The 57,100-nt window shown below is 72.1% G+C and carries 49 protein-coding genes, 2 pseudogenes and 1 riboswitch (2 of these 52 running past the window's edge); of the genes and pseudogenes, 20 read left to right on the top strand and 31 right to left on the bottom strand.

The window, feature by feature from the left end; all coding sequences use genetic code 11:
• A protein-coding gene (mnmA, locus tag ABD361_RS15370; protein WP_344435828.1) for a tRNA 2-thiouridine(34) synthase MnmA crosses the window boundary here: on the bottom strand, positions 1-274 show its 5' end (the start). 884 nt of this gene lie to the left of the window's left edge; 274 of the gene's 1,158 nt are visible here — the first part of the coding sequence; it begins with the start codon at positions 272-274; the stop codon falls past the left edge of the window.
• An 83-nt stretch (positions 275-357) separates the two neighbouring features.
• Between mnmA and ABD361_RS15365 the strand changes: the two genes are divergently transcribed.
• A complete protein-coding gene (locus tag ABD361_RS15365) occupies positions 358-1,017 on the top strand; it encodes an N-acetylmuramoyl-L-alanine amidase (protein ID WP_344435826.1) in 660 nt (219 codons plus the stop codon).
• Here the strand turns inward: ABD361_RS15365 and ABD361_RS15360 are convergent.
• Both ABD361_RS15360 and ABD361_RS15355 read right to left on the bottom strand, forming a co-directional pair.
• Entirely contained in the window at positions 1,014-2,183 is a 1,170-nt protein-coding gene (locus tag ABD361_RS15360; RefSeq protein ID WP_344435824.1) for a cysteine desulfurase family protein, read from the bottom strand. The two genes, ABD361_RS15365 and ABD361_RS15360, sit on opposite strands and share 4 nt — an antisense overlap.
• A gap of 13 nt (positions 2,184-2,196) precedes the next feature.
• Complete coding sequence (locus ABD361_RS15355; protein WP_344435822.1) at positions 2,197-3,222, bottom strand: helix-turn-helix transcriptional regulator; 1,026 nt, start codon at positions 3,220-3,222, stop codon at positions 2,197-2,199.
• 129 nt (positions 3,223-3,351) lie between these two features.
• On the opposite strand from ABD361_RS15355, the gene ABD361_RS15350 reads away from it, so the two are divergent.
• A complete protein-coding gene (locus tag ABD361_RS15350) occupies positions 3,352-3,927 on the top strand; it encodes a TIGR03086 family metal-binding protein (protein ID WP_344435821.1) in 576 nt (191 codons plus the stop codon).
• A gap of 30 nt (positions 3,928-3,957) precedes the next feature.
• Here the strand turns inward: ABD361_RS15350 and ABD361_RS15345 are convergent, their stop codons facing one another.
• The 10 genes from ABD361_RS15345 to ABD361_RS15300 form a co-directional block, all read right to left on the bottom strand.
• Positions 3,958-4,638 carry a trimeric intracellular cation channel family protein gene (locus ABD361_RS15345; RefSeq protein ID WP_344435819.1) on the bottom strand — a complete coding sequence of 227 codons (681 nt, stop codon included), beginning with the start codon at positions 4,636-4,638 and terminating at the stop codon, positions 3,958-3,960.
• Between the two features lie 79 nt (positions 4,639-4,717).
• A complete protein-coding gene (locus ABD361_RS15340; RefSeq protein ID WP_344435817.1) occupies positions 4,718-6,238 on the bottom strand; it encodes a M1 family metallopeptidase in 1,521 nt (506 codons plus the stop codon).
• Between the two features lie 98 nt (positions 6,239-6,336).
• The gene (locus ABD361_RS15335) at positions 6,337-7,395 is read right to left on the bottom strand and encodes an ABC transporter ATP-binding protein (protein ID WP_344435816.1); all 1,059 of its coding nucleotides are present in this window, start codon (positions 7,393-7,395) and stop codon (positions 6,337-6,339) included.
• A gap of 11 nt (positions 7,396-7,406) precedes the next feature.
• The gene (locus ABD361_RS15330) at positions 7,407-8,456 is read right to left on the bottom strand and encodes an ABC transporter ATP-binding protein (protein ID WP_344435814.1); all 1,050 of its coding nucleotides are present in this window, start codon (positions 8,454-8,456) and stop codon (positions 7,407-7,409) included.
• Positions 8,453-9,463, bottom strand: a complete 1,011-nt coding sequence (locus tag ABD361_RS15325) for an ABC transporter permease (protein ID WP_344435813.1) — start codon at positions 9,461-9,463, stop codon at positions 8,453-8,455. The genes ABD361_RS15330 and ABD361_RS15325 overlap by 4 nt, the downstream gene beginning before the upstream one ends.
• Positions 9,464-9,573: 110 nt before the next feature.
• Positions 9,574-11,334, bottom strand: a complete 1,761-nt coding sequence (locus tag ABD361_RS15320; RefSeq protein ID WP_344435811.1) for an ABC transporter substrate-binding protein — start codon at positions 11,332-11,334, stop codon at positions 9,574-9,576.
• A 92-nt stretch (positions 11,335-11,426) separates the two neighbouring features.
• Positions 11,427-12,425: an ABC transporter permease gene (locus ABD361_RS15315; RefSeq protein ID WP_344435809.1), complete on the bottom strand. Its 999-nt coding sequence runs from the start codon at positions 12,423-12,425 to the stop codon at positions 11,427-11,429.
• Positions 12,426-12,729: 304 nt separating this feature from the next.
• The gene (locus tag ABD361_RS15310) at positions 12,730-13,533 is read right to left on the bottom strand and encodes an enhanced serine sensitivity protein SseB C-terminal domain-containing protein (RefSeq protein ID WP_344435807.1); all 804 of its coding nucleotides are present in this window, start codon (positions 13,531-13,533) and stop codon (positions 12,730-12,732) included.
• 72 nt (positions 13,534-13,605) lie between these two features.
• Positions 13,606-14,346: an enhanced serine sensitivity protein SseB gene (locus tag ABD361_RS15305; protein ID WP_344435804.1), complete on the bottom strand. Its 741-nt coding sequence runs from the start codon at positions 14,344-14,346 to the stop codon at positions 13,606-13,608.
• A 236-nt stretch (positions 14,347-14,582) separates the two neighbouring features.
• Positions 14,583-15,155 (bottom strand): AAA family ATPase, encoded by a 573-nt coding sequence (locus ABD361_RS15300; protein ID WP_425583214.1) that lies wholly within the window; start codon positions 15,153-15,155, stop codon positions 14,583-14,585.
• 179 nt (positions 15,156-15,334) lie between these two features.
• Positions 15,335-15,441: riboswitch (glycine riboswitch) on the top strand.
• Positions 15,442-15,594: 153 nt separating this feature from the next.
• Between ABD361_RS15300 and gcvT the strand changes: the two genes are divergently transcribed.
• From gcvT to ABD361_RS15275, 5 genes are all read left to right on the top strand, one after another.
• On the top strand, positions 15,595-16,713 hold the full coding sequence (gene gcvT / locus ABD361_RS15295) for a glycine cleavage system aminomethyltransferase GcvT (protein ID WP_344435802.1): 1,119 nt from the start codon (positions 15,595-15,597) through the stop codon (positions 16,711-16,713).
• Positions 16,714-16,780: 67 nt separating this feature from the next.
• The gene (gene gcvH, locus ABD361_RS15290) at positions 16,781-17,158 is read left to right on the top strand and encodes a glycine cleavage system protein GcvH (RefSeq protein ID WP_344435801.1); all 378 of its coding nucleotides are present in this window, start codon (positions 16,781-16,783) and stop codon (positions 17,156-17,158) included.
• A gap of 35 nt (positions 17,159-17,193) precedes the next feature.
• Entirely contained in the window at positions 17,194-18,456 is a 1,263-nt protein-coding gene (gene glyA / locus ABD361_RS15285; RefSeq protein ID WP_344435800.1) for a serine hydroxymethyltransferase, read from the top strand.
• A 206-nt stretch (positions 18,457-18,662) separates the two neighbouring features.
• Positions 18,663-20,045: an L-serine ammonia-lyase gene (locus ABD361_RS15280; RefSeq protein WP_344435797.1), complete on the top strand. Its 1,383-nt coding sequence runs from the start codon at positions 18,663-18,665 to the stop codon at positions 20,043-20,045.
• 151 nt (positions 20,046-20,196) lie between these two features.
• Positions 20,197-20,784 (top strand): Uma2 family endonuclease, encoded by a 588-nt coding sequence (locus ABD361_RS15275; protein WP_344435796.1) that lies wholly within the window; start codon positions 20,197-20,199, stop codon positions 20,782-20,784.
• Here ABD361_RS15275 and ABD361_RS15270 read toward each other — a convergent pair.
• From ABD361_RS15270 to ABD361_RS15260, 3 genes are read right to left on the bottom strand one after another with little or no spacing between them, the layout of a single operon-like run.
• Complete coding sequence (locus tag ABD361_RS15270) at positions 20,732-21,319, bottom strand: RNA 2'-phosphotransferase (protein WP_344435795.1); 588 nt, start codon at positions 21,317-21,319, stop codon at positions 20,732-20,734. The genes ABD361_RS15275 and ABD361_RS15270 overlap by 53 nt on opposite strands.
• Before the next feature lie 32 nt (positions 21,320-21,351).
• Positions 21,352-22,128: a helix-turn-helix domain-containing protein gene (locus ABD361_RS15265; protein ID WP_344435793.1), complete on the bottom strand. Its 777-nt coding sequence runs from the start codon at positions 22,126-22,128 to the stop codon at positions 21,352-21,354.
• 2 nt (positions 22,129-22,130) lie between these two features.
• Entirely contained in the window at positions 22,131-23,051 is a 921-nt protein-coding gene (locus tag ABD361_RS15260) for an SRPBCC domain-containing protein (protein ID WP_344435791.1), read from the bottom strand.
• Positions 23,052-23,179: 128 nt separating this feature from the next.
• Between ABD361_RS15260 and ABD361_RS15255 the strand changes: the two genes are divergently transcribed.
• From ABD361_RS15255 to ABD361_RS15245, 3 genes are all read left to right on the top strand, one after another.
• The gene (locus ABD361_RS15255) at positions 23,180-24,460 is read left to right on the top strand and encodes an ABC1 kinase family protein (RefSeq protein WP_344435790.1); all 1,281 of its coding nucleotides are present in this window, start codon (positions 23,180-23,182) and stop codon (positions 24,458-24,460) included.
• Between the two features lie 25 nt (positions 24,461-24,485).
• Entirely contained in the window at positions 24,486-25,739 is a 1,254-nt protein-coding gene (locus ABD361_RS15250; RefSeq protein WP_344435788.1) for a KR domain-containing protein, read from the top strand.
• A 135-nt stretch (positions 25,740-25,874) separates the two neighbouring features.
• Positions 25,875-26,483, top strand: coding sequence for a DUF4352 domain-containing protein (locus tag ABD361_RS15245; RefSeq protein WP_344435787.1), 609 nt, complete (start codon positions 25,875-25,877; stop codon positions 26,481-26,483).
• 54 nt (positions 26,484-26,537) lie between these two features.
• Here the strand turns inward: ABD361_RS15245 and ABD361_RS15240 are convergent, their stop codons facing one another.
• The 4 genes from ABD361_RS15240 to ABD361_RS15225 form a co-directional block, all read right to left on the bottom strand.
• Positions 26,538-27,209 carry a DUF6073 family protein gene (locus ABD361_RS15240; RefSeq protein WP_344435785.1) on the bottom strand — a complete coding sequence of 224 codons (672 nt, stop codon included), beginning with the start codon at positions 27,207-27,209 and terminating at the stop codon, positions 26,538-26,540.
• Between the two features lie 52 nt (positions 27,210-27,261).
• Complete coding sequence (locus tag ABD361_RS15235) at positions 27,262-28,587, bottom strand: HEAT repeat domain-containing protein (protein WP_344435783.1); 1,326 nt, start codon at positions 28,585-28,587, stop codon at positions 27,262-27,264.
• Positions 28,588-28,759: 172 nt separating this feature from the next.
• Positions 28,760-29,194, bottom strand: coding sequence for a VOC family protein (locus ABD361_RS15230; RefSeq protein WP_344435781.1), 435 nt, complete (start codon positions 29,192-29,194; stop codon positions 28,760-28,762).
• 66 nt (positions 29,195-29,260) lie between these two features.
• Positions 29,261-29,791, bottom strand: coding sequence for a DinB family protein (locus ABD361_RS15225; protein ID WP_344435780.1), 531 nt, complete (start codon positions 29,789-29,791; stop codon positions 29,261-29,263).
• A 111-nt stretch (positions 29,792-29,902) separates the two neighbouring features.
• On the opposite strand from ABD361_RS15225, the gene ABD361_RS15220 reads away from it, so the two are divergent.
• Together ABD361_RS15220 and ABD361_RS15215 are read left to right on the top strand one after the other, a co-directional pair.
• Positions 29,903-30,808 carry a S41 family peptidase gene (locus ABD361_RS15220; RefSeq protein ID WP_344435777.1) on the top strand — a complete coding sequence of 302 codons (906 nt, stop codon included), beginning with the start codon at positions 29,903-29,905 and terminating at the stop codon, positions 30,806-30,808.
• 226 nt (positions 30,809-31,034) lie between these two features.
• Positions 31,035-31,277: pseudogene (locus tag ABD361_RS15215) on the top strand (hypothetical protein); the annotation flags it as partial.
• Between the two features lie 93 nt (positions 31,278-31,370).
• Here ABD361_RS15215 and ABD361_RS15210 read toward each other — a convergent pair.
• The 4 genes from ABD361_RS15210 to ABD361_RS15195 all read right to left on the bottom strand — a co-directional run bounded on the left by ABD361_RS15210 (position 31,371) and on the right by ABD361_RS15195 (position 34,540).
• Positions 31,371-32,129 (bottom strand): hypothetical protein, encoded by a 759-nt coding sequence (locus ABD361_RS15210; protein ID WP_344436005.1) that lies wholly within the window; start codon positions 32,127-32,129, stop codon positions 31,371-31,373.
• Between the two features lie 232 nt (positions 32,130-32,361).
• Entirely contained in the window at positions 32,362-32,748 is a 387-nt protein-coding gene (locus ABD361_RS15205) for a VOC family protein (protein ID WP_344435993.1), read from the bottom strand.
• A 150-nt stretch (positions 32,749-32,898) separates the two neighbouring features.
• Entirely contained in the window at positions 32,899-33,636 is a 738-nt protein-coding gene (locus ABD361_RS15200; RefSeq protein WP_344435775.1) for a dienelactone hydrolase family protein, read from the bottom strand.
• Positions 33,637-33,820: 184 nt separating this feature from the next.
• Positions 33,821-34,540: a TetR/AcrR family transcriptional regulator C-terminal domain-containing protein gene (locus tag ABD361_RS15195; protein WP_344435774.1), complete on the bottom strand. Its 720-nt coding sequence runs from the start codon at positions 34,538-34,540 to the stop codon at positions 33,821-33,823.
• A gap of 143 nt (positions 34,541-34,683) precedes the next feature.
• Between ABD361_RS15195 and ABD361_RS15190 the strand changes: the two genes are divergently transcribed.
• From ABD361_RS15190 to ABD361_RS15170, 5 genes and pseudogenes are all read left to right on the top strand, one after another.
• Positions 34,684-36,297, top strand: coding sequence for a CocE/NonD family hydrolase (locus ABD361_RS15190; RefSeq protein ID WP_344435992.1), 1,614 nt, complete (start codon positions 34,684-34,686; stop codon positions 36,295-36,297).
• 89 nt (positions 36,298-36,386) lie between these two features.
• Positions 36,387-36,979 (top strand): annotated as a pseudogene (locus tag ABD361_RS15185) (class I SAM-dependent methyltransferase).
• A gap of 605 nt (positions 36,980-37,584) precedes the next feature.
• Positions 37,585-38,955 carry a protein kinase domain-containing protein gene (locus ABD361_RS15180; protein ID WP_344435771.1) on the top strand — a complete coding sequence of 457 codons (1,371 nt, stop codon included), beginning with the start codon at positions 37,585-37,587 and terminating at the stop codon, positions 38,953-38,955.
• Positions 38,956-40,168: 1,213 nt separating this feature from the next.
• On the top strand, positions 40,169-40,996 hold the full coding sequence (locus tag ABD361_RS15175; RefSeq protein WP_344435769.1) for a hypothetical protein: 828 nt from the start codon (positions 40,169-40,171) through the stop codon (positions 40,994-40,996).
• Between the two features lie 414 nt (positions 40,997-41,410).
• A complete protein-coding gene (locus tag ABD361_RS15170) occupies positions 41,411-42,121 on the top strand; it encodes a glycosyltransferase family 2 protein (protein ID WP_344435768.1) in 711 nt (236 codons plus the stop codon).
• On the opposite strand, the gene ABD361_RS15165 is transcribed toward ABD361_RS15170, so the two are convergent.
• Positions 42,073-42,885, bottom strand: a complete 813-nt coding sequence (locus ABD361_RS15165) for a hypothetical protein (protein WP_344435767.1) — start codon at positions 42,883-42,885, stop codon at positions 42,073-42,075. The two genes, ABD361_RS15170 and ABD361_RS15165, sit on opposite strands and share 49 nt — an antisense overlap.
• 637 nt (positions 42,886-43,522) lie before the next feature.
• Between ABD361_RS15165 and ABD361_RS15160 the strand changes: the two genes are divergently transcribed.
• Positions 43,523-44,725: an alpha/beta hydrolase gene (locus ABD361_RS15160; protein ID WP_344435765.1), complete on the top strand. Its 1,203-nt coding sequence runs from the start codon at positions 43,523-43,525 to the stop codon at positions 44,723-44,725.
• 897 nt (positions 44,726-45,622) lie between these two features.
• On the opposite strand, the gene ABD361_RS15155 is transcribed toward ABD361_RS15160, so the two are convergent.
• Complete coding sequence (locus ABD361_RS15155; protein WP_344435763.1) at positions 45,623-46,192, bottom strand: DUF6415 family natural product biosynthesis protein; 570 nt, start codon at positions 46,190-46,192, stop codon at positions 45,623-45,625.
• A 242-nt stretch (positions 46,193-46,434) separates the two neighbouring features.
• On the opposite strand from ABD361_RS15155, the gene ABD361_RS15150 reads away from it, so the two are divergent.
• Together ABD361_RS15150 and ABD361_RS15145 are read left to right on the top strand one after the other, a co-directional pair.
• Positions 46,435-47,298, top strand: coding sequence for a helix-turn-helix domain-containing protein (locus ABD361_RS15150; RefSeq protein ID WP_344435761.1), 864 nt, complete (start codon positions 46,435-46,437; stop codon positions 47,296-47,298).
• The gene (locus ABD361_RS15145; RefSeq protein WP_344435760.1) at positions 47,291-47,584 is read left to right on the top strand and encodes a DUF397 domain-containing protein; all 294 of its coding nucleotides are present in this window, start codon (positions 47,291-47,293) and stop codon (positions 47,582-47,584) included. Before ABD361_RS15150 ends, ABD361_RS15145 begins: the two co-directional genes overlap by 8 nt.
• Here ABD361_RS15145 and ABD361_RS15140 read toward each other — a convergent pair.
• The 5 genes in view from ABD361_RS15140 to ABD361_RS15120 are tightly spaced (at most 34 nt apart) and all read right to left on the bottom strand, a layout consistent with a single transcriptional unit that may run on beyond the window.
• The gene (locus tag ABD361_RS15140) at positions 47,502-48,410 is read right to left on the bottom strand and encodes a hypothetical protein (RefSeq protein ID WP_344435759.1); all 909 of its coding nucleotides are present in this window, start codon (positions 48,408-48,410) and stop codon (positions 47,502-47,504) included. The two genes, ABD361_RS15145 and ABD361_RS15140, sit on opposite strands and share 83 nt — an antisense overlap.
• A gap of 14 nt (positions 48,411-48,424) precedes the next feature.
• Positions 48,425-48,862, bottom strand: a complete 438-nt coding sequence (locus tag ABD361_RS15135) for an acyl-CoA thioesterase (protein ID WP_344435758.1) — start codon at positions 48,860-48,862, stop codon at positions 48,425-48,427.
• Entirely contained in the window at positions 48,859-54,669 is a 5,811-nt protein-coding gene (locus ABD361_RS15130) for a polyketide synthase family protein (protein WP_344435756.1), read from the bottom strand. Before ABD361_RS15130 ends, ABD361_RS15135 begins: the two co-directional genes overlap by 4 nt.
• Positions 54,666-55,646, bottom strand: a complete 981-nt coding sequence (locus ABD361_RS15125) for an enediyne biosynthesis protein UnbU (RefSeq protein ID WP_344435754.1) — start codon at positions 55,644-55,646, stop codon at positions 54,666-54,668. Before ABD361_RS15125 ends, ABD361_RS15130 begins: the two co-directional genes overlap by 4 nt.
• Positions 55,647-55,680: 34 nt before the next feature.
• On the bottom strand, positions 55,681-57,100 hold the 3' portion of the coding sequence (locus tag ABD361_RS15120) for a CRTAC1 family protein (protein WP_344435753.1). Its footprint extends 527 nt past the window's final position; only the last 1,420 of its 1,947 coding nucleotides appear in the window; the start codon falls outside the window, past its right edge; it ends in the stop codon at positions 55,681-55,683.

The raw sequence follows: 57,100 nt of genomic DNA, 5'->3' as shown, positions 1-57,100 counted from the left end.
GCTCGGCGAGGTCCCAGCAGTAGAAGGGGATGCCGATGACGTCGGCGGCGCGGCGGGCGTCGCGGGAGTCCTCGATGGTGCAGCAGCCGCGGGCACCGGTGCGGAAGGACTGCGGGTTCGCGGACAGCGCGAGGTGCACGCCGGTCACGTCGTGCCCGGCCTCGACGGCGCGCGCGGCGGCGACGGCGGAGTCCACGCCGCCGGACATGGCGGCGAGCACACGGAGGCGACGTCCGTCGCGGGGGCCTGAAGGTGCACCGGAGAAGTCAGTCATAGCCCTCCCAGGGTACGGGGTGCCCGGAACCGGACGGCTGTCGCACGCGTGTCCGGTGCGGAAGGGGCGGAAGGGGGTGGGTCGTGGTGGGGACGGAACGGGAGAGACGGCCCGGCATCGACCGGCGCGGGCTGCTGATCGGGGCCGCGGGCGCCGTGGCGGCCACGGCGGGGTACCTGGAGCGGGACGAGCTGGCGCGCTGGTGGTGGCGGGTCACGGGACGGGAGAGGCCCCGGATCGACGGGGCCGTCGACCACCCGGGCGCCGAGTGGGTGGCCGCGTCGTCGGCGAACTGGCGGCGGGCCTCCCGCCCCGACGACTACGCGATCGACCGGATCGTCGTCCACGTCGTCGAGGGCGACTACGGGGAGGCCCTGCAGGTCTTCCGCGACCCCCTGCACAAGGCCGCCGCCCACTACGTCGTGCGCCGGGACGGACACGTGGCGCAGACCGTCCGCGAGCTGGACGTGGCGTTCCACTCGGGGAACCGCGTCTTCAACGAGCGCAGCGTCGGCATCGAGCACGAGGGGTACGTGGACCGGCCGGGCGACTTCACGGACGCGATGTACGCCGCGTCCGCCCGCCTAGCGGCGGGGATCTGCGCCCGCTACGGGATCCCGGCGGACCGGAAGCACATCGTGGCGCACTCCGAGGTGCCGGGCACCGACCACACGGACCCCGGCCCGCACTGGGACTGGGACCGGTACGTAGGGCTGGTGCGCCGGGCGCGTACGGCGGGCTAGCTCAGCCCCGCGCTGCGTGCACGCTCCACCACCGGGCCGATCGCCTCGACGACCGCCGCGACGTCCTCGCGCGTCGAGGTGTGCCCCAGGGAGAAGCGCAGCGTGCCGCGCGCCAGGTCCGGGTCCGTCCCGGTGGCCAGCACGACGTGGCTGGGCTGCGCCACGCCCGCCGTGCAGGCCGAGCCCGTCGAGCAGGCGATCCCCTGCGCGTCCAGGAGCAGCAGCAGGGAGTCGCCCTCGCAGCCGGGGAAGGAGAAGTGCGCGTTGCCGGGCAGCCGCCCGGCCGGGTCGGGGTCGCCGCCGAGGACCGCGTCCGGCACCGCCTCCCGCACGCCGGTGATCAGTTCGTCGCGCAGGGCGCCGATGTCGCGGGCGAAGCCGGCGCGGCGTTCGGCGGCGAGCGTGCCGGCGACGGCGAAGGCGGCGACGGCGGGGACGTCGAGGGTGCCGGAGCGCACGTGGCGTTCCTGGCCGCCGCCGTGCAGCAGCGGTACGGGCGCGTACTGCCGTCCCAGGAGGAGGGCGCCGATGCCGTACGGGCCGCCGATCTTGTGGCCGCTGACGGTCATCGCGGCGAGCCCGGAGGCGGCGAAGTCCACGTCGAGCTGACCGACGGCCTGGACGGCGTCGGCGTGCAGCGGGACGTCGAATTCCGCGGCGACGGCGGCCAGTTCGCGCACCGGCATGACGGTGCCGATCTCGTTGTTGGCCCACATGACGGTGGCGAGGGCGACGTCGGCGGGGTTGCGGACGATGGCCTCGCGGAGGGCGTCGGCGTGCACGCGGCCGTGGGCGTCGACCGGGAGGTACTCGACGGTGGCCCCCTCGTGCGTGGCGAGCCAGTCGACGGCGTCGAGCACGGCGTGGTGCTCGACGGGGCTGGCCAGCACGCGCGTGCGGGCCGGATCGGCGGCACGCCGTGCCCAGAACAGGCCCTTGACGGCGAGGTTGTCGGCCTCGGTGCCGCCCGCGGTGAAGACCACTTCGCTGGGGCGGGCGCCGAGGGCCGCGGCGAGGGACTCGCGCGCCTCCTCCACGGTGCGGCGGGCCCGCCGTCCGGCGGCGTGCAGCGACGAGGCGTTGCCGGCGAGCGGGAGCTGGGCGGTCATCGCCTGCACCGCCTCCGGAAGCATGGGGGTGGTGGCGGCGTGGTCGAGGTAGGCCATGGTGGCACCGATTCTACGAGGCGGGGAGCGCGCCCGTGCGGGGCGTTCCGGGCGGCCCCACCTCGCCCGGCGACGGCGCCTCCTCCCCCTCCCGCTCGTACTGCCGTACGACGGCCGCCGCGATCCGGGCGAGGTCGTCGCGGACCTCCTGCGGGGCGACGACCTCCACGTCCGGGCCGTAGGCCAGCAGGGAGCGCGCGGCGCGCGGATCCGGGAAGGCGAACTCCACGGTGGCGGGGTCGCCGTCGCCGGGCGGCCCGGTGACGAACCGGCCGAGGATCCGCAGCAGCATCTCCAGGCGGGTGCGGCGCACGAGGGCGGTGACGTGCAGGCCTGCGGGGCGCTGTTCGACCTCGCGGCGCAGGACGTCCCAAGCGTCGGCCAGCTCCACGCCGGGCCGGCGGCGTACGGGCTCGTCCAGCACGGTCACGGCCTCGGTGCGGTCGGCGCGGTACAGGCGGGGGCGGCCCCGGTGGTCGGCGACGAGGTACCAGACGCCGGCCTTGGCGACGAGGCCGTAGGGGTCGACGGTGTACACCTTGGGACGCGTGGTGCCGCTGTGGCGGTAGCGCAGGCGCAGCCGGCGGTCGGTGAAGACGGCGTCCTGCAGTTCTCCCAGCTCGCCGTTGGGGCCGGGGCCGGGCATCCAGCGGACGGGGTCGACCAGGATGCGCCGCCCGGTGGCCTCGGCGGCCGGGCGGTGCGGGGCGGGGAGCGCGGCCATGACCTTGCGCAGGGCGGAGCCGAGGGCGGCGTCGAGGCCGAGGGCGCTGTGGGTGTCCCCGGCGGCGAGGACGAACAGGGCGCGGGCCTCGTCGCTGGTGAGCCCGGTGACGTCGGTGCGGTAGCCGGGCAGGAGGGAGATCCCGCCGTGCCGGCCGCGCTCGGCGTAGACGGGGACGCCGGCGGCCGAGAGGGACTCGACGTCGCGGTAGACGGTGCGGACGGAGACCTCCAGGCGCTCCGCGAGCTCGGCGGCGGGCATGCGGTCGCGGTTCTGCAGGAGGAGCAGGATCGACAGCAGCCGGGATGATTTCACGCTTGTCGCACCTATTCGGGGTCCTGTGGAAAACCTGACGGCAGGTGTCAGCTTAAGCGGGCATGCTCGTTCTCGGCCGACGGAACGGCGCCGGCGAATTCCAAGAGGACCCGAGAACAAGGAGCTGCCATGCGCACCACCGACCCCCGCCCCCTGCTCGACCGCGCCACCGCCCAGGTGGCCGAGCTGATCGCACGGGTGCCCGCCGAGCGGATGGCGGACCCCACTCCGTGCACGGAATTCGACGTCCGCGCCCTGCTGGGGCACCTGGTCGCGGGGGTGCGGGCCGCGGCCGCGCTGGGCGAGACCGGCGAGCGCACGGGCCTGGTGCCGGCCGCGGACGTGCCGGACGACGGCTGGGCCAAGGCGTACGAGGAGGGGCGCGAGCGTCTGCTCGCGGCCTGGGCCGACGACGCCAAGCTGGAGGCGCCGATCAGCGTGCCGTGGGGCGAGATGCCGGGCCGGGCGTACCTGTTCTCGGGATGCGTGCTGGAGTCGGCGACGCACGCCTGGGACCTGTCCATAGCCCTCGGCGGTCCGGTCGCGCTGGACGAGGAGCTCGCGGAGCGGGCCCTGGAGTGGGCGCACCGGTTCCTGCCGGCCGAGCGGCGGGGCGAGGGCGTTCCGTTCGAGCCGGTGCGCCCGGCGCCGGAGGGTGCGGACGCCTACGGGCGGCTGGCGGCGTGGCTGGGCCGTACGGTCTGACGCCGCGCGGGCCCGGGAAGCAGCGGAACGTTACACCGCGCCGCTGCCGGTGGCCGGGTCCTCGGTGGCCGCGCTGCGCCGGTGCCAGGCGCGGGGGGCGCGCCAGTTGTAGCGCATGGCCAGCAGGCGCAGGACGAAGGCGGTGGCGGCGGAGATCATGCTGGTGGTGACGTTGAGCGCGTCGTAGTGGATGAGCAGGGCCGCCATGGTCGATCCGACCATGGCCGGCACGGCGTACAGGTCGCGGTCCCAGCGCAGGAGGTTGGGCACCTCGTGGGCGAGGACGTCGCGCAGCACGCCGCCGCCGACGGCGGTGGTGAGGCCGAGCGTGGCCGCGAAGGTCAGGCCGAGGCCGTGGGAGTGGGCCTTGACGGTGCCGGCGACGCAGAAGAGGCCGAGCCCGGCCGCGTCGAAGGCGTTCACGGCTTTGGTGATCCGCTCCACCTCGGGATGGAGGAAGAAGACGATCACAGTGGCGACCAGCGGGGTGATGAAGTACCCGAGGTCGGTGAAGGCGGCGGGCGGTACGGCACCGATGATCAGGTCCCTGATGAGCCCGCCGCCCAGGGCCGTGGCCTCCGCCAGCACCGCCATGCCGAAGACGTCGAAGTTCTTGCGGACGGCGAGGAGGGCACCGGAGATCGCGAAGACGAAGATCCCGGCAAGGTCCAGCGAGTGCTGGACGGAGGGGGTGAACAGATCGGTGAGCACGCGACATTCTTACTCGTCACGGGCGATGCCCCGTGCCCGTCCCGAGGGGTGGGACGCCCCGTACCGGCGGGGAGCCCCGTCACCTCTTCGGCAGCGCGGGTTTTCCCGGGTGCGACAGCCAGGTGTCGAACAGGTCGCCGAGGTCCTGGTGGGAGACCGCTTCGGCGAGGCCGATGAACTGGGAGGTGCGCACGTTACCGTCGCGGTGCAGCTTGGTCCACCGCGGCAGCAGCCGGAAGAAGGCCCGGTCCCCGATGCGCTCGCGCAGCATCTGCAGGGTCATGGCGCCGCGGAAGTAGACGGCGCGCGAGAAGAGGGTGTCCCGCTGCGGGTCGGCGATGTCGACCTTCCAGAAGGGGTCGTCGGCGTTGCGCTGGTTGTATGCCTCCAGGAAGGACTGGTGGGCGCTCTTGTGCTGCTTGTGCTCCGCCCACAGCCACTCGGCGTAGGTGGCGAAGCCCTCGTTGAGCCAGATGTCCTTCCAGCGCTCGATGGACAGGGAGTCGCCGAACCACTGGTGGGCCAGTTCGTGGACGACCGTCGACTCGTCGCGCACGGCCGAGTAGACGGGCTTGCTCTGGGCCTCCAGCGAGAACTCCGCCTGCGGCATGTCGTCGACGACGGCCCCGGTCTCCTCGAAGGGATAGGGGCCGAAGAGGGCGGCCCAGTAGTCGGTGGCCTCGGCGGTGATGCCGTAGAAGTCGAGCTTGCCCTTGGGCAGTGCCGGGTCCGTGGCCACATAGATGGGGATGCCGCCGGGGGTGGTGCCGCGGCGGACGTCGAACTTGCCGATGGTGGCGGTCACCGCGTAGGTGGCCATGGGCCTGGTCTCGCGCCAGTGGCTCACGGTGGTGTCGCCGCGGTCCTGGGTGGCCAGGAGCCGGCCGTTGGAGACGGCGGTCAGGCCCTTGGGGGCCCGGATGCGGATGTCGTAGGTCGCCTTGTCGGAAGGGTGGTCGCTGGAGGGGAACCAGGTGGAGGCCGCGTTGGGCTCGCAGGCGACGAAGACGCCGTCCTTGGTCTTCATCCAGCCGTACTTCGAGCCGAAGACGATGGGGCCGCTCAGCGGCTGGGGTATGCCGCCGTAGACGACGGTGGTGGTGAAGGTGCGGCCCTTCTCCAGCGGGACGGCCGGGCGGACGCGCAGGTCGCCGCCGCTGCGGGTGAAGGCGGCCGGGAGTCCGTCCACCTCGACGGACTTCACCGTCAGCTGCTGCAGGTCCAGGTGGAAGGAGTACAGGCTCTGGACGGCCCGGGCGGTGATCGTGGTGCGGCCGTCCAGGCGCCCGGAGGCCGGGGCGTACTCCACGTCGAGGTCGTAGTGGCGGACGTCGAAGCCGCCGTTGCCGAGCCCGGGGAAATAGGGGTCCCCGATGCCGGGTGCCCCGGCCGTGGGCATGCCATGGGTGCCGGGGGCCGCGTCGTCGTCGGGTGCGAAGGCCGTGACCGCGGTGGCGGCGACGGCCACCGCCAGGGACAGGAGCCGGATGGTCCGCCGGCGCCCGCCCACGGCGCGTATCAGACGGGCGGGGCGTACCAGGTGGGCCGGGCGTATCAGCCGGGCCGGGCGGGCCCGGCGTATCGAGCGGGGGAGTGCCATGAGCCGTCCCTTCGAACCTGCCGGCCCCTGCGGCAACAAGCCGGCTCCGCACCCTCCCCGCTCGCCGCACTCACGTCTTCACCAACGTGGCACGGCCCTCACCCGGTCGCACCTTCCGTTACTGCGTCGGTGGGACCGGCGCCCTCCGGGGCGTTCTCCGGGTGGTGGCACGCCACCCGGTGGCCGGTGCGCAGCTCGGCCAGCGGGGGCTCCTGCTGCTTGCACACCTCCGTCGCCTTCCAGCAGCGGGTGTGGAAGCGGCAGCCGGACGGCGGGGCGATCGGCGAGGGCACGTCCCCCTTGAGCAGAATGCGTTCCCGCTTGGCGCGCCGCTTGGGGTCGGGCACGGGCACGGCCGACAGCAGCGCCTTGGTGTACGGGTGCATGGGCCGCTCGTACAGCGAGCTGCGGTCGGTCAGCTCCACGATCTTGCCGAGGTACATCACGGCGATGCGGTCGGAGACGTGCCGGATGACGGACAGGTCGTGGGCGATGATCACGTATGTCAGGCCCAGCTCGTCCTGCAGGTCGTCCAGGAGGTTGACCACCTGGGCCTGGATGGAGACGTCCAGGGCGGAGACGGGTTCGTCGGCGACCACCAGCTTGGGCTTCAGGGCCAGGGCCCGGGCGATGCCGATGCGCTGCCGCTGGCCGCCGGAGAACTCGTGGGGGTAGCGGTTGTAGTGCTCGGGGTTCAGGCCCACCAGCTCCAGCAGCCCCTGCACCTCCTTCTTCACCCCGCCCTCGGGCGTGATGCCCTGCAACCGGAAGGGGGCGCCGACGATGGTGCCGACCGTGTGCCGGGGGTTGAGCGAGGAGTACGGGTCCTGGAAGATCATCTGGACGTCGCGGCGCAGCGGCCGCATGCCGGAGACGCCCAGGTGGCTGATGTCGCGCCCCTCGAACTCGATCCTGCCCCCGCTCGGCTCTATCAGCCGGGTGATGAGCCGGCCCATGGTCGACTTGCCGCAGCCGGACTCCCCCACCACGCCCAGGGTCTCCCCCGAGCGCACCTCGAAGTCGATGCCGTCGACGGCGCGCACGGCGCCGACCTGGCGGCGCAGCAGGCCCTTGGTGATCGGGAAGTGCTTGACCAGGCCCTCGACCTTCAGCAGGGTCTCGGGGGCGGCGGGCGCCTGCTGTTCGGGGATCGTCATCTGGTGGTCCTTCACAGCTTGGGCGCAATCTCTTCGGTCCAGATCCGCATGCGCTCCTCGGGCGGGAGGTGGCAGGCGGAGTGGTGCGGCCGGCCGTCGTCGGTGCCCGGCACCAGCCGCAGCTCGGGCCGCTCGCTGCGGGTGATGCCGCCCTTGGGAAGGTCGGCGTAGGGGCAGCGAGGGTTGAAGGCGCAGCCGGGCGGCACGTTGATCAGGCTGGGCGGGGAGCCCTTGACCGGGATCAGCCGCTCGGTCTGGGCGCGGTCGATGCGCGGCATGGAGCCGAGCAGGCCCCAGGTGTAGGGGTGCTGGGGCGAGGAGAAGACCTTCTCGGCCGGTCCCCGCTCCACGCACCGCCCGGCGTACATCACCAGCAGGTCGTCGGCGAGCTCGGCGACGACGCCGAGGTCGTGGGTGATGATGACGACCGCGGAGCCGAACTCTTTTTGCAGGTCCCGGATGAGGTCGAGGATCTGGGCCTGGACGGTGACGTCGAGGGCGGTGGTGGGCTCGTCGGCGATGAGCAGTTCGGGGTTGTTGACCAGCGCCATGGCGATCATGGCGCGCTGGCGCATGCCGCCGGAGAACTGGTGCGGGTAGTCGTCGACGCGCCGGTCGGGCTGGGGGATGCCGACCCGGTCGAGCATCTCGATCGCCCGCGTGCGGGCGGTCTTCTTGTCGACCTTGTGGTGGGTGCGGTACGCCTCGGTGATCTGGGAGCCGACCGTGTAGTAGGGGTGCATGGCCGACAGCGGGTCCTGGAAGATCATGGCCATCTTGCGGCCGCGCAGGGTGCGCACCCGGTCGGGGTCGGCGGCGATGAGCTCCTCGCCGTCGAGCCAGACCTCGCCGGAGATCTTCGCCCGGGCGGTGCGGTGCAGGCCCATGACGCCGAGCGAGGTGACCGACTTGCCGGAGCCGGATTCGCCGACGATGCCCAGGGTCTTGCCGGCGCGCACGTCGAAGCTCACGCCGTCGACGGACTTGACCAGGCCGTCGTCGGTGTCGAAGTGGATGCGCAGGTCGCGCACGGAGAGGAAGGCTTCGGCCTGCTCGCTCACGAGTACCTCACCCTGGGGTCGATGGCCGCGTAGACCAGATCCACCAGCAGGTTGCAGATGACGATGAAGAAGGCGGCGACCAGGGTCACGCCCATGACGTTGGGAAGGTCGTTCTCGGTCACGCCCTTGACGGCGAACTGGCCGATGCCCTGGAAGGAGAACACCGACTCGGTGATGACCGCGCCACCGAGCAGCAGGCCGAAGTCCATGCCGAAGATGGTGACGATGGGGGTGAGGGCCGAGCGCAGTCCGTGCCGGACGACGACCTTGCGTTCGGTGAGGCCCTTGGCGCGGGCGGTGCGGATGTAGTCCTCGTTCATCGTCTCCAGCATTCCGGCGCGGGTGAGCCGGGCGTACAGGGCGGAGTAGAGGAAGGCGAGGCTGCACCAGGGCACGAGGAGGTTCCAGGCCCACTTGAGCGGATCGTCGCTGAAGGGGACGTAGTTGATGCCGTGCCAGATCTCGACGTCCACGGTGAGGACGGACAGGGCGAGCATGCCGGTGAAGAAGATCGGCAGCGAGACGCCGGCCAGGGCCACGCCCATGAAGAAGCGGTCGAGCAGGCTGCCCCGCTTGAGCGCGGAGAGCACGCCGATGGCCACGCCGGTGACGACCCAGATCACCGCGGCGCCGATGGCCAGCGACAGGGTGACGGGGATCCGGGAGGTCAGCTGCGGCCAGACCTCGACGTGGGTCTTGAAGGAGTAGCCGAAGCACGGGGCCGAGCAGTGCGCGGCGTCGGGGCCGAACTTGTAGTCGGCGCCGACCACGAGGGCCTTGATGAAGTGCCAGTACTGCAGATAGAGCGGTTGGTCGAAGCCGAGGTTCTTCTTGACCGCGGCGACGGTGTCGGGGTTGGCGTCCTTGCCCACGTACTGGGTCGCGAGCTGGTCCATCGTCTGCCCGGCGATGCGGGGGACGAGGAAGAAGATCGCGAAGGTGACTGCGCTGACCACCAGCAGCAGCAGTACCGCGGCGAACAGGCGTCGGATGATGTACGCAGCCACAGTTGTGCGGCGCCGGGCGCGCCGGACCGAGAAGGGCGGGCCTTTTCGGTCCGGCGGCCGCAGGTGCCTTCACCTGCCTTTCGAAACTCTTCGGCGGACTGTGCCCGCGGCTACTTGGCGGAGCCCATCAGCAGGTAGTTGTACGTGCCGAGGTAGGCCTGGTCGACGGTGACGTTGGTGGCCGACTTCGGCCGCAGGAGCAGGTTCTTGCGGTAGACCAGCGGCACGGCGGAGGCGTTCTCCGCGATCAGCTTGTCCACCTCGCCCCAGGCCTTGGCGCGGGCCGCGGCGTCGGTGTTGGCGATGCCCTCGTTGAGGGCCTTGTTGACCTGCGGGTCGTCGAGCTCCTGGACGTTGTTGCCGCCGGAGGGCTTGATGGCGGAGCCGTTGGCGATCTGGTCCAGGAAGCCGAAGCCGGTCGGCCAGTCGGGACCCCAGGCGGTCATGAGCATGCCCAGGTTGTGGCTGTGGACGTAGTCCGGGACGCCGGCGAAGTTGGTGAAGTACTTGCCCGTCGGGAAGGACTTGATCTCGACGTTGATGCCGATCTTCTTCATCGAGGCCTGCACGGCCGTGGCCATGGCCATCTCCGCCGGGCGGTCCGAGCGGGCCGTCAGGTTGGTGGAGAAACCATTCGGCTGGCCGCATTCCTTCAGCTCGGCCTTGGCCTTCTCGATGTCGCCCTTGCTGCCGGGCGTCTGGTAGAGGTCGAACTTGGTGTAGCCGTCGACGGACGGCGGCAGCAGCGTGCTGGCCACGTCGCCCTTCGGGTCACCGCCCATGGCCTCCTGGACGGAGACCTTGTCGATGCCCCATTGCACGGCCTTGCGGCAGTGGATGTTGTCGAACGGCTTCACCTTCAGGTTCAGGCCGATGTAGCCGGTGGCGCTGGCGTACGGGTTGTCGGTCTGGTTCTTCAGCTTCGCGTCCCGCAGCACCTTCGGCTGGGTCTGCGGGGCGACGCCCGCACCGCCGGCGTCGACGCCGATGCTGTCGTTGAGCAGGTTGTTGTCGACCGTGACCTGGTTGACCTTGAACTTGATGGTGATCTTGTCGGGCAGCGCCGGGCGGTTGGGGTCCGTCTTGGGGTCCCACTGCGCGTTGCGCACCAGCGTGGCGCCCTTGCCCTCCTCGTACGACTCGAACTTGTACGGGCCGGAGGACAGGACATGCTGGACGTACTGCGCGCCCTTGTCGGCCTTCTGCGGGACGGGCGCGGTCTGCGAGAAGGTCGCCAGGTAGTCGAAGTCCGCGAAGGCGTCCTTGAGGTGGAAGACGATCGTCTGGTCGTCCGGCGTCTCGATGGACTTGATCCCGTCGGGCGACTTGTCCTTGTACGGGCCTTCGTACTTGTCGCCGCCCTCCAGGTGGGCCTTGAAGTAGGTGGGGCCGTTGGACAGGGCCTCGGGCGCGAAGTTGCTGCGCTCGATCGCGTACTTGACGTCCTTCGAGGTGATCGGCGAGCCGTCCTCGTACTTCAGCCCCGCCCGGAGCCTGTACGTCCAGGTCTTGGCGTCCGCACTCGGCTTGCCCAGGCCCTCGGCCAGGTCCGGGACGACCTTCAGGCCCTCCTTGCCGGGGGCCGGCTTGAACATGGTGAGCGTGCGCCCGTAGAGCCGGGCGAAGTTCTGCACCCAGCCGTAGTAGGTGTTGCCCGGGTCCAGCGAGTCGGCGGCGTCCGCCATCTCGAAGGCGAGCGTGCCGCCCTTCTTGTCCGACTTGTTGGCGAGCCCGGTCAGTGCGGCGTTGGCCGCCGAGGAGCCGCCGCCCTTGCCGCCGTCGCTCTTGTCGTCGGAGCCGCCGCACGCGGACGCCCCCAGGGCCAGCACCACCGCCGTGGCGATCGCAACCGTCGTTCTCTTCGTCTTCACCTGAGGAAAGCCCCCTCTTTCGTCTTCGTGGCACGGTGGACCGCAAGGGCCGCCGCTGATCGCTTGCTGTGGAGAGGTCCGGTGGTCCGGGGTCACTTGCTGCGCGGGTCGAGTGCGTCCCGCAGCCCGTCCCCGAGCAGGTTGAAGGCCAGCACCGTGATGAAGATGGCGAGGCCGGGCACGAACATGTACTGCGGGTCGGCCTGGTAGAGATCCGTGGCCTGGCTGAGCATGCCGCCCCAGGAGGCCTGCGGCGGCGCGATGCCGACGCTGAGGAAGCTCAGCGCGGCCTCGAAGAGGATGTTGGTCGGGATCAGCAGCGTGGAGTACACGAGGATCGGCGCGACCAGGTTGGGCAGCAGCTCGCGGAAGAGGATGAACGTCCCCCGGGCACCGAGGCTGCGCGACGCTTCGACGAACTCGCGTTCGCGCAGGCTGAGCGTCTGGGCCCGCACGATGCGGCCCATGTAGGGCCAGTTGAAGAAGCCGATCACGAAGATGAGCACGCTGATGCGCAGCGGCAGACCGGACAGTCCGAAGGCACCGTCCTGCAGGGCCGCGGAGATGGAGATGGCGAACAGCAGCAGCGGGAAGGCCAGGAAGGTGTCCATCATCCTGCTGATCACGGTGTCCGCCCAGCCGCCGTAGTACCCGGCGACCACGCCCAGCACGGTGCCGATCACCACGGAGAGCAGGGTGGCCCCGGTGGCGACCAGCAGGGAGACCCACGAGCCCTCGATGATGCGCGCCAGGATGTCGCGGCCGTACTGCGGGTCGACGCCCAGCGGATGCTCCCAACTCATGCCGCCCCAGGCGTCCTTGGGCGCGAGCAGGCTGGGGTCGATGAGGTCCTGGTGGAACTCGTTGGGGTCCAGTCCGAAGACCGCCTCGATCGGCTTGGCCAGGACGGCGAGGAGGATCAGCAGGATCACCACGATGCCGCCGGCCACGGCCACCTTGTCCCGCTTGAAGCGCAGCCAGGCGATCTGGGTGAGTGATCGACCCTCGATCTGGCTCTTGCGGGCACCGGCCAGAACGGCTTCCGGCTGCGCCCCGGCGGCCGACCCCGTGGTCTCGATAGGTGCGGTCACTGTGCCAACGACCCCTCTCGGCCGGAGGTGACCGGCCCACGCCCGCCGCAACACTTGCGGCCTGGTACTCACATGTACGGGTGATGTGCAAGTGGTGCAGATGGAGCGGAGGTTCTGAAAAGAGAGCCCATGACGCGCCGTGCTGCCGGCCGGGCCGTCTCTTGTTGGCGGGAGTCTTCATCGCGTCGGCGATCACTCGCCAGCCCTCGCCCGCAATGTATGCGCAACCGTGATGTGTGATGGAGGGTTCCGTTATCCGGACAGCGCGGCCGGCTGCCCGGTGCGCGCCCGCAGGGCGCGCAGGTCAGTACGCCCCGGCCTGCCAGCCCTGGGGCGGCTGCGGGTAGCCGTAGGCACCCGAGGGACCGGCCGGCGCGGCGGCACCGCCGCCGTAGACGTCACGGTCGAAGAAGGGCCGGGCATGGGCCCGCATCCACAGCGCGACCGGGTCGTACTCGTCGGCCATCGACACCGTCGACACCGGCAGCCCCTCCGGCACCACGCCGACCGACTGCTGCATCATCTGCCGCACGGCCTCCACGGCCGCCGGCGAGCTGTCGTACAGGTCCAGACCGATGCACAGGTACGGGGTGCCCAGGGCCGGCTGCACCCAGGCCCGGCGCAGGGTGCGCACGACCGGCGTACGGTGGGCGTTCTGCCCCAGCAGGGCGTAGAACTGCGGGATCTCCACGGCCGGTTCGCTCAGGCGCAGCGGCCCGGCCGGCAGCCGCTCCATGCCCTCGGCGATGCGGCGCAGGTCCGCCCAGGGAATGCCGACGCCCCCACCGGGCGCGTGCGGGTTCAGCCACAGACCCCAGCGGTCGGGGTAGAGGGAGGCGGCCACGGTACGGCCGGAGACGACCTCGTGGGAGCGGTTCCAGCCGCTGGCGGCGAGCTCCTGGGCGGAGGTCACGCACGGGGCGTAACCGAGGCCCTCGACCTCCATGTTGCCGTACTGCGCCTCCGGCGAGCCCGGCTCGCCGTGCCACAGCAGCATCCACACCCGGCCCTCGGCCACGGCCCGCAGCAGCGCCTCGTACGCGTCGTACCGGCCCGGCGCCACTTGGCGCAGCACCTGCTCGACGCCGCTCTCCGCGCCCGCGCTCACCTGGGTCCGCCTTATCTCTTGGCCGTCTGTTGCCACCAGCTTACGAGCCCGCGGCGGCGGGCATGAGAGGCGTCACAGGTCGCGGTCGTAGAACGGGCGCAGCTTCTCCCGCATCCAGTGCCCCACCGGGTCGTCCGCCACGTCCAGGAACACCAGCTGCACCGGCCACGCCACGGGCGCCGTGGCCAGCGCCCTGCCCACCGCCTCCATCGCGGCGCCCCGGCTGCCGGGGTCCGGAAGGTCCAGCTCCACCCCGATGAACAGCGCCGGATCGCCGCCCTCCACGCTCGCCAGCGCACGGCGCGCGGTCCGCACCGGACCCGCGGCCGCCAACTCCAGGCCCGCCGCCGCCAGGAACGCCGTCGGCTCGTCCTGCCAGTCCGGCTCGAACAACCGCACCCGGCCCCCCGTGGGATCCCCCTCCCACGCCGCCCGCCCCACCCTGCACAACTGTGCGACGGCCTGCGGCGGCAGCGGCACCCCCACCGTGCCCTCCGGATTCACCACGATGCCGACCTGCGGGGGCAGCCCCCGCGCGAACTCCACGGCCGGAGCCACCGCGAACGCCATGGCCGGCCCGGCGACGGCGAGGAACTGCTCGTGCGAACTGAACACCGGCACGAACGCGGCACCGTCCAGCTCGATCGCCGGCAGATCCAGATCGGGGCTCTGCGGCCCCCCGCCCTTGGGCAGCGGCACCCACACGCTGCTGCGACCGAGCACGTCGAGGATGCGCGGGGCGGCGTCGGGGACGCCGAGGGAGGCGGCGAGGACTTCCTCGAGCTCATTGGCGGGCCAGGCAGGGATGCTCACGCTCCCGCACCTTAACGGCTGCGCCTGAGCTGTGGTACGGGGGGTGGCCTTGGGCTCCGCCCCGGCGGCCCCCCGGCCCGGGGGTGCCAGGCGCTGGCCGGCGGCACGGCGCCCCCGAAGGGGCGCGGGGCAGTGTCGATCTGCGGCTCCGCCGCGTGGGCGCGACAAGCCACGACGCGCCCGCAGTATGTCGACTGCAGGCCGTCGGTGGTCGATCGCGCAGTTCCCCGCGCCCCTTACGGGGCGCTGCCGCCGAACGTCAGGGCCCGCAGCGCGTCCGCCGCTCCGCGGTCCAGGAGGGTCGCCGACGCGGCGCCGCGCGGCGCGCGGCCGGCCTCCGCATCGGTCACGAGCCGCCGCATCGCGCGGCGGTGGCGGGCGAACGAGCGCGGCGGGACGCCGCGGCCGCGGGCCCGCTGGCCCGCCCGCGCCTGCGCCGCGTCGACGACCAGCATCACCACGTGCAGCCGCCGCCCCCGCCGTCGCGCCTCGCGCGCCAGCCACCGGCGCACCCAGCCCCACTGTCCGCAGTCGTGCACGACGACGCTGTGTCCGGAGCGCAGGGCGCGCCACAGGGCGGCGTAGTGCGCGAGCCGGGCGGCCGGCCGGTAGGCGGCGTACGGCAGCCGCCGGGGTACGCGGCGTTCGATGCGGCGGCGGGTGTCCTGGGAGTCCACGCGGTGCACGCCGGGCCCGACCACCCGCCGCATCAGGGTGGACTTGCCGGCTCCGGGCAGCCCGGAGACGACGACCAGGTCTCCGGCCCGGTAGCGCAGTTCCTCGACGGTCCCACCGCGCAGGTCGATCACGCCCGCCACACCCCCCGTACGCACCGTGACCGTCGCCCCCTCCTTTCGTACGCAAAGGAAAGGTAATCCAAATCGGGACCTGGTGGGCGGTCCGTCGCACGGCCGTACGTGCAATGATGTGCGCGCCAAGCGCCATCGGCACGCTCGACAATCGCACGACCAACTGCATATTGGCCGCTCGAATCCGCGCGGGAGAGTCCTGGTGTGCTGCGTTGCGCCGTGCACCGGGCGCCGAAGGAGCAAGTTCCTCCCTTGAATCTCTCAGGCCCCGTACCGCGAGGGTGAGGCAGATCTGAAAAGCGGGCCGCCCCGGCGGTCCCACCCAAGGTGCAAGCCGGGCTCTCCAAGGGGCTCCCGGTGAACCTCTCAGGTTCCGATGACAGATGGGGAGGCCCCGATTCCTCGGTACCTCCGTGACTTCTTGCCCGGGAGCCTGACCATGACGACCGACGCCCCCCGCCGTACCGCCCTGGACGCGCTGCACCGCGCGCTCGGCGCGACCATGACCGACTTCGCGGGCTGGGACATGCCGCTGCGCTACGGCAGCGAGCGCGACGAGCACGTGGCGGTGCGCACCCGCGCCGGCCTGTTCGACCTCTCGCACATGGGGGAGATCACCCTCACGGGTGCCGAGGCCGGCCGGGCCCTCGACTTCGCCCTCGTCGGCAACATCTCCGCGCTCGCCGTGGGCCGCGCCCGGTACACGATGATCTGCAACGCCGACGGCGGCATCGTGGACGACCTGATCGTCTACCGCCTGGCCGAGCAGGAGTTCATGGTCGTCGCCAACGCCTCGAACGCGCAGGTCGTGCTGGACGCGCTGACCGAGCGGGCCGCCGGTTTCGACGCGGTCGTGCGTGACGACCGCGACGCCTACGCGCTGATCGCGATCCAGGGCCCGGCCTCCCCGGCGATCCTGAAGTCGGTCACGGACGCCGACCTGGACGGGCTGAAGTACTACGCGGGCCTGCCGGGCACCGTCGCGGGCGTCCCGGCGCTGATCGCCCGCACCGGCTACACGGGCGAGGACGGCTTCGAGCTGTTCGTGGCCCCGGGCGACGCCGAGAAGCTGTGGCAGGCGCTGACCGAGGCGGGCGCGGACGCGGGCCTGGTGCCGTGCGGGCTGTCCTGCCGGGACACCCTGCGCCTGGAGGCGGGCATGCCGCTGTACGGGCACGAGCTGACCACCTCGCTGACCCCCTTCGACGCGGGCCTGGGCCGCGTGGTGAAGTTCGACAAGGCGGGCGACTTCGTGGGCCGCGAGGCGCTGGCCGCCGCTGCCGAGCGCGCCGAGAGCGCGCCGCCGCGCAAGCTGGTGGGCCTGGTCGCCACCGGCCGCCGCGTGCCGCGCGCCGGCTTCGCCGTCGTGGCGGGCGGCGAGGTCGTGGGCGAAGTCACGTCCGGCGCCCCCTCCCCCACGCTGGGCAGGCCGATCGCGATGGCGTACGTCGACGTGGCCCACGCCGCCCCGGGTACGGAAGGGGTGTCCGTGGACATTCGCGGCACCCATGAGCCGTACGAGGTCGTGGCGCTCCCCTTCTACAAGCGGGAACGCTGAGACCCTCTCATCTCACCTGTCAAGACCCCTTGCACAAGCACTCACGCGCGTACAGGAGAATCTAGCCATGAGCAACCCCCAGCAGCTCCGTTACTCCAAGGAGCACGAGTGGCTCTCGGCCGCCGACGAGGACGGCGTGGCGACGGTCGGCATCACCGAGTTCGCGGCCAACGCGCTCGGTGACGTCGTCTACGCCCAGCTCCCCGCGGTCGGGGACACCGTCACCGCGGGCGAGACCTGTGGCGAACTGGAGTCGACGAAGTCGGTCAGCGACCTGTACTCCCCCGTCACGGGCGAGGTCGTCGCGGCCAACGAGGACGTGGTGAACGACCCGGCGCTGGTGAACACCGCCCCGTTCGAGGGCGGCTGGCTGTTCAAGGTGAAGGTCACGGACGAGCCGGCGGAGCTGATGTCCGCCGACGAGTACACGGCCTTCGCCGGCTGAACCCCGCTCTCCCCTCCCTCGTGCAGGAAGAACTCATGTCGCTCCTCAACAGCTCCCTCCATGAGCTCGACCCCGACGTCGCCGCCGCCGTCGACGCCGAACTCCACCGTCAGCAGTCCACCCTCGAGATGATCGCCTCGGAGAACTTCGCTCCGGTCGCGGTCATGGAGGCCCAGGGCTCCGTCCTCACCAACAAGTACGCCGAGGGCTACCCGGGACGCCGCTACTACGGCGGCTGCGAACACGTCGACGTCGTCGAGCAGATCGCCATCGACCGCATCAAGGCGCTCTTCGGCGCCGAGCACGCCAACGTGCAGCCGCACTCCGGCGCCCAGGCCAACGCCGCGGCGATGTTCGCCCTGCTCAACCCGGGCGACACCATCCTGGGTCTGAACCTCGCGCACGGCGGGCACCTGACCCACGGCATGAAGATCAACTTCTCCGGCAAGCTCTACAACGTGGTCGCCTACCACGTCGACGAGCAGACCAACCGGGTGGACATGGAGGAGGTCGAGCGCCTCGCCAAGGAGCACCGCCCGAAGCTGATCGTCGCCGGCTGGTCCGCCTACCCGCGCCAGCTGGACTTCGCGGCCTTCCGCCGGATCGCCGACGAGGTCGGCGCGTACCTGATGGTCGACATGGCCCACTTCGCGGGCCTCGTCGCCGCCGGGCTGCACCCCTCCCCGGTGCCGCACGCGCACGTGGTGACCACCACCACCCACAAGACCCTCGGCGGCCCGCGCGGCGGTGTGATCCTGTCCACGGCCGAGCTCGCCAAGAAGATCAACTCCGCGGTCTTCCCCGGCCAGCAGGGCGGCCCGCTGGAGCACGTGATCGCCGCCAAGGCGGTGGCCTTCAAGGTCGCGGCCAGCGAGGAGTTCAAGGACCGCCAGCGCCGCACCCTGGAGGGCGCGAGGATCCTCGCCGAGCGCCTGATGCAGGACGACGTGGCGCAGGCCGGCGTCTCCGTGCTCTCCGGCGGCACGGACGTCCACCTCGTCCTGGTCGACCTGCGCAACTCCGAGCTCGACGGCCAGCAGGCCGAGGACCGCCTCCACGAGGTCGGCATCACGGTCAACCGCAACGCCATCCCGAACGACCCGCGCCCGCCGATGGTCACCTCCGGCCTGCGCATCGGCACCCCGGCCCTGGCCACCCGCGGCTTCGCCGCCGAGGACTTCAGCGAGGTCGCCGACATCATCGCCGAGGCCCTCAAGCCGTCCTGCGACACCGAGGCCCTGCGCGGGCGCGTCACGGCCCTGGCCGCGAAGCACCCGCTGTACCCCGGCCTGAAGTAGGACGTCGGCACCGCATTAAGGCCGGATTAACCGGTTGGTACGGGGCATCCCGCACACTGGAGAAGTGGGCGGGATGCCCCGCACCACGTGGCGCACCCCACGCGTCACAGGGCGTGACATCCCTCGCGTACCCCCTGCGCTCCCCACGCCCGCCGCACCACCCCCGTATCACCCCCGTACCACCACCGACCCGAGGAGCAGCCACCGTGGCCATCTCCGTATTCGATCTCTTCTCGATCGGCATAGGCCCGTCCAGCTCTCACACGGTCGGCCCCATGCGCGCCGCCCGCATGTTCGTGGGCCGCCTGAAGAAGGACGGCCTGCTGGCCCAGACCACCGCCGTGCGGGCCGAGCTCTTCGGCTCCCTCGGCGCCACCGGCCACGGCCACGGCACCCCCAAGGCCGTCCTCCTCGGCCTGGAGGGCCACTCCCCCCGCACCGTCGACGTCGAGATCGCCGACGACGAGGTCGAGCGCATCCGCACCACCAAGCGGCTGCGCCTGCTCGGCGCCGAGATCGGCACCGACCACGAGATCGACTTCGACGAGTCGACCCAGCTCATCCTGCACCGCCGCCGCGCCCTGCCGTACCACGCCAACGGCATGACCCTCGCCGCCTACGACGAGACCGGCGCCCCCCTGCTGGAGAAGACCTACTACTCCGTCGGCGGCGGCTTCGTCGTCGACGAGGACGCCGTCGGCGCCGACCGCATCGTCCTCGACGACACCGTCCTCAAGTACCCCTTCCGCACCGGCGACGAGCTGCTGCGCATGTCCCGCGAATCCGGCCTGTCGATCTCCGCGATGATGATGGAGAACGAGAAGGCCTGGCGCACGGAGACCGAGATCCGCGAGGGCCTGCTGGAGATCTGGCGCGTCATGCAGGCGTGCGTCACCCGCGGCATGTCCCGCGAGGGCATCCTCCCCGGCGGCCTGAAGGTCCGCCGCCGCGCCGCCAGCACCGCACGCCAGCTGCGCGCCGAGGGCGACGCCCAGGCCCGCGCCATGGAGTGGATCACCGTCTACGCCATGGCCGTGAACGAGGAGAACGCCGCCGGCGGCCGCGTCGTCACCGCCCCCACCAACGGCGCCGCCGGCATCATCCCGGCCGTCCTGCACTACTACATGAACTTCGTGCCCGGCGCGGACGAGGACGGCATCGTCCGCTTCCTCCTCGCCGCCGGCGCCATCGGCATGCTCTTCAAGGAGAACGCCTCCATCTCCGGCGCCGAGGTCGGCTGCCAGGGCGAGGTCGGCTCCGCCTGCTCCATGGCCTCCGGCGGCCTCGCCGAGGTCCTCGGCGGCACCCCCGAGCAGGTCGAGAACGCGGCCGAGATCGGCATGGAGCACAACCTGGGCCTGACCTGCGACCCCGTCGGCGGCCTCGTCCAGATCCCCTGCATCGAGCGCAACGGCATGGCCGCCGCCAAGGCCGTCACCGCCGCCCGCATGGCTCTGCGCGGCGACGGCCGCCACCACGTGTCCCTCGACAAGGTCATCAAGACCATGAAGGAGACGGGCGCGGACATGAAGGTCAAGTACAAGGAAACGGCACGAGGCGGCCTGGCCGTCAACGTCATCGAGTGCTGATCCGCCCCCACGGCCACCGGGGCGGGGACACGCTTGCGTGTCCCCGCCCCGTTGCGTTCATCGCCACCCGAGCGCCTCGCGGACCGCACTAGCATGATTCCGGTACCTCCGGCCGCGCTGTCGGGCCGCTGAACGAAAGGAGCGAGCCGCCATGCCGATCGCCCCTGACCAGGCAGGGAACGACACCCTCCACTACCAGTTGCTGCGCGACGTCGTCGGGCAGATACAGGACAACGTGCCCGGAAAGCTGGAGATCACGAAGGAAGGGATCGTTCACGACATGATGTCGCCGGGGGGGCCGCACGAGCTGACGGTGTTCCGCGTCAGGCGTGAGCTGGACAGGGTTCTGCCGGACGACGTGGTCGCCCACACGGGCACGCCCGACGTGGAGGACGTGGGCGAAAGCATCATGCGGCATCCCGACGTCATGGTGATCCGGGAAGTGGACATGGAGGTTCAGGGGTCCTTCGACCCACGCACTCTGATCGCCGCCATCGAGGTCGTCTCCCGGTCCAATCCGGACAACGACTGGGTCAGCAAGATGCGGGACTACCCGGTGCTCGGCATCCCCATCTACGCAATCTTCGATCCGCGCACGGGCGAGGGCGCCGTCCTGTCCGGCATCCACCCGACGCCGTCCGGCCCCCGGTACGCGGTGCGGAAGGACTTCGTGTACGGCGAGGACGTCACGATCGGCGACTGGACGATCCCGACGAAGAACCTGCCGCGCTACGCGTAGGAAACCGCAGGAACTCCGGCGGCACCGCTGCCGTCAGCCAGACGCCGTTGCCGGTCACGTGGAAGACGTGGCCGGCTCGGTGCATTGCGGCTGCGTCCACTGCGAGGACGACCGGGGTGCCGCGGCGGGCGCCCACGCGGGTGGCGGTTTCGCGGTCCGGGGAGAGGTGGACGTGGTGGCGGGTCATGGGGCGCAGTCCCTCGGCGCGGATGGCGGCGACGCTGCGGGCCACCGTGCCGTGGTACAGGTACGCGGGCGGCTGGGCCGGGGGCAGGGCGAGATCGACGGTCACCGAGTGGCCCTGGCGGGCTCTGATGCGGTCGCCGTCCAGCTCGAAGCGCTGCTTGTCGTTCGCGGCCACGACGTGTTCCAGCTCGGCACGGCCCACGGCGAAGCCGTGCGCGGCGGCCGCGGTCAGCAGGACGTCGACGGCCACCCAGCCGTGCGCGTCGAGCTCGATCCCGATGCGGGCGGGCTCGTGGCGCAGGTGCTTGGAGAGGTACTTGGAGATGCGTACGGTGCGTCGTTCGTCCATGTCTCCAGGTTGGCGCGTCGTCGGCCCGGGTGTCATCGGGTTTCTGCGGCCAGCAGCAATGGCAGGGCCAGGACGATCGGGGGGTCACTCAGGGTCGGGGGGCGCAGGTAGAGGGGGAAGGGGCCGTGGGGTGGGGCCGGGGTGGCGGCCAGGAGGCGGTGGGTGCCGGCCGGGTCGTCGAGGGCGTCGCTCACGCGCGTGGTCGCCTCGAAGCACACGGCCAGCACCTGGTGGCCGGGGCCGGGCGGGGGGTGCAGGCGTACGGGGGCGGGGGTGGGGGTGACCGTGCAGGCGAGGGGGAGGTCCTGGGGGACGCCGTGGGGGAAGAGGCCGGCGAAGACGATGCCGTCGGCGGGGACGCGGCCGGTGAGGTGGCCCGTGATGCCGTCCGCGGGTGCCGGCAGGGGGGCGGCGCCGACGACGTCGCCCACGCGGCGGTCGCCGTACCGTTCGGCCAGGGCCTTGAAGCGGCTGGGCGACATGCCCACGAGCCGGGTGAACTGGGTGGTAAAGGTGCCGAGGCTGGAGTAGCCGACGGCGGTGCACACGTCGGTCACGCGGGGTGAGCCGCGCAGCATCAGGCGCTGGGCCTCGGCCATGCGCAGTGCGGCCAGGAAGCGGGCGGGGGTGACGGCGGTGACGCTGCGGAAGACGCGGTGGAAGTGGAAGGGGCTGAACAGGCCAGCCTCGGCGTGGTCGGTGAGGCACTGGACCTCGCCGAGGTGGTCGCGCATGCGGCGGATGGCGCGCTCGACGGAGGCGAGCTGGCCGGCCGAGGGGGGCGGCGGGGCGGGCGCGGCCGGGCGCACGGTCAGTCCGGGCCGGCGGCGCGGTGGGCGCGCTCGCGGGCGGCGGCCAGCGAGGCGGTCCAGGTGGCGGTGAAGCGGCGGCGCAGTTCCTGGGCCCGCCCCTCGGGCAGGCCGAGGCGGGTCCAGCCGCGGTGGGTGAAGGCCAGCCGGCGGCCGGTGCCGTCCGCGACGGGTGCGAGGGTGACGCGTGCGCCGGGGTGGGTGTGGGCGCCGGGGATCTCCACGGCGAACTCCAGGCGCTGTCCGTCGCGCAGTTCCCAGTCGTGCAGGGGGAAGCGGCGGGGTCCTTCGTCGTCGACGACGAAGAACCAGGCGGGCCGGAAGCCGTCCTCGGCGACGGGCAGCCAGTCCAGGAGCGCGGGGTAGGTCAGCGGCCGGTACGGGCCGGGGGGCAGGTCGACGGCGCCGTCGATGTCGTCGCGCAGCGCGTAGCGGGCGCCGGTGCCGGTGTGCAGGTGGGTGGCGAGGCGGGTGAGGAAGTCGCGCCAGCCCTCCAACAGCTGGCCGGCCTCGGCGGGGGTGCGGGTGGTGTCGTGGTCGGTGACGGTCAGCAGGGTGCCGGTGCCGTCCTGGTCGAGGGTCCAGGCGATGCGTTGCTGTTTGCCGATGCCCAGGAAGCGCCAGTCGTAGGCGAGTCGGCGTGCGGGGACGAGGAGGGTGGGGCGCAGGGTAAAGAAGTCGCCGTCCTCGAAGTCGAGGCGGTTGTCCTCGCCGGGGCGCAGCGGGGCGGCGAGGTCGCCGAACCACTCGGCCACCCGGTCGGGTTCGGTCAGTGCGGGCCACACGTGCTCGGGTGGTGCGGCGAGGCGTACGGCGAGGCGCACCGCTCCCGGCACCGCCTCCCCGGCGGGCACTCCGAGGGCCCCGCGGGCCGTCGTGCGCGGCAGCTGGTCCGGGTCCCGGCCCGGTGCGTCCTCCGGCATGGTCGTCCTCCGTCGCCGCTTCCGCCGGGCAGATCGCTCCCATATTATGTAGCCTCCCAGCACTGTCAACGCTCCAAGTCGGCGTTTCTCCAGGCGAGTTCGCCCGCCGAGAGGAGAGAACGTTGCAGGTGTCCGAACGCACTGCCCCCGTCGGCCGGGCCGCGCTCGCGGCCCGGGTCGCGTGCCTCGCCGCCCTGACCGCCGGGCACGCCGCGGCCGGCACCCTCGACGCCGTACGGGCGGGGCCGCGGCAGGTGCCGGACGTGCTCGGGCGCCGGGCGGCGCGGCTGCTGTGCGGTCTGGGGCCGACGTACGTCAAGGGCGGGCAGTTGCTGAGCACCCGCAGCGATCTGCTGCCGCCGCGGGTGTGCACGGCGCTGGGCCGGCTGCACGACCGGGTGGCGCCGATGACGCGGGCGCAGACGGACCGGGCGCTGGCCGAGGCGTACGGGCCGGAGCCCGCGGCGCGTCCGTTCGCCGTGTTCGACCACCGGGCCACGGCCAGCGGCAGCATCGCGTGCGTGCACCGGGCCGAGCTGGCCGACGGGCGCCGGGTGGCGGTCAAGCTGCGCCGCCCGGGCATCGAGCGCCGCATGCGCGCCGACTTCGCGCTGCTGCGGGCGGGTGCGCTGCTGGTGCAGCGGTTGCCGCCGTTGCGCAAGGTGCCGGCGCTGCGCATCGTCGAGGAGGTCGGCGGCGCAGTGCTGGGTCAGCTGGATCTGGAGCAGGAGGCGCGTTCGCTGGCGGCGCTGCGGGCGAACCTGGCCGCGCTGCCGTACTTCCGGCTGCCGGCCCCGGTACCGGAGGCGTGCGGGCCGGGCGCGCTGGTGATGGACTTCGTCGAGCCCCTGCACCGCTTCCGGGCCGGGCAGCTGGACCGCGAGCAGCGGCGGCAGGTCGTACGGCACGTGCTGCAGGGCGTGTACCGGATGCTGTTCATCGACGGTCTGGTGCACTGCGACATGCATCCGGGCAACCTCTATCTCGCCCCGGACGGGGTGGTGGTGCTGCTGGACGCGGGATTCGTGATCCGGCTGGAGCCGCCGGTGCGCCGGCTGTTCGCCGAGTTCTTCATGAACATGTCCCTGGGGCGGGGCGCGGAGTGCGCCGACGTGGTGCTGCGCAGCGCCGAGCACATCCCGGCGGGCGTCGACCTGGACGCCTTCCGGGCCGGCGTCGTCGCACTGGTGGCGGCCACGACCGGGCGCAGGGCCGGGGAGTTCCGGCTGGCGCCGTTCGCCACCCGCCTGTTCGACCTGCAGCGGCGCTCGGGGATCGCGGCCGCGCCGGCGTTCGTCTTCCCGCTGATGTCGCTGCTGGTCCTCGAAGGAATGATCAACGAGTTCGACGTGGACGTCGACTTCCAGGGGGAGGCCATTCCCACCCTGCTCACGGCCCTCAACTCCTAAACGTCTTCGACCTCCTGGAGCCCCCATGGACGGCCCCGCAGCGGTACGAGGAGTACAGGCGTTCCGTACGGCTCCGGAAGCAGTGGCCGACGAGGGCGCCGCCCCGGCCGCCGCCCCCTTCCGCTGGTCCGTGCTGCACGGCACGGCCGCGCCCGACCGCCTCGTCGCCGCCCTGCAGCACGCCTCCCGGCCCGACGGCGAGAAGGCCGTCGCCGTCGTGCTCGGCGCCGGGCACCGGCCGCGGGACAACGCCCTGCTGCTGGAGGGCGTCGCCCGGGCGGCCGCCACCCCCGGCCGGCGGCTGGTGCTGGTGCACCGGGGCGCGGGCGGCGCGAGCCTGCTGCGGGCGGCGGCGCTGGAGGCGCCGGGCCTGAGGGTCACCGCGCTGGAGCAGGCCGGTCCGCTCACCGCCGAGCGCGTCGCCCGCCTGGTGCGGGCGGCCGGCGACGGGGCCGAGGTGCACGTCGCCCAGGACGGTACGGCCACCCGTACCGTCTGGCGGCCGGCCGCCCTGCCGGCGGCCGCGCCCGGCCCGGCCGGCGGCACCGTGCTGATCACCGGCGGTCTGGGCGGGCTGGGCCTGCGGGCGGCGGGCGTGCTCGCGGCCCGCGCCGGGTGGCGGCCGGTGCTGCTCGACGTGACCGCACCCGGGCAACTGGACGCCGCCTCCGCCCGCTTGCTGGCCCGGCTGCGGGCCGCCGTGCCCCGTACCCGCGTGCTCACCGCGGACGTCACCGACCCCAAGGCCGTGGCGGCCGCCCTGTGGCGCCTGGGCGCGCCCGTGCACGCGGTGGTGCACTGCGCGGGCCTGGTGGACGGCGGCCCGGTGGCCGGCATGCACCCCGCGGACCTGGCCCGGCTGCAGGCGGCCAAGACCGGCGGCCTGCACGCCGTCCTGGACGCCCTCGACGTCACCGCGCTGCGGCAGGTGGTCGTCTTCGGCTCGATCACCGCCCGCGTGCCGCACCGGCAGATGGGCGGCTACGCGCTCGCCAACGAGCTGCTGCGCCGGCAGGCCCTGCGCCGCGCGGCCGTGCTGCCGCACTGCGCGACCGTCGTCGCGGAGTGGTCGGTGTGGAGCGGGGCGGGGCAGGCCCACGCGATGGGGGCCGTCCCGCAGGCGCGGCGCATGGGCATGGCTCCGGTGCCGCTGGGGCCGGGCATGGCGGCCCTGCTACGTCTGGTGGCCTGGCCGCCGGGGCCGGGCCGGGGCGTCTCGCTCGTACTGACCGGTGAGGGGGACCGCACCTTCCCGCCGCTTCCTTCCTCCGGCGGCTGATTGATCGGAATGCGCCATGGTTTGATCACCGCCCTGTCACAGAACGTCCCGGAGGGGCTTCCGGCGGCGGATCGCGGGCCGACGCGCAGTAAGAATGTGCACGTCAATCCAAAGATCAACCACGGGGGATCCACCATGCGCCGCAAGCTCGGCACCGCCCTGATCGTCGGCACGCTCGCGTTCGCCGCCACGGCCTGCAACGACAACGCCGATCCGACCGCCCCGGCCACCGCACCGTCCGGTGCCGCGTCGAGCGCCGCGCCGGGCAAGGAGACGCCGGGCAAGGAGACGCCGGGCGGTGGTGTGGTGGCTCCCGCCCCCAAGGGCACGCCGGCCTCCGGCGCCACCGTGACGGTCAGGAACAAGGCCGGCGTGGAGATCGCCGTCACGTTGAAGAACTGGGTCGACCCGGCCCAGAGCAACAACAAGTTCATGAAGCCCGCGGCGGGCAAGCACTGGGTCGCCGCCCAGCTGGAGATCATCAACAAGGGCAAGGCCGTCTACGACGACAGCCCCGCCAACGGCGTCAAGGTCCTGGACGCCCAGGGCCAGGGCTTCACCCACTCCATCGGCGAGACCACCTCGGGCCCCAACATGCCCGCCACGGTCAAGCTCGCCCCGGGCGAGAAGGCCCTGGGCTACGTCGTGGTGTCCGTCCCGGACGGCACCAAACCGCAGAGCGTCCAGTTCACCCCGGACTCCGGCTTCGCCAAGGAGACCGCGAAGTGGGTCCTCACCAAGTGACCCGGTGACGGCGGCGGGCCGGGCCCACCCCGGCCCACCGCGCACCTTCCTTCGCTACTTGCCGTACTCCTTGCGCTCCTCGCCGAACCGCTCCCAGGGCAGGTAGCCGCCCATGGTGAAGCGCAGGCTGGTGACGTAGGCGACGGGCGAGTCGTCCATGCGCCTGACGTCGTGCAGCGGCAGCATCCGGTAGATCTGCCCCTTGCCGGGGGAACCGGCCGGCGGGATCTGCCGGACGTCGTCGATCGTCAGGATGATCGGTTCCTTGTTGGCCAGCTGCAGGCCCAGCTTGGGCATGTCGAAGATGGCGCCGACGGCCATGCGGCAGGCCTTGGCGGCCGGGCCCTCGCCGGCGTACGGGTCGAAGGGCGTGCGGATCTGGCCGGTGGACAGGCAGTCGGGGTTGAGGGTGACGGTGATGTGGCCGAGTTCCTCGCAGGAGCCCTCCATCTTCATCTCGATGAGGTTGGTGTAGACCTCGGCCTTGGACCACTCCTCGGAGGTGGGCTGGGAGCGCACCACGCGCACGTACCCGTCGAAGGGCACGGTGTACTCGCCGACGCCCGGCACGGCGAAGGTGTCCACGGAGGTGATGCCGAGGTTGTCGATGCCCGGGACGGGCGGGGTCCAGGGCACGACTTTCGTGCCCGAGTAGAGGTTGCGCACACCGTCGGTGGTGACCGGGCGGCCATAGACCACGGACGGCCGCTGCGTAGGAGCGGACATCTCTCCCCTTTCAGGGCTCAGGGTTACCGGGTGCTGCGGCGCCGGGCGCCGGTCACGGCAGCTGCTGCCGGGCCGTCCAGTCGCAGCAGGTCAGGCCGGGCTCGTCGGCGATGCCGTCCTGGTCGGAGTCGATCTCGCCGTCGACGGTGGAGTAGACGGGACGGGAGTTGAGGTCGATGACGCCGTCGCCGTCCCAGTCGTTGAGCTTGCCCTTGAACGTGCCGAGGATGAAGGCGTTGGTCATCGGGCCCACCTCGGGGTCGTGCAGGGTCGACAGCACGCCGTTGCCCGGGGTGAGGACCTCCTCCAGCGGCTTGCCCGCGATCCGGGCGAGGTTCAGGTGGCCCCAGCCCTGGAAGCGGCCGCGCACGTAGCGGATGGCGTACTCGTCGTGGACGGTGAACCGCGGCTCCAGGTGCCAGGTGCCGTAGCGCGCGAAGCCGATCTGGGCCTGGCGCACGCCCTGCGAGGGGTCGTCGGCCCGGCCGGACTTGAAGAACGGACGGGGCACCAGCGACTCGAAGAAGAAGTTGCCCCGGTCGCGGCGCGTGCGGTCGGTGAAACCGCGGAAGAGGTAGTTGTCCACGTGCGGGGAGCCGTCGGCGTGCAGGCCCTCGATCGTCTTGGCAATCACCAGCTGCTTCTCGCGGGTCGCGACGTTGGGGCAGGCGTGCGCCTGACCGTAGACGCGCGCCAGGCCCTGCGGGGCGAGGGAGAACTTGCCCCAGTGCTGGTTGGAGTCGTCCAGCCGCACGTACAGGTCGCAGTGGATGAGCAGGAAGATCGTCTCGTCGAACGTCCGGCCGGGCGTCGACTTCCCCTCGCGTCCGTCGAAGGCCGGGTCACCGGTCTGCAGCTCGCTGATGAACAGCCGCGACCACTCGGCGATCTCGGGGTCCGGGTCCTTCAGGAACGTCTGCAGCGTCGCCACCGCCCGCGCCCCGCCCAGCTTCTCCACGGCCCACAGGGCGTCCCAGCGCACCTGGCGGTCGGTGTCGTCACGGATGGCCTGGGCCAGCAGCTCGATGGCGTCGGCGTGATCGCGGTCGGCGTACTCGTACAGCGCCTGCTCGCGCATGGCCGGGTCGGGATGCTTCAGAGCCTGCTCGCGCAGCTCGTCGTTGGAACGGTTGTCGAGCCGGATGGCCACGCGGTCCAGCGCGTACCCGAAGTCGCTGGCCCAGGCGGCCGGGTCACCGGCGACGAAGCGCGGATCGACGTTGCTGAGGGTGGTGCGGTACGCGAAGTTGAGCGCGTCGCGCTGCTCGGTCCCGAGGTCTTCCAGCAGCACCGGGTCGGCAGGCCCGGCCGCGGCCCACGGCCCCGGGTCGCCCTCGGCCAGGGAGGCCGGGGACTTGTTGCACAAGTCGATAGCCATGTGTGAGCTTCCTTCCGGTAGAGGGAGAACTCGCTATCGATAAGTTATGCGACCTGGGGGCGGCTGCCTTCTCTCAAGTTGGGCTGTTGGCGGTGACGGCGCCGGGGCACGAGCAGGGGCCGGCCGACATCTCGTACCACGGGTACCACCAGCCACGGGAGGAGGGCCGGGCTCAGTCGAGACAGAATTCGTTGCCCTCGACGTCCTGCATCACGATGCACGACTCGTTCTCCTCGTCGGCAAGCAGTACTTCTACGCATACCGCTCCGAGCGCGACCAGCCGTGCGCATTCCGCCTTGAGTACGGCGAGCCGCTCCTCCCCCACGAGCCCGGTGCCGACCCGCACGTCGAGATGCACCCGGTTCTTGACGACCTTGCCTTCCGGAACACGCTGGAAGTACAGCCGCGGGCCCACGCCCGAGGGATCCATGCAGGCGAACGCCGCGCCCCGGCGCTCAGGCGGCAGTGAGCTGTTGAAATCGTCCCACGTGGCAAACCCCTCCGGCGGCTGCGGTACGACGTACCCCAGCACCTCGCACCAGAACCGAGCAACGCGCTCCGGTTCTGCGCAGTCAAAGGTGACCTGAACCTGCCTGATCGATGCCATCGCCGCATCATAGAGGCGGGGTCTGTCGCCGTCTCCTCGATTTAATCCGCGACAACACCCCTCCGGCTACTCGCCGGTGGCGCCGTCGGCAAGCTCCCGGGCGATGTCGAGGTGCCCGACGTGCCGCGCGTACTCCTGAAGCAAATGGAACAGAACCCAGATCAGCGTCGGCCGTTCCTCCTCGGGCGGGACCCGGCCCCCGAGCGTGGCCATCCGGTCCTCCAGCCGCGCACCGGCGACGATCGCGCGGGACCGCTCGCACTGGGCGCGGAAGAATGCCGTCACGTCCTCGACGGTCTCCCCCGCCTCGACACGCCATCTGCCGCCACGGGCCTCCATATCGCCCCACGGCTGTTCGACCTGCTGGCCGGCGAAGCCCCACTGCAGCCAGCGCAGCTCCACATAGGCCAGATGCTTCAACAGCTCCAGCGGCGCCCAGCCGGACGGCAGCCGGCTGCCCCGCAGTTCCTCGTCGCTCAGGCCGTCCAGCTTGCGCAGCACGGCGTCACGGTAGAAATCCAGATAGCCGGCCAACAACTCGGCCGGGCTGGTGAGCGTGACATCGGGCTCTGCCGGGGGCTCGGCTTCAGCAGTCATGGCAGGTGATGTTAGCGAGGCCATACGGGCAGGCCATCCGCTCACAGCACAGCGCGCCCCCCCCCGCCGGACCTTTGACGCTTTCGCAAGGGCAGTGTTCTACTCCCCGCCATGACGACTCCAACGAAACTTTCGTCGGCTCCTGTCATCGACGAAACAGTCCGGCTCCTGATGGAGCACTATGTCTTCCCCGAGATAGCCGAGCAGCTCGCCGGCCTGCTGCAACGACGCCTCACCGAGGGCGCCTACGACGTCGACGACGCCGAGGAGCTCGCCCGTCTGGTCACCGCGGACCTGCAGTCCGTCAACGGCGACCGGCACCTGAGACTGAAGCACCACGCCGACCCGATCTCCCCGAAGGAGGGGGCGGCCACCCGGGACGCCATGCGCCGGGAATTCGACGCCTCGCTGGGCGGTGCGCCCCGGGTGCAGTTGCTCGACGGAGGGGTCGCCGTGGTGGAGCTGGCACCGATGCTGTTTCCGCTGGAGTGGGCCGCCGAACCGCTGAGCGCCGCGCTCACCCTGGCCTCCCGCGCCCAGGCGCTGATCGTCGACCTTCGCGCCAACCGTGGCGGCGACCCGGACACGGTCGCCTTCGTCTGCAGCTACCTGCTCGACGAGCGCACCCACCTCAACACCATGCACTGGCACGGCGGCGAGCGCAGCGAGCAGTCCTGGAGCCTGCCGCACGTTCCCGGCGCGCGCTTCGGCGGCAGCAAGCCGTTGTACGTGCTGTCCAGCGACAGCACCTTCTCTGCCGCCGAAGAGCTGGCGTACGACCTCCAGCAGCTCGGCCGCGCCATGGTCGTCGGCGAGCGCACCCGCGGTGGCGCACATCCGTGCAAGGGCTGGACGGTGCACCCACACCTGGAAGCCACCGTCCCCGTCGGCCGCGCCGTCAACCCCGTCTCCGGCACGAACTGGGAGGGCACCGGTGTGCAGCCGGACGTCCCTTGCGCTGCTGCCGACTCCCTCGCCCAGGCACACGCGCTGGCCCTCGCCCGACTGGCATGCTGAGCGGAAGGCAGGCCCTTTCTGCTCGTACGCGGCAACAGCAACGTCAACGGCGGTACGCGGCACGGCTTGTTGAGCAGGCGCTATGAGCCGCAGAGGGATCCAGTAAGAGGCTTGCCTGCTTGCCGTACGGGCTGACGTCACGTCACCCATACATGGTGGCCCAGTTCGATCAGGACGCACAAAAGCCTTCGACCAGCCGGGCCGCGACCGGACATGATCCGCACTCGTGACGACACCGAAGGGATTCCTGGTTCGGGCCGCCGCCCGGAACAACGCCGAGTGGTGCGCAGTGATGAGCCGGTCGCACGGCTCGACGGGCGCCTTCGGGGACCAGGCATGGGCCGCCCCCGTCCGCACGCCGCTGTACTACCCCGACGCGGTGACGCTGGTGCCAGGCGCCGGCCCGACCGCACTGGTGGCCCGGATCGACACCATCACGCCTGGCGCATCCGTCAAGGACAGCTGGGCCCCCAGACCATTGCCGCTACGGGTCGCGGTACGGGGGTACGGGTGCGGGGCGACCGCCAGCGGCGCGGCTGCCGAGGCGGTCGCCCCGCCGGCCTCAGGCCACCGAGAGTGCCTTGACGCCCGACAGGAGGGGGACGAGCGAGTAGTTCCCGTCCCCCGAACCGCACGACGGCTGGCTGTCAGCGGTGCTGGACACGTTCGTCCCCGTCGCGAACCGCCCGTCCCCACCCGTCACCACGGTCGTGAAGTGGTCGGTGGCCGAGGGCGAGTAGTACACGCACTGATGCAGATTCGCGTAGCTCCCTGAGGTGAGGTCAAGTGCCTTGACGCCCGACAGGAGGGGGACGAGCGAGTAGTTCCCGTCCCCCGAACCGCACGACGGCTGGGTGTCGGCGGTGTTGGACACGTTCGTCCCCGTCGCGAACCGCCCGTCCCCACCCGTCACCACGGTCGTGAAGTGATTGGTGGCCGAGGGCGAGTAGTACACGCACTGATGCAGGTTCAGGTAGCGCCCTGAAGCGAGGTTCAGTGCTTTGACGCCCGACAGGAGGGGGACGAGCGAGTAGTTCCCGTCCCCCGAACCGCACGACGGCTGGCTGTCAGCGGTGCTGGACACGTTCGTCCCCGTCGCGAACCGCCCGTCCCCACCCGTCACCACGGTCGTGAAGTGGTCGGTGGCCGAGGACGAGTAGTACACGCACTGATGCAGGTTCAGGTAGCCCGAAGCGGCGGCCCGGGCCTGCCGGGGCTGCGCGGAGGCCGGGGCGGGCGCCGTCATTCCCGCAAAAGCGCACATGCCCGCCGCAGCCACGGCCAAGGGCTTCCATGCACGTCTGATCACCGATCGCAGCATTCCTGGTTCCTCCCCAATGCCCAAGCGGTACCGGACGCCCCGGCCCGCGGCACAACAAGCCCAGGAGACCACCGACAGCAATGGAAAGTAGCGGATCGAACGCTACAACCCTCCCATTAAGTGATGAGTCGGCCAACCTTGCGTAACCACTGGCAAGGCGCACGGGGTTTACCCCGGCTGGGAGGCGCCGGCAGCCCTGCAGGACCGGTCGCCGTTCTCCTGCCGTCCAGGCTTACGGAAGCTGCGTCAGCTGGATCAGGTTGCCGCAGGTGTCGTCGAGGACCGCCGTCGAGAACGGGCCCATGGGCGTCGGCGGCTGGGTGAACTCGACGCCGAGGCCGGTCAGGCGCTCGTACTCCTCCTGAATGTCGTCCACGGCGAAGGAGGTGGCCGGGATGCCGTCCGCGACCAGGCCTTCCTTGTACTGCTTGGCCACGGGGTGGGCGTCCGGTTCCAGCAGCAGCTCCACGCCGTCGCGGGCGGCCGGGGAGACGACGGTGAGCCAGCGCGCCGGCCCCATATCGATCTCGGTCTTCTTCTCGAAGCCGAGCTTGTCGGTGTAGAAGGCCAGGGCCTTGTCCTGGTCGTCGACGAACACGCTGGTCACATGGATGCTGATCATGGTGCCTCCGGCAGGGGGCGCGTCTGTGCCACCCTCGTGGGCGGGGTTCGCGAGTGCCTTGAAAACATCCTCCGCCACGCTGGGGAATAAGCAAGTTTTCACCTGCATGTCCAGCTTCGGGCAGCGCGGCCCCCTGCCGGCCGGGGCCTACTTCAGGTGCCGGGCGAAGAACCGGGCTCCGGCGTCGAGCTCGAACCGGGGGACGCCGGTGTGCCCGCCCGAATTGGCATGCAGCGTCTTCTCCTTGGAGCCGAAGGCGTCGAACAGGTCCAGAGCCGCCTGCCGGTCGTTGCCTTCGTCGTCCCACTGCAGCAGGACCTGCAGCGGAATGGTGACCCGGCGGGCCTCCTCGAACATGGTGGCCGGCACGAAACTCCCGGCGAACAGATTGGCGGCCGCAATGCGCGGCTCGGCCAGCGCCAGCCGGATGCCGATGGAGATCACTCCTCCCTCGTACCCGACGGGGCCGCCGAGCCCGGGCAGCGCAAGGAGGACGTCCAGGGTGGCCCGCCATTCCGGGGCCGCCTTTTCGACCAGCGGGAGGACAAGGGCGTCGACGATCTCGTCGCCGACCGGCTCGCCGGCCTCCATCGCCCGGCGCAGGTCGGCGCGGGCCTGCTCGACGGCGGCCCACCGGGGCCGGTCGCCGCTCCCGGGGAGCTCGATGGTGGCCGCGGCGAAGCCGTACTCCGCCGCGTAGTACCGGGCCCGTCCAGCCAGCCGGGGGTACATCTTGCGCAGTCCGAGCGGGGGAGGGCCGATCAGGATCAGCGGCGCCGGTGCGGTGGCGGACGGGGGCGTCCACAGGATGCCGGGGATCTCGCCGAGGGTGAATTCGCGCTCGAGGACACCGTCGTCGAGACGCTGTTCAGAGGTGAAGTGCATGGTCGTGCCTTTCGGGAGTGCTCATGAACGGCGCTCCCGGACGACCTGTCGCCCGACCGTGACCCCGGAGGGGAGCACCCATGTCGATACTGCGTTCACGGGTACCACCTCCTGGTTCTCTCGCACGGCCTGGCGGAAACGTAGCAGCAGCCGCCGTGGCCCGCCAACCGGATGTTTCGCGGGATCAGCCGGCGTCGAGTCCGCCGACCAGGCGGTCGAGGAACCGGGCGAAGGTGGCTTCCGGAGTGAGGGGGCGCCCGGGGGCGGAGAGGGCCTCGGCGAGTTCCGGATGGTGGCCGTCCGCGGCGACAGCGGCGAGGTAACGGGCTTCCGCTGCGGCTCGGTCGGGGGACTGCGAGACGGCGGCCTGCGCAGCCTCATGGGCGACGTGTCCGGCCACGAAGGCCGTGAGTTGGGCGAAGATCTCCAGCTTCGCCGCACCGTCCAGTCCGGTGGGCCGCAGGGCGGCGAGCGCGTGTTCCAGGAAGGCGAGGGTGTTGGGGCCGGGGATGCGACGGGTGGCCAGGGCGGCGGGCAGCCAGGGGTGCCGCAGCATGAGGCCGCGCTGGAGGTGGGCGATGGCCTTCAGGTCGGCGCGCCAGTCGCCGGTGAGCACGTGTGTGGTGGTCGGCAGTTCGCCGCTGACGTGGTCGGCCATCAGGTTCAGCAACGTCTCCTTGTCGGGGGCGTAGCTGTAGAGCGACATGACACCGGCCCCGACCCGTGCAGCCACCGCACGCATGGTGACCGCTTCGAGCCCCTCGGCGTCCGCCAGGGCGACGGCCGCCGCGGTGATCGCCTCCCGGCTGTAGGCCGGCTTGCGGCCTCTACGGGGCTGGTCGGAGCTCAGCCAGAGCTGCTGGGGGTCGACGCTCGGGGTGCCGGCCCTTCCGTCGCGGGGCATGGTCCACGCTCCTTCCTTGATTCCGGTGGCCGTGCGGGGCTCAGTCAAGCATCCCCTATTCTCGTACATCGTACGGAAATACAGGAGGGGAAACGATGACATCACGCACGCACAGTTCGAAACCGCCCCTTTCCTCACGGATGATGAGGGCGACCTGGCGCGGCCTCCCGGCCAAACGGCACGACGTCGGGTGGGAGCCGGGCCTGCCGGTACCGGCCGCCGACGGCAGCCCGCTGATCACGGACCACTACTTCCCTCGCGCCGAGGGGGACTTCCCCACCCTGCTGGTGCGCTCGCCCTACGGCAGGGGCCTGCCGTGGTCCCCCATGTACGGCCTGCTCTTCGCCGAACAGGGCTTTCACGTGGTCCTGCAGAGCTGCCGCGGCACCGGCGGTTCGGGGGGTGCGTTCGACCTGTGGTGCAACGAGGCCGCCGACGGCCGGGCCACGGTGTCCTGGCTGCGCGAGCAGCCCTGGTTCAACGGCACACTCGGGACCGTCGGCCCCAGCTATCTGGGCTACGTGCAATGGGCCCTCGCCGTGGACCCGCCGCCGGAACTGAAGGCAATGGTGGTGCAGGTGGGCCTGCACGATCCCCACGCCCTGTTCCACGCGCACGGTGCACTGCACCTGGAGACCGCACTCGCCGTCGGCGCAGGCATGACCTACCAGCACCAGGGCATGGCACCGTTCCTCAGAGCAACACTGCGCCTGCAACGCCGTCTGCGTGCCGCCACCACCGCGCAGCCACTGCGCGGGGCGTACGCGTCGGCCCTCGGAGGCGAAGTGCCTTGGTTGGACGACGTGATGACACACCCGGACGCCGAGGACGCGTACTGGCACGGCGCATCCCTGGCCCACGTGGCGGAACGGCTCAGCGTGCCCACGAGCCTGATCACCGGATGGCACGACGCACTGGCCGACCAGACCTTCGAGCAGTACGCCCGGCTGCGTCGGGCCGGATGCGAGACCGCCCTGCTCGTCGGCCCCTGGACCCACACCTCCGCCCTGCAACAGGGATGGCCCGAGGTGTTCACCGAAAGCCTCGCCTGGCTGCGCGCCCATCTGCACGCCGACCCCTCCGGCCTGCGCCCCACAAGGGTGCGCGTCCACGTCGGCGGCGAAAACGCCTGGCGGGACCTCGACGACTGGCCGCCGGCCACGGCCGCCGACTCCTGGTTCCCCACCGTCCAGGGGCATCTCATCCGGCAGGCTCCGACGGACTCCGCACCGCTGACGTCGTTCCGCTACGACCCGGACGACCCCACCCCGTCCCTCGGCGGCCCGCTGCTCTCCCGTACCGCCGGTCCTCGCGACAACAGCAGCCTGGAGGCCCGGAAAGACGTCCTGACGTTCACCAGCGCCCCACTCACCGAGCCCATGGACATCCTCGGCCCGGTCTCGGCACGACTGAACATCTCCACGGACACCGGTCACGCCGACGTCTTCACCCGCCTGTGCGACGTGGACCCCCAAGGCCGCTCCATCAACATCTGCGACGGCCTGGGCCGACTACGGACGGACGGGCAGGAACCCTCACCCATCACCGTGCCGATGAGCTCGACCGCCCACAGATTTGCCGTCGGCCACCGCATACGCTGGCAGATCAGCGCAGGCGCCCACCCGCGCTACGCCCGCAACCCCGGCAACGGGGACTCCCCCGTGGACGCCACCACCTTCACACCGGTGCGCATCACGCTCCACACCGACTCGACACTGACGCTTCCGATGCACACCCACAGCTCCGGGACGAGGTAGCGGGGCGCGGCGCCGCAGCGGAAGGCTCAGCCGGCTCCCTCTAGGCTGGCGCGGTGACTGCTGAGCAGGAGCGGGTGCAGCCGCCGGGAGTGTGGGCCACGGCAGTGGGGGTGGCCAGGGTGCGGGCGCTGGAGACCGAGCGGGAGAACGCGCTGTTCCGCGACCCCCTGGCACAGGCCTTCGCCGCCGCCGGCGGCCTGTGGCCCTCCTCGCCGCCGCTGCCCGATGACGAGGCCGCGCGCCGCCGCCGACTGGCCGTGTCGTTCTCCATCGTCATCAGGACGAGGTTCCTCGACGACCTGTTGCAGCAGGCCTCCGCGTCCGGGATCCGGCAGGTCGTGCTGGGATCGCCGAAGGGCTGCTGATCTATCTGCCCGAGGATGCGGTGGAACTGCTGCTGGCCCGGATCAGCGTGCAGTCGGCGGCAGGCAGTCGGATGGGGCTGACGTTGGGCTCGCGCGGCGTGATCGAGCGCTTCGGCGCGGATGCCGCGCCGGGATCGGCGGCGTCCATGTGGGTCTCGGAGATGCCCGACGACCCGGTGGCCTGGCTGGCCGGACACGGCTGGGAGGCCGACAGCCACACCCTGCGCGAGCGTGCTGCCGCCTACGGCCGCCCGATCAGCACCCCGCCCCAGCACGAGGAGCGGCCCGGCGGACTGATCTCGGCGGTCCACCGGTAGAGCGAGTGCCGGCCCACGAGGTGCGGGTGCGGGGTGGCATGGGCGGCGCGCCCTGCCCCCACTTTCCTCCCGTACACCGAATGCAGCACCGATGCTTTCGACGGCACCCCGACAGCAACCAGCCACACGGGCCAGCCGAACGCCTGGCCACGACGAACGTGAAACGAGCGGAGCGTCTCCACCGGCCCGAGCCACATCGCGGCAGCAGCCAGCTCCCCCTCAGCCACGACCGGACGGCGCGATCTCCTCACGCACCCGCACCCGCGACGGCACGAGAACGGCGACCAGCAACCCACCCACCCGCAGCCCGGAAACCGGCCCGCGCCCCCCACCCCTCCCTCGTAGCCAGCCAAAGTTCTGACGCCGACCCGCTCCTCGCGGTGGTGGAGTGACGGCCCGCGGCCCGATCTCTGCTGCGTTCGGTGCGCCCGTTGCGTTCACTGCACCCGCTGCCCCCGGGCCGTGTGCGGCCGGGCGGCTGCGGCCGTCCAACGTGCCTTCGGTCGACAGGGCCCCTAGCGGCTCGGGCCTCTGCTGTGCGAAGTTCTGGACGATCACAGGATCCGGTCTCAGCGGACCGGGGAGCGACACGGGGGGCGTGTGGGATGCAGCCGTTGGGCGTCGGGGATCCGCAGCGGGTGAATCGGTTCCGGCTAGTGGGTGTGCTCGGGTCGGGCGGGATGGGCCGGGTGTTCCTCGGTCGGGCGCCCGACGGGGCCGCCGTGGCGGTGAAGATCGTGCACCCGTACCTGGTGTCGGCCGACCGCGGCGAGTTCCGCGACCGCTTCATCCGCGAGGTGAGTGCGGCGCAGGGTGTGGACGCGGCGTTCACCGCCGCGGTGGTGGCCGCCGACCCGTACGCGGCAATCCCTTGGCTCGCCACCGAGTTCGTTCCGGGGATCCCGCTCGGCGAAGCGGTGACACGGTTCGGCCCACTGCCGGAGGATGCCTTGACGGTGCTCGCCACGGGGCTGTTATCGGCACTCGCCGCCCTGCACGCGACCGGGCTGGTGCACCGGGACATCAAACCGTCCAACATCATGCTGGGTGTCGACGGCCCGAAGGTCATCGACTTCGGCATCGCGCGGCTCGCCGACGCGACCGGCATCACCCGTACCGGCAACACGATCGGCACGCTGGGCTTCATGGCGCCCGAGCAGTTCGAACGCTCCGACGTCGGCAGCGCGGCCGACGTGTTCGCCGCGGGCGCGGTGCTGGCGTACGCGGCGACCGGCCGCCTGCCGTTCTCGGGCGACACCCTCCCGTTGCTGCTGCGCAACCTCTCCACGCAGCCGCCCGACCTCGACGGGGTCCCGAGCACGCTGCTGCCCGTCATCGAAGCCGCCCTGACCAAGGACCCGGACGTGCGCCCGTCCGCCACGGCTGCCCGCGCCCTGGTGCCCGTCCCGCGCACACAGGTGGACCCGGATGCCGGGTGGCTGCCGCCCGCCGTCACGACCGCCATCCTGCGCGCGGCGGCAGACGCCCTCAGCACCCCGGCGGCCGAACCGGCCGACCCCGCCCCGCACTCTACGACCGTAGCGGAAACCCCGGTTACCCCGATCCCGGGCACGGCCGGCTCCGACCCGGTAACCCTTCACGCACCTCGAACGCCGGCTCCACCCGGACCGCTCGTCCCTGACGACCCGGCAGACCCGGACGGCACAGCCCCGGCTTCCGGCAAACCCGCCCTGCGGCCGGACCACAAAGCGGTGCAGGGCGCCGGCTACGTCCTGCTCGGCCTCGCCGTCTACGGAGGCACCGGCTGGTACGCCTGGCACGGCGACCCGCCCCGGGGGATGAACGGGGGGACGTGGTTGCTCTCGATCTTCTTCGGAGGACTTGGCACGTTCGTCGGCCTCGACGACCTCTTCGAAGTCTTCTACCCGGCCAAGGCCGACTCCCCCGGACAGGTCCTCACCGCCCTCGTCCTCGCCGTGGCGGGCTTCGTCGCCTTCGCGCTCGTCGTCGTGTAGCCGACGCCGCTGCAGCGCCCGCCACGTCCGGGCGCCGCACGTGGGGAATCGTGTGAGCAGGTCCGAGGAGCGCCCGAGCGTGGAGTGGGGAAATCCAAAGAGCCTCATCAACAGTTCCAGGGCGAGGTAGCGGGGGGCGCCCCCAGCGGCCTCCCCAGCCTCCCCAGCCCCACCTCCGCATGACGGCGCGCCCTGCCCCCACTTTCCTCCCGTACACCGAACGCGGCACCGATGCTTTCGACGGCACCCCGACAGCAACCAGCCACACGGGCCAGCCGAACGCCTGGCCACGACGAACGTGAAACGAGCGGAGCGTCTCCACCGGCCCGAGCCACATCGCGGCAGCAGCCAGCTCCCCCTCGGCCACAGACGGACGGCGCGATCTCCCCACGCTGCCGCAGCGGCGACGGCAGGAGAACGGCGACCAGCAACCCACCGGCCCGCAGACCGCCAACCCACCCGCGCCCCCCATCCCTCCCCTCGTAGCCAGCAAAAGCTCTGACCTGAGCCACGACGAAACCCGCAGCGGCGTCTCGCCCCTGTCGAGCGCGTACGTACCGGGCTCGCTGGGTCCGGGTACGAGCCGGAACGCGGGCGGAGGCCATCACTCCACCACCGCGACGAGCCAGTTGGCGTCAGAACTTTGGCTGGCTACGAGGGAGGGGTGGGGGGCGCGGGCCGGTCCCCAGTCTGCAGGCTGGCGGGAGGTTGGCCGCCGTACTCGTGCCGTCGCGGATGCGGGCGCGTGAGGAGACCGCGCCGCCCGGCCGTGGCTGAGGGGGAGCTGGCTGCTGCCGCGATGTGGCTGGGGCCGGTGGAGACGCTCCGCTCGTGTCACGTGGGTACGTGGCCGGGCGTCCGGCTGCGGGCCGCCTGTGGTGACCACGGGCGCTGACAACGCTCGACGACAGCGGACCGCCGGACGGCGCACATGGCCATGATCGCGTCGTACTCCGCCTCCGCCCTGCGGCCTCCCAGGCCGTCGCCGGTCACCAATGTCGGCGAACAGCCGCCCGCTTCGCGATGACCAGCTGCACGCCTCGCGATCCATGGATCGGGCGCGACGGAAACGTTCCTTTCGCCAAGGAAGTGGGACAGCAGCGCTGTTCATGGGCTGAACGGGTGAATGTAGGGATTCCTGCGGGTGGTCCTGGGCAGCTCGTAGGCGCGTCGCGTTCGTCTCCCACTGTCGCTGTGACCCTCGGAGGCCGAGATGAGACACCTACGTTGCCTGACCATGGCGGCCGCCGCTCTTCTGGCGGTCGGTTCCACCACGGCCGCCGCGCGAGTGCAGGAGGGCGCGGTACCCGCGCACCAGCGGGCGCGCGTCATGGCCCAGCACACCGTCCACGTCGGCCCGACCGTCGACGTCCCGGCGGGGCAGGCCGTCGTGGCGCCCCCGGCGGTCTGCCCCGCCGGCCAGGTGGCTTCCGGCGGCGGCGGGGAGATCACCGGCGGCTCGGTCTTCCTCACGTGGTCCCGCCCCCGACCCGGCACCTCGGACACCTGGGAGGTGCGGGGCCTCAACACCGGCGGCCCGACGGCGCAGCTCCACGCCGAAGTGGTCTGCACCACGGCGCCGCACGGCAGGGGCACGGCCGACGTCTCCGTGCTCCCGGGCAACGGGGAAGCCGCGATCGCTCCCTGTCCGGCGGGCCAGGTGCCCAGCGGCGGCGGGTACGACGTCACCGGGGACTCGCTCCGCGTCACGGTCGTCGACGTTCAGTCCACCAGCTGGCTCGCGGCGGCCTCCAACACCGGGAGCGACGCGCAGAAGTTGACCTCGTACGCGGTCTGTTCCCCGGCCGCACACTCCCACCCCAGGAGCGGCAGCCTGTCGGTCCCCGCGGGGCAGACCGTGGAGGCGACGGCATCGTGCCCCGCCGGTCAGGTCGTGACCGGTGGTGGCGGCGCCGCCGGGTTCACCACCTTCGTGCGCGCCTCGCTTCCCTCGGGTAACGGTTGGAAGTTCCGGGTGACGAACACCAGCCCCGACCTCTCCGACGTCATGAACGCCGAGGCCGACTGCACCGTCCCCTAGCTACGCGGCACCCGGATCGAGGCCATGACGAGGGCCTGATCGCCTGGTGCGCCGGCTGGGGCCGCCGAGGACCCGGGGTACGCCTCGCCGATCGGGCCTCTCCAGCCTCCCCAGCCCCACCTCCGCATGGGCGGCGCGGCCTGCCCCCACTTTCCTTCCTCACACCAGACCGGGCATCGATGCTTTCGGGGACACTCCGGCAGCAAGCAGCCACGCGGGCCGGCCGAACGCCTGGCCACGACGAACGGGAAACGAGCGGAGTATCTCCACCGGCCCGGGGCCGCCCCCCCCTGTTGATCTTGCTCGTCGTGGCGACCGTACAGTGCAGCTCGTCGATCTTGTAGATCTTGTCTGGTGGGGTTGTGGTGCGTGTTCTCGGCTTGATGCGGGTCCGTAATGGGGGGGCAGGGCCTGGTGGGGGTGTTGGACGGGCTGGCCCGGTGGTGCGACGACATCTACGTGGTGGACGACCGCAGCACTGACGGGACAGCCGAGGTGCTGCGCAGCCATCCGCGGGTGACGAACGTGGTGCACGCCCATCCGAGCCTGCCGGGCGATCCCTGGCTGATACCGGAGTCGGCGGGGCTGGAGCTGCTGTACCGGATGGCGGACTTCTGCCGGCCCGACTGGGTCGTCATGGCCGACGACGACCAGGTCCTCGACGTCGAGGGTGACCTGCGGGCGCGCCTGGCAGCCCTGCCCGGCGAGGTGGCCGGTGTGCGGTGTGCGCTGGTGTCCTCGTGGAACGATCCGCAGTTCCCGCGCATGGTGCCGCTGATGGGGGCGGCGACCAGCATGCGCTGCGCCATCTGGCGGTACCGGCCCGGCTTGAAGGCCGGGTGCAAGCCCTTGCACAACCACCACTGGCCGCTCAACCTCACCGACCACGGGCGCCTGGAGGACGTCGACGGGATACGGTTGGTGCATTCGGGCTGGGACACGTTGGACAAGCGCATCGCCAGGGTGAAGCTCTACCAGCGGCTCGACCCGGACAACGTGCACAACTTCGGCGCCCCCTACGACCGCGCTCTGCTCTTCGGTTACCGCCTGGACGAACTCGACCAGCTCAAAGCCGACTACGCCCGCCGTGCCGCAGCCGAAACCAACGGCACCACGCCGGTGTGAACGGCGTCGTTGTACAGCAGGCGGGCAACCTCACCCAGGCACAGCTCCAGCCGCCAAGGCCGCTCCGGCGCGCCGTTCCCCGCTGGGTGCAGGCTCAGATCGCCCCGCCCGGCAGCGCGGGCCACGCGGGTGATGTCGCCCAGCGTACGCTCGGTGTGCGGATTGCCCGTGACGACCAGGACGTGCGTCCCAGTGGCCGGGGGCAGGTGCGCCAGCCATTCCTCGGCGCAGCTGGCGGTGGTGTGCCGGGGCGGACCCTGAGGCCGGTGGCGGGCGGCGGCGTTCAGCACCGTCAGCTCCAGCCCTTCGGCGGTGGACAGTCGCTCCCACAGGACGGTGCGGGGCGGAATGCCCGCCACCGTGGCCGGACCGGTGGCCGGGTGGCGGGCGGTTGAGACCAGGGCGGGGCCGAAGACGATCAGGGCGGCGGCGATGGCCAGTTCGTACTCGGTGGCGAACGGCCGCTCCCACCGGTTGCCGTCCTGAGGGTCGCGGGCGAGTTCGGCACGTACCCAGGGGTGGCGCAGCAACTGCGGGTCGGCGGCGGCCAGCCGGCCGAGGATGTCCTCCAGGCTCCCGTCGCGCTCCTCCCGCAGCCGCTGGCCGCACCACAACGTGACCGGCCCGAGCCGGCACCCGTGCTCCTCCCGCAGGCGGCGTACCAGGCGCAGCCGGCGCTCGTTGGCCGTCCACAGACCCGCCACGAGAACCGTCTCACCGAACACCGCACCCGCCTCGGGCCCCACCGCCTCCAACAACCCCATCTCACCGACCAGAGCCAGCGCCCGGCCTCTTTGAGCGGGCGTGCAGGGGATGACGGTCCTGCCGTGCTCCGGCGCCATCCAAAGCCTCGCCGCCGCGGCCGCCCGCTCCCCGGCATCCTCGTGCCACGGCACCCCCAGGACACCGAACAAAGCACGCAGGAGGGAACGATGACGCCCTGCGAAAGTCGAAGCAGCCGGTATGCACTCCGGCGAATCAGTGATCACTTAGCCGGAGCGTAGTCCACGCCAAACCGGCCTCGTCCAACGAGCCGGACCCGGGAACGGCCGCCTCCTTCTGCGATCCGCCCTACCCGCCCGGCCCCCACTTCTCACCGTCTTCACCATCACGCGACGGCCGTGCCACGCTGCTGCAGCAGTGACGGCAGGAGAACGGCGACCAACACCCCACCGGCCCGCAGACCGCCAACCCAGGCGCGCCCCTCACACCGGAGTCAAGCGGCTTGCATGAACGGGGACTTCTCGTCTCGTTCCTGCCGGTCCGATGGCGCGCGCAGTTCTCGCTTGCATGACCATGCGGTGATCGTGGGTAGTCCCGGTCCGGCCGGGCACCGGCTCGGCCAACTGTCCGACGGGGCGTCATCACCGAGGTGCGTTCCGTCCGAGCCAGGGGGCAGCATTGACTGAGCAGAACCAGTCCGCATTACAGCCGTGGAACATGCTGGGGCCGCAGCCGCGGCTGGGGATCGTGTCCGCGCCCGATCCGGACGCCCAGTGGGATCTGTCCGGGGGCACGGCGTGGGTGTTCTACGGGAAAGGCCACCGCGGTCTGAAGAGGCCGGTCATCCTCTCGGACGGCTTCGCCACTGGACCGTCGAATCTCAACGAGAGCTGGGACCACCTGGACCGCGCCGGATTCGCGTTCGCCACCACGCTGCGCGAACGCGGCCACGACCTGATCTTCCTCGGCTACGACGAGCGCAGCGCCTCCATCCTGTCGAACGCCGAGGTCGCTGAGGAGTGCATCAAGCGGGCGGTCCGGGAGCGTAGCGGCGATGTGCCGCTGACGGTGGGCGGTTTCAGCATGGGCGGCCTGGTCACCCGCTACGCGCTCGCGAAGATGGAGAGCCGCGGGGAGCGTCACGAGACCGGCCTGTACGTCTCCTTCGACAGCCCGCACCGCGGCGCCTGGGTGCCGATCGCCCTCCAGGGACTGGCCCACCTGCTCCATCCCGCCTTCCCCGGCCTGTCGGACCAGATCAACAGCCCGGCCTCCCGTCAGCTGCTGTTCCAGCACATCGAGACCGTCGACGGCGAACACCGCCAGGACCCACTGCGCAAGCAGTTCCTCGACGCCCTTCGGGAGGTCGGCTGGTGGCCGAGTGCCCCCCGGCTTATCGGTGTCGCCAGCGGCAGCGGAAACGGGGTCGGCAACGGTGCGAAGGCCGGAATCGACGCCATCAAGGTCACCTCCGGCCCGCTCCATGAAACCACCTTGCGGACGCAGACCCTGGGCCCCCGGCAGGAAGTGGCCCGTCTCAAGGTCCAGGACACGGACGTGAGGGTGGTCACCGACAACCTGGCCGAGCTGGACGGCGCGCCCGGCGGCATGCTGGAGAGCTTCGGCATCGCCGGACGCCAGCTGCGGCTCATCGGTGGCGTCGACATCGAGCCCAGCAGCGAGTCGATCTGCTTCGTCCCCTCAGTCAGCGCGGTGGACATCCGCGACCTCGACCGGCAGGAGGACGTCTACGCCGACGTCAACGCGATCAACCCCGAGGAGAGCGGCCTGGACGAGTTCAAGGTCTCGGCCGGCAACGACGCTCACGCCTACGTGAGCGAAGAGCTCGCCCACTGGATCCTGGAACGCCTGCCGCGGTAAGCCTGCCGACAAGCAACACCCGGCGCCTCGCAGGGACCACACGGTTCCCTGCGAGGCCCCCATCAATAGCGGTCGTAGTGCCGCCTCCAGTCCAGGCCCGGTGCCCCGTCGATGCGGGCACCGAACATCCGGCGGCGACGCGGCCGTCGCGGCGCCCCAGCGGCCTCCCCTACCACCCCAGTCCCATCTCCGCATGGGCGGCGCGCCCTGCCCCCACTTTCCTCACTCCCACCGAACGCGGCACCGATGCTTTCGAGGGCACCCCAACAGCAACCAGCCACGCGAGACAGCCGAACGCCCGGCCACCACGAACGTGAAACGAGCGGAGCGTCTCCACCGGCGCCCGCCACATCGCGGCAGCAGCCAGCTCCCCCTCAGCCACGGACGGACGGCGCGATCTCCTCACGCTGCCGCAGCGGCGACGGCAGGAGAACGGCGACCAACACCCCACCGGCCCGCAGCCCGGAAACCGAGGCGCGCCCCCCACCTGTCCCCTCGTAGCCAGCCAACGTTCTGACCCGAGCCAGGACGCACAGGACAGCGGACGACGCGCCTCCGCCCGCGTTCCAGCTCGTACCCGGACCGAGCGAGCCCGGTACGTACGCGCCCGACAGGGGCGAGACGCCACTGCGGGTTTCGTCGTGGCTCAGGTCAGAACTTTTGCTGGCTACGAGGGGAGGGGTGGGGGGCGCGGGCCGGTTGCCGGGCTGCGGGTGGGTGGGAGGTTGGCCGCCGTTCTCGTGCCGTCGCGGATGCGGGCGCGTGAGGAGACCGCGCCGTCCGTCTGTGGCTGAGGGGGAGCTGGCTGCTGCCGCGATGTGGCTTGCGCCGGTGGAGACGCTCCGCTCGTGTCACGTGGGTACGTGGCCGGCCGTCCGGCTGCGGGTCGTTTGTGGTTCAGCACAGTGCGGCGTGAGCCGCATTGCGGTGCTCGGCGAGCTGCGTGTTCGTGCGGCGGGCCGCGGACCAGTCGCGGTGGAGCTCCTGGGCCTGGCGGCGGCCGACCAGGGTCAGGCAGTGGGGGCAGGTCTCGGTCTGGGGCAGCACGATCACGTACGGGCCGGCCGTACCCGGCACGGTGACAGCGGGAACCTGCGCCATGGCGCCCTGGTGGCGGAGGAGTTCCTCTGCCACGCGGCCGAGGCTGCGGGCGAAGGTGATCGCCGACGCGTAGCCGGCCCCGGCGCCCAGCCCCAGCCGGTGCCGCGCCTCCCGTACGGCGATCAGCGCCTCGGTGCGCACCGGGTCGCCCGCCGGACGCTGCCCCGCTGCCGTCTCGACGTCGGCGGCCGTCCTGTCGACGAACACGCGCAGGCGGGCGGTGAGGGTGCGGACCCTTGCGGGGGCGGGGAGCCAGCGTTCGGTGGCGGTGGTTTCGTTAATCAGTTCGGCGATGGTTCGGATATTTGCGGTGTCAGTGCGGATTGCTGCACCGCCGGTGTGGCCGGTGAATGGGAACGGGGGCATGTCGAAGCTCCTGCGTTTCCTGGTGGAGGGGTGACTGAACCACAGTCGCGCAGGAAAATCCCCCGCTGCAACCAGCGCCAAGGAAGTAGGGAAAATTGGCATATGCCTTACCCGGGCATGTGCTCCGTGCCGCCCAACAGGAGCTGTAAGACTGGGCAACTGGGCGCCGTCGGGCGCCAACAGGGGCGCGTCGAAGAGGTACAGGAGCGCGCCGACGGGTACTGCATCAGAAGGGCGCAAGAGTGGCAGCACGACGCGGTCCCACGTTCCGCCGGAGGGAACTGGGCAAGGAACTCCGTCGCCTGCGGGAGCGGCGGGGGTACACCACCAAGGAGGCGGCCGAAGCCATCGAGAGCTCGGACACCAAGCTGAACCGGGTGGAGTCCGGTCACAACCAGCTACCGCGCGTGCGGGACCTGGAGGACCTGCTGGACTTCTACGGCGTCACCGACCGCGCGGACCGCGAGCACGTGCTGGCACTGCACCGCGAGTCGCTCAGCGCCGACTGGTACCGCCCGTACCAGAACTTCCTGCCGTCCGGCCAGTTGCTCTATGCGGGACTCGAGACGGATGCCGTGGCCATGCGCGCCTGGCACCCGCAGGTCGTCTTCGGACTGCTGCAGACGGAGAACTACATGCGCGCCATGTTCACCACGGCCAAGCCGGTCGACGAAAGGACCACCGAGTTCGTCGAGCAGAACGTGGCCATCCGGATGAAGCGCAAGGAGATCATTCTCCGGGAGGATCCGATCGAGCTTCGCGTGATCCTGGACGAAGCGGCGCTGCGCCGCGTGATCGGCAGTCCGGCCGTCATGCGCGAGCAGTACGAGGAAATCGAAAAGCTGGCGGCCCTCGACCACATCACCGTCCAGATCATTCCGCTGAGCCTTCCGACATACCGAGCCAGCGAGAACTTCGTCATGTTGGACTTCGAGCCCGGGTACGACCCGGTGGTCATGCTCGATACCACCGTGATGACGGTGTCCGACAAGCAGCGCGAAATCTGGAAGTACGCCAGGAAGTTCGACGCGATGCGCGAAGGCGCCCTGGCACCGGCGAAGACAGCAGAATTCCTGCACCGACTGGCTAGAGAGATCGATGACTGACATACGCAGGACGGCCCTCGGCATCGCGGGCGAGGAAAGCTGGTTCAAGTCCTCCTACAGCGGCGAGAACTCGGGGGTGGGCTGCGTCTCCATAGCCGTCCTGCCGACACGCGTCGGCATACGCGACTCGAAGGTCAAGAACGGCCCCGCCGTCACCGTCCCCCGCGCCGCCTGGGCGGCGTTCGCCGCCTTCGTCGGCGGTCTCAGGACGCGTTCCACGGCATCGTCGGGAACCACCAGTAGTCGTAGCGGGCCGGGAGGCGGATGCCCCAGTAGACGATCGTGAACGTGCCGAACAGCAGCAGCGTCGTGCCCGTGAACGCCGCCGCGCGGCCCGGCGTGGCGTGGAGCCAGCGGGGGATGCGGCCGTGGGCGGCCAGGGCGAGGACGAGGAAGAGGACGGCCACGACCACGACGTTGCCGAGGGCGATCAGGGCGAACAGCAGGGCGCCGTACAGGGGGTTGTGGGTGTCGGCGGCGTAGGCGAAGGCCTTGCGGAAGAGGGGGTAGGGGCGGCCGATGACGAAGCCGCCTATGAGGGCGCCGATCAGGAGGAGCCGGGTGCGGCTGGTGAGGGGGTCGGGGGTCAGGCCGAGGGCGGAGAGGCCGAGCCAGGCCATGGTCAGGCCGATGAGCGTGAAGACGATGAGGGCCTGCAGGGCGCGCGGGAGTATGCCGTTGCCGCCGGTGGACTGGGAGAGTTGCGGGATGCCGGGGCCTATGGCGGCGCAGATGCCGCCGTAGAGCGCTGCCACGGTGACGGCGGAGGCCGTGACCCACGCCAGTGGGCGTAGCGCGGCCGCCAGGCGGCCGGTGCGGGTGTCGGCCGTGCCGGCCATGGGGGCGAGGGCGCCGAACGCGGCCACGTTGCAGGCGGTGAACGTGCCCGCGAGACCCACGACGAACGCGAAGAGGGCGCCGGCGCCGGTGCCGGGGATGTCGTCCTTGAGGGAGTCGCGGCCCAGGAGGCCGTCGGCCGTGTCCACGCCCAGACCGTCGACGAGTCTGGCCGACCAGAGGACGGCGAGCAGGACGCCCGCCGCGAGGCCCGCGACGGCGCACGCGGTGGTGCGCCGGTCGGTGACGGTGGTGGTGGCGACGGTTCGGGCCATGGTGTCCCCCTCGGTCAGCGGCTGAAGGGCTTGAGGGCGGTGAGGAGTTCCTCCGGTACCGGCGCCGGTTCCATGAGGCCGTCGTCGCCGGTGCGGCGCATGCAGGCGACGGTCTGGTGGCCGCGGGCCACGAGGTCCGGGGGGCTGCCGGCGCGTACGTAGTCGAAGGCCATCTCGATGCGGTTGCCGGCGAGGTGGCGCAGGGACATGTGGATGTCGATCTCGTCGAGTGCGCGGCACTCGCGCAGGTACTCCATGTCGCAGGAGACCGTCACGAGGGTGAGGCCGTGGGCGAAGGCGGCGACCGTGCCGGGGGCGTGGTCGGCCAGGAAGGCTTCGCGGCAGTGGCCCTGCCAGCGCACGTAGTGGGCGAAGTAGACGTTGCCGGCGAGGTTGGTCTCCTCGAACGGCACGCGGTGGCGGTGGACGTAGGTGCGCCGGTCGGGCGTCATGCGCGGCCCCCGGCGACCCGTACGCGGACGGACGGCGGTACGCGGACGGGCGGCGCGCTGCCGACCGCCACCGCGACCGGGGAGGGCAGGCCGGTGACGCGGACGACGACGGTGGCGACGGTCAGGTCGCCGGCGCGCAGCAGGATCCAGCCGTCGGCGGTGACGCGCTCCACGCGCAGGGGCGCGTCCGGGCGGGCGCCGAGGGCGAGGAGGGTCTGGCGGCAGGTGAGCAGGCGGGCGTACCCGTGGCCGGGCTCGCTGCCCGTCGCCCGGTCCGCCTCGTCGGCGACGGCGGCCGCGCGGGGGCCGAGCAGGGCGCGCCAGCGCTCGGGGAGCGTGCCGGGCACGGGGGCCCAGTCCACGGCCACGGGCCGGCCGGCGAGGGCGACGAGGGCGCGGTCGCCGAGGTGGGCGGCGCTGCGGAAGCCGTCCGCGGCGGCGGGCGGGCCGTCGGCCGCGGCGCCGGCGGCGAGGTCGGCGCGGGCGTCGGGCAGCAGGTGGTCGAGGCTGCGGGTGAGGTACGGGCCGAGGAGTTCGGTGGGCCAGGGCGCGCCGGTGGGCCGAGGCAGGGGGCCCACGTCCTTCAGGCGCAGGCCGTGCCAGGTCTCCAGGACGGTGCCGGTGGTGTCCTCGACGCGTACGTCGTAGCGGTAGCCGTCGGCGTCGTGCGCCGTCTCGTGGGCGTGCACGAGCAGGGTGCCTTCCGCGGGTGCCGGGGCGTGGAACCGCACGGCGTCCACGCCCACCGGCAGCACGCGCCGGTGCGGCACGCAGCCCTGCAGCACGTGCACGTACGCGTCGCGCAGCGCCGCGTCGCCGAGGAGCAGGTGCGGGCTGTGGAAGCCGCCGAACCACTCCCCCGCGCCGCCCGCCGCCACCTCGGCCACGCAGCTGCGGCCGCTGAGGTGCCGGTAGCGCACCAGGCGGCGGAAGCGGGGGCCGTGGAAGAACAGGTCGCCGTAGTGCGGTGAGCGGGAGGGGTCCGCGCGGCCGGGGGGCGGTGCGGGTACGCGGGCGGGTTCGGCGCCGGTGCGGTGGACGGCGCGGAAGTGGTCGGCCGCGAAACCGGTCTCGTCGCTGCGCACGACAGTGACCACGGTGCCGTCGTCGTGGCGCAGGGCGGCGACGCGGACGGTGCGGGAGCCGTCCAGGGGGACGGTGACGGGCCGTTCGAAGGCCACCTCGGTGACGGAGAGGACGGTGTCGTGCCCGGTCACGGCGGCCGCCGCCTGGGCCATGGCCTCCAGGCCCACGACAGCCGGCAGCAGCGGTACGCCGTCGAGGGCGTGGTCGGCCAGGTACGGGTCGCTGCCCAGGCCCACGTGGGCCTCGGCCACGACCTCCACGCCGGGCTGGTGGACCAGCGGCCGCTCCAGGAAGCGCAGCAACGGCAGGGACTCGTCGGCGTACCGCAGGGTCGGGGTGCGCGGCAGGCGTCCGGCCACCATCACGGTCGTGGGCAGGTCACCGGCTGCCAGGAGCTGCAGGAGGACGCGGGTGCCGGCCGCGACCGGGATCGGCGCCACGCCCTGCCGGCGCAGCGCCTCCACGGCGCCCAGGCGGTGGGCCATGCCCGTGCCCTCCCATTGCGACCATTCCACGCTCAGGCAGCGGCAGTGGGGCAGGGCGGCCGCCAGTTCCTCGGTGCGGTGGCGCAGCCGGTCGTTGGCCAGGGCGTAGTGCGCCTCCCCCGGCAGACCGATGCGGGCGATCACGGAACCGTACGTCACCAGCAGGCGCAGCCGCTGCGGATCGACGGCGGCGAGGACGGACTCCAGGCCGTCGCACTTGGGCGCGAGCGCGGCGCGCAGGCGGGCGGGGGTGAGGTCCTCGATCCGGGCCGGGTCGTTGCGGCCCGCGCAGTGCAGGACGGCGGTGACGGGGCCGGTCCCGGCGACGGTGGCCGCGACGGCGCGGCGCACCGCGTCCGGGTCGGTCACGTCGGCGGCCGCGTAGCGGGCGGTGAGCCCCTCGGCGGCGAACCGGCGCAGGACGGCGGCCACTTCCGCGTCCGCGGCCGGGTCGGAACGTCCCAGCAGGACGCACCGCACGCCGGTCGCCCGGGCGAGGACCAGCGCCGACTCGGCACCGATGCCCTTGGCACCGCCGGTGACCAGGCACACGTCGGCGGGACCGAGCGGTACGGCGGCGGCGTCGGGCGGCGGGAGGGGGTGGTACGCGGTCACGGGCACGTGGCGGCGGCCGTCGTCGTCGTACACGACCTCCGCGTAGCCGCGGATGCCGCGAGCCGCCTCGGCGGCGGCCAGGTCCAGCCCGTCGGGGTGCGGCGGCACGTCGACGACCAGACAGTCGAGGCCCGGGCGTTCGGCGGCGACGGAACGGGCCAGGGCGGGGCCGGGGCCGCGGCGATGGAGGACGAGCAGCGGGCCTTGGGCGCGGGCCGCTGTCCGGAGGGCGGCCAGCCAGGTGTCGTCGCCCCCGCCGGGCGGCAGGGCGACCACCGTGGCGCGCGGGCCCTCGCCGCCTGCGGGGAACGCCTTGCGGACGGCCGGGGCGAGGGGGTGCTGCTCGGGGAGGTGGTACGCCCAGTCGTACGTGACCGGGGCCGCGGGGGCCCCGGGTGGGGCGGGACGGGGGGCCAGGTGGTGGGTGTAGGCCCGCACCCACGGGCCGCCGGCCCCGTCGGGGGTGCGGTCGTCGTTCGCGGCGGCGGCTGCGGGCAGCGCCTCCAGGTACGCGGCGAGATCGGCCACGGTAGCGCCGGCCAGGGCGCTGGTGTCGGTGGGGGCGGCGCGGCCGAGGGCCTGGGCGGCTTCGGCGGCGATTTGGGCGATGCGGAGGGAATTGATGTGGAGGTGGGTGAGGAGGAGGTCGTCGTCGTGGATGGTGTCGGGGGCGAGTTCGAGGGTGGTGGCAAGGAGGTGGCGGAGGGTGCGGGTCGTGGGGGTAGGCGTGGGGGTTGGGTGCGGGCCGGTGGTGGGGGCGCCTGCGGCGGGCTGGCCCCAGCCCCGCCCTTTCACCGTTTCCCGGGGGCTCCGCCCCCGGACCCCCTTTCGGGGCTCCGCCCCGGACCCCGCTTGGGGCTGCGCCCCCGGCCCCGCTTGGGGCTCCGCCCCGGGCCCCTCCGGGGGCGTCGCCCCCGGAGGGTCGGCGTTCGCCTCGCACGGGTTCGTCAGGAAGCTGCGGGGGCGCGTCAGGTCCATGGGGCGGGTGAAGCGGGTCTTCGTCCACAGCAACGGGCTCGCCCCGCACGCCGCGAACAGGGCTGCCGTGGTCGTTGCCAGGTCTCTCGGCGTGCCCGTCGTCGTGTCCAGGGTCAGGGTCGGCAGGGTTGTCGTCGTGCGGGCCAGGGGGGTCAGGGTGGTGCCCGGGCCCACTTCGAGGAGGATGTCGACCCGGGTGGCCAGTTCTCGTACCGCTTCCGCGAAGCGGACGGGGGTCAGGGTTTGTTCGGTCAGGTGGGTCGCGAGGTTGGTGTCGGGGGGCAGGGGTGCGCCCGTCACCGTGGAGATGACCGTTCCGGTCAGGGGGGTGCGCAGGTCGGCCCGGGCGAAGCAGTCCGCCAGGGCCGCAAGGGCCGGGCGCATCGCGGGTGAGTGGAATGCGTGGGAGACGGCCAGGGGGGCCACGGGGATGCCGCCGTGGCGGTCGGCTTCCTCGCGGAAGCGGGACAGGGCGGGGCGTGGGCCGGCCACCGTCACGCGTTGGGGGCCGTTGACGGCGGCGATCACCGCTCCCGTGCCGCGCAGGAGCAGCTCCGCCGTGTCCGGGTCGGTGCCGACCGCGAGCATGCCGCCGCCGCTTTCGCCGTAGCGGGCCATGAGGGAGCCGCGGGTGCGGGCGAGGGCGACGGCTGCGGCGGGGTCGAGGGCGCCGGCCCAGCACAGGGCGGTGAGTTCGCCGAGGCTGTGGCCGACCGCGGCGGTGGCGCGGACGCCCAGGTGTTCGAGGTAGCGCAGGCCGGTGAGGGAGGCGGCGACGACGGCCGGCTGGACGACGGCGGTGTCGGCGGTTCCGTGGCCGGGCTGCGGGTCGGGGACTTCCGCGTGGAGGTCGTCGCCGTCGACCAGGCGGGCCAGGAGGGGGCTCGCGGTGCGGTGGCCGGGGATGCCCTGGCCGGGGAGGAGGAGGCCCAGTCCCAGGGCCGGTCCGGTGCCGATGCACACGCCGCTCTTCAGGTCCGGGCGGGCTTCCCCGGCGAGCGACCGGGCGGCTGTCCGCAGGCGGGTGGCGAGTTCGGCGGGGGTGGCGGCGACGACGGCGACGCGCAGGGGCGCGGTGGGGTCGGCGTGGCGGGCGAGTTCGGTGGCGGTGTCGGTGAGTTCGGCCTCGGAGAGGGTGGCGGCGAGAGTGGCGAGGTGGGTGAGGCGTGCGGTGAGTTCGGCCGGGTCGTGGCCACTGAGGGGGAGGATCTCGCAGCCCGGGTCCGCGGGGTGCGGCCAGGGGAGGGCGACGGAGGTGTCCGTACCGGAGAGGACGACGTGGGCGTTGATGCCGCCGAATCCCGAGGAGTTGACGCAGGCGCGGCGGGGCAGGGCGGTGGGCCAGGGTTCGGGGGCGGCGAGGGCCTCGACGACGGGGTCGGGGCCGGTGAGGAGTTCGTGCGGGTCCTCGCAGCCGGTGGTGGGGGGCAGCATGCCGTGGTGGACGGCGAGGACGGCCTTGAGGAGTCCGGCGATGCCGGCCGCGGCCTTGGTGTGGCCGATGTTGGCCTTGATGCTGCCGAGGGCGGCGGGGCGGGCGCGGCGTGCGTCGCCGGCGCGCAGGGCGGCGTCGAGGACGGCGAGTTCGACGCGGTCGCCGACGGCGGTGCCGGTGCCGTGGCCCTCGACGAGGCCGACGGTGCCGGGCGGGTGGCCGGCGCGCTGCCAGGCGCGGTGCAGGGCGAGGGCCTGGCCGGTGCGTTCGGGACGGGTGAGGCCGCCGTGGCCGTCGGAGGAGGTGCCCCAGCCGTCGATGCGGGCGTACGGTCGCAGGCCCAGCTGCTCGGCGGTCTCCTCGCGGGCGAGGACGACGATGCCGCAGCCCTCGCCGGGCAGGAAGCCGGTGGGGCGGCGGTCGTAGATGCGCATGGGGCCGTCGGCGAGGGCTCCGAGGCGGGAGAAGCCGACGAGTTCGAAGGGGTCGAGGCTGAGGTCGACGCCGCCGGCGAGGGCGATGTCGAGGTCGCCCTGGGCGAGGAGGGTGCAGGCGGTGCCGACGGCGACGAGGGAGGAGGCGCAGGCGGCGTCGACGGTGTGGCCGGTGCCGTGGAAGCCGAAGTGGTTGCAGATGCGGCCGCTGATGGTGTTGGCGAGGCTGCCGGCGAGGGTCTCGTCGCCGGGTTCGGGGAAGGGCTGTTTGTAGGCGGCTTCGAGATCGCGGAGGACGGCGCGGCGCTCGCCGGGGGCGGTGCCGTGGTCGGCGAGGACGCGTTCGACGGTGCGGCGGACGTAGGGCCAGCGCAGCCGCAGTTGCCCGGTGCGGGAGAACTCGCCGGTGAGGGAGTTGCCGAGGACGACGCCCACCCGGCCGGGGTCGAGGCCCTCGCCGCCGGGCGCGCCGGCGTCGCGCAGGGCGGCCGCGGCGACGTCGAGGGCGAGCCAGTGGGCGGGGTCGGCGGCACGGTGGGTGCTGCCGGGGACGCGGAAGGCGGCGCGGTCGAAGGCCCAGCCTTCGAGGACGGCGGCGCGCTCCAGGGTGATGCCGTCGGGGCCGCCGCCGGCGTACTCGGTCAGGGGCAGCCGTCCGGGCGGCAGGCGGCGGAAGGCGCGCCGGCCGGCGAGCACGGTCTGCCACAGGGCCTGCGGGTCGTCGGCGTCGGGGTAGCGGCAGCCCAGGCCGACGACGGCGACGCGGCATGTCACGGGGCCTCCCCGGCGGTACGGACGACGGTGGTGGTGCGGCGCAGGCGCTCCAGCAGGGGCCGGGTGGCGGGCAGAGTGATCAGTGCCAGCCAGCGCACGGCGCACACGATGCCGAGGGCGAAGAAGAGCCCGAAGGTGATGTGCAGGGCCATCAGCGCCCCGTACGCGGCGGCGATGCCCAGGCCGAAGGCGACCTGCCGGCGGGGGGCGAAGGGGGTCGTCCCCGGGTCGCTGATCATGTAGTTGGTGTAGAGGACGAAGGCGACGCCGGTCATCGGGCCGAGCGCGCCGAGGATCCAGGTGTCGGTCAGCAGGGAGCGGATCACTGCCTGCAGGGCGAAGCCGCCGACCCAGCCCAGCAGCAGCGGCATCTTGAGCGTCAGCTTGGCGTTGAGCAGCGTGCCGGCGCCGAGCACGGCGAGCGGGATGATCCAGCGCAGCGGGCCGGGCGGGTACTCGGTGAACTCGTACGGCGGGGCGATGCCCACCCAGTCGTACAGCAACAGGGTCACGACGATGCCGGTGTTGGACGGGTTGAGGACGTGCTGGCTCTTGCCGCGCACGCGGGCCCGCACCACGTACTTCGAGGCGATGCCGACGGCGGCGGCGAACGCGTAGGGCGCCAGCCGGTCGTTCGCGAAGAGCAGCATCGAGCAGGCCAGCCCGGTGATGTGGGCGGGCAGCATGAAGTCCAGCACCTGCCCGAACGGGCCGAGGTAGCGGGGGCGGCGCCGGTGGACGGCGGCGTCCGTGGTCTCCAGCAGCAGCTCGGTGGCGTACGCGGTGCCCACGGCGACGAAGGGCGTGGCCCACGCCTGCTCGAAGCCCAGCCAGGTCAGGCCCAGGACGTTGAGGACGGTGATCGACAGCGCGAAGCGGCGCAGGGCCTTGCTGCGGCGCTGCTGCGGGGTGAGCCCGGCGGGCGCCGCGGGGACGGGCGTGGTGGGGGCGGGGGAAGCGGGGACGGTGGTCGTCACGGGAGCACCTCTTCGCGTGGGGGTCCGGGCCCGGTCAGCTCGGTGTTGCTGCTGCCGCGGCCGGGGAGAGGACGACGGTGTGGGCGCCGGGCGCCAGCGTGCGGGTGATCCGGTGCTGCCCCGCGGTGTCGCGCCAGCTGATCTCGGCGGTGACCGGCGCTCCCGTGCGGGCGCCGAGGCCGAAGAGGAGCTCGGTGCCGTTGACGCCGGTGTGCCCGTTGGCCGGCTGCAGCTGCTGGGTCTGTACGCGCCCGTCGGCGGTGCGCACCGTCACCTTCGCGCCGACGGCCGGCGTGCTGCCGGTGCCGCCGGGCACGGTGGTGGGCACCCGCAGGCGCAGGGCGAGCCGCTCCCCGGCGGGGCCGGTGTTGTGCAGGTAGGTGGAGCGTCCCCACTGGTTGGCCACGACGATGTCCAGGCGGCCGTCGCCGTCGGCGTCGGTGAGGGCGAAGGAGCGGGTGGGCACCTGCTGGCGCAGGCCGACGGCCGCGCCGAGATCGGTGTAGCGGCCGCCGGCCGTACGCACCCAGAAGCGGTTGCCGGCGGCGCCGGAGAGGTCGTCCCCGGCCTTCACGCGCGGCCAGCTCAGCGGGGAGTGCAGCAGGCTGTCGTTGCTCATGGCGAGCTCCTGCAGTTCGGGCCATTTGTTGGTGCCGCCCTGGGTGAAGCCGGTGGCCTGCAGGATCTGCGGGTGCCCGCTGTTGTCGAAGTCGCCGGTCTTCACGTCCCAGGACCAGCCGGAGCGGGCCAGGCCGAGGTCCTCGCTGCGGTCGCGGTAGGGCGCCGTGCCCTTGGCGAGGTCGGTGACGGGGCCGTTGCGGGTGAAGACGAAGTTGCTCTCCTCCAGGGCGTAGGGGAGCGTGATGTTGCTGACGAGGATGTCGGGTTCGCCGGTGCCGTCGAGGTCGGCGAAGGCGACGCCCATGCCCTTGTACGAGTCGTGGCCGAGCACCTTCGACTTGGGGGTGGTCGCGGTGCGTTCGCCCTCGGCGAGGGTGAAGGAGGCCGTGCCGGGCCGGGAGCGGTTGACCAGCAGCCGGTCGGGGCCGAAGTCGTTGGCGACGTACAGCTCGGGCAGCCCGTCCCCGTCGAGGTCCTGCGCGCCGAGCGCGAGCGTCCAGCCGTGCCGTACGCCCGCGGGCAGGGCGCCCGGCGCGTCGCGGAAGACGGCGGCGGGCTCGGCGCCGCCGTGGCCGGAGGCCCACAGCAGGACGTGGGCGGTGCCGGCGTTGCGGGCGTTGGACATGCCGTCCTGCATCGCCATGCGCGGGTCGTCGGCGGCCTTGGTGTCCAGGACGCGGGCGCCGTCGGGGAAGTAGTTGCCGACGACGAGGTCGGGGTGGCCGTCGCCGTCGATGTCGGTGTGGTTGACGGTGGTGGTGTTCCACACCTGCATGGGTGAGACGACTTCCTGGGGGCGGAAGGCGTCGGCGGACGGCTCGGTGCCGGCCCGG

The organism is Streptomyces luteosporeus, from assembly GCF_039532865.1.
GTDB lineage: Bacteria > Actinomycetota > Actinomycetes > Streptomycetales > Streptomycetaceae > Streptomyces > Streptomyces luteosporeus.
Note: the sequence above shows the minus strand (reverse complement) of the source record. Positions and strands in the feature narration are given on the sequence as shown.

What these genes read in the sequence shown, in the direction of transcription:
- ABD361_RS15360 (WP_344435824.1), bottom strand. Translation starts at nt 2,183, where the DNA reads ATGGCCTACCTCGACCACGCCGCCACCACCCCCATGCTTCCGGAGGCG.
- ABD361_RS15350 (WP_344435821.1), top strand. Translation starts at nt 3,352, where the DNA reads ATGCGCACCACCGACCCCCGCCCCCTGCTCGACCGCGCCACCGCCCAG.
- ABD361_RS15340 (WP_344435817.1), bottom strand. Translation starts at nt 6,238, where the DNA reads ATGGCACTCCCCCGCTCGATACGCCGGGCCCGCCCGGCCCGGCTGATA.
- ABD361_RS15335 (WP_344435816.1), bottom strand. Translation starts at nt 7,395, where the DNA reads ATGACGATCCCCGAACAGCAGGCGCCCGCCGCCCCCGAGACCCTGCTG.
- gcvT (WP_344435802.1), top strand. Translation starts at nt 15,595, where the DNA reads ATGACGACCGACGCCCCCCGCCGTACCGCCCTGGACGCGCTGCACCGC.
- gcvH (WP_344435801.1), top strand. Translation starts at nt 16,781, where the DNA reads ATGAGCAACCCCCAGCAGCTCCGTTACTCCAAGGAGCACGAGTGGCTC.
- glyA (WP_344435800.1), top strand. Translation starts at nt 17,194, where the DNA reads ATGTCGCTCCTCAACAGCTCCCTCCATGAGCTCGACCCCGACGTCGCC.
- ABD361_RS15275 (WP_344435796.1), top strand. Translation starts at nt 20,197, where the DNA reads ATGCCGATCGCCCCTGACCAGGCAGGGAACGACACCCTCCACTACCAG.
- ABD361_RS15270 (WP_344435795.1), bottom strand. Translation starts at nt 21,319, where the DNA reads ATGGACGAACGACGCACCGTACGCATCTCCAAGTACCTCTCCAAGCAC.
- ABD361_RS15260 (WP_344435791.1), bottom strand. Translation starts at nt 23,051, where the DNA reads ATGCCGGAGGACGCACCGGGCCGGGACCCGGACCAGCTGCCGCGCACG.
- ABD361_RS15250 (WP_344435788.1), top strand. Translation starts at nt 24,486, where the DNA reads ATGGACGGCCCCGCAGCGGTACGAGGAGTACAGGCGTTCCGTACGGCT.
- ABD361_RS15245 (WP_344435787.1), top strand. Translation starts at nt 25,875, where the DNA reads ATGCGCCGCAAGCTCGGCACCGCCCTGATCGTCGGCACGCTCGCGTTC.
- ABD361_RS15240 (WP_344435785.1), bottom strand. Translation starts at nt 27,209, where the DNA reads ATGTCCGCTCCTACGCAGCGGCCGTCCGTGGTCTATGGCCGCCCGGTC.
- ABD361_RS15235 (WP_344435783.1), bottom strand. Translation starts at nt 28,587, where the DNA reads ATGGCTATCGACTTGTGCAACAAGTCCCCGGCCTCCCTGGCCGAGGGC.
- ABD361_RS15230 (WP_344435781.1), bottom strand. Translation starts at nt 29,194, where the DNA reads ATGGCATCGATCAGGCAGGTTCAGGTCACCTTTGACTGCGCAGAACCG.
- ABD361_RS15225 (WP_344435780.1), bottom strand. Translation starts at nt 29,791, where the DNA reads ATGACTGCTGAAGCCGAGCCCCCGGCAGAGCCCGATGTCACGCTCACC.
- ABD361_RS15220 (WP_344435777.1), top strand. Translation starts at nt 29,903, where the DNA reads ATGACGACTCCAACGAAACTTTCGTCGGCTCCTGTCATCGACGAAACA.
- ABD361_RS15210 (WP_344436005.1), bottom strand. Translation starts at nt 32,129, where the DNA reads ATGCTGCGATCGGTGATCAGACGTGCATGGAAGCCCTTGGCCGTGGCT.
- ABD361_RS15200 (WP_344435775.1), bottom strand. Translation starts at nt 33,636, where the DNA reads ATGCACTTCACCTCTGAACAGCGTCTCGACGACGGTGTCCTCGAGCGC.
- ABD361_RS15195 (WP_344435774.1), bottom strand. Translation starts at nt 34,540, where the DNA reads ATGCCCCGCGACGGAAGGGCCGGCACCCCGAGCGTCGACCCCCAGCAG.
- ABD361_RS15190 (WP_344435992.1), top strand. Translation starts at nt 34,684, where the DNA reads ATGAGGGCGACCTGGCGCGGCCTCCCGGCCAAACGGCACGACGTCGGG.
- ABD361_RS15180 (WP_344435771.1), top strand. Translation starts at nt 37,585, where the DNA reads ATGCAGCCGTTGGGCGTCGGGGATCCGCAGCGGGTGAATCGGTTCCGG.
- ABD361_RS15175 (WP_344435769.1), top strand. Translation starts at nt 40,169, where the DNA reads ATGAGACACCTACGTTGCCTGACCATGGCGGCCGCCGCTCTTCTGGCG.
- ABD361_RS15165 (WP_344435767.1), bottom strand. Translation starts at nt 42,885, where the DNA reads ATGGGGTTGTTGGAGGCGGTGGGGCCCGAGGCGGGTGCGGTGTTCGGT.
- ABD361_RS15155 (WP_344435763.1), bottom strand. Translation starts at nt 46,192, where the DNA reads ATGCCCCCGTTCCCATTCACCGGCCACACCGGCGGTGCAGCAATCCGC.
- ABD361_RS15145 (WP_344435760.1), top strand. Translation starts at nt 47,291, where the DNA reads ATGACTGACATACGCAGGACGGCCCTCGGCATCGCGGGCGAGGAAAGC.
- ABD361_RS15140 (WP_344435759.1), bottom strand. Translation starts at nt 48,410, where the DNA reads ATGGCCCGAACCGTCGCCACCACCACCGTCACCGACCGGCGCACCACC.
- ABD361_RS15135 (WP_344435758.1), bottom strand. Translation starts at nt 48,862, where the DNA reads ATGACGCCCGACCGGCGCACCTACGTCCACCGCCACCGCGTGCCGTTC.